Raw genomic sequence first — 54829 nt, forward strand, 5'->3', positions numbered from 1 at the left:
CGGCGGACCTCGGGCGGCGGCTGCGCGCGGCCGGCTTCACACCCGGGCCCGAGGAGACGCTGATGATCGGCGAGATCAGCGGCCTGGCCCTCGACACCGAGCCCCCGCCCGGCGTCCGGGTCGTCCCGGTCACCGACGCCAAGGGCGCCGGCCTCGTCGCCGACGTCCACGAGAGGGTGTTCGGCACCGACGGCTCCGGGCTGCGACGGCAGCTCCTCGACCGGCTCGCGGGCGACACGGACACGGTCGTCGCCGTCGTCGCGCTGGCCGGCGGCGAGCCCGTCAGCGCGGCCCGCATGGAACTGGTCCCCGGCACGCCGTTCGCCGGGCTGTGGGGCGGAGGCACCGTCGAGGGCTGGCGGGGCCGCGGCATCTACCGCGCGCTCGTGGCCCACCGCGCCCGCGCCGCCGCGGCCCGGGGGTACGACTACGTCCAGGTCGACGCCTCCGGCCAGAGCCGCCCCATCCTGGAACGCCTCGGCCTGCTGCCGCTGACCTCGACGACGCCGTACCTGTGGACCCCGTAGCGGCGGCGGGCCCGCGCGGACGGGAAACGGCCGGTCCGGGGAGCGGACCGGCCCGGGATGTTTCCGGCGGGGCTACGGCCGGGAGCTGGCCTTCGCCGCCGTGGCGGCGCACACCAGCCCGAGGATCACGGCCAGTGCGCCGACGATGATGTTGTTCCAGATCACGCCGGCGTCCGGACTGTCGCCGACGACCCACGGCGAGACGATCAGCCATGCCCCGACGGCGCACATGGCCCAGCTCAGGCCGTACATGCGTTCCGGAGCCCGGGTGAACCCGAGGGCCAGCAGGCCGATCGCGATGCCCATGATCAGGTTGTGCGTCACCAGCGCAGGCTGGCTTGTCGTGTAGTGGACGATCCAGGGAGAGGCGGCGCAGTACAGACCGAGCAGGAACACCGGTCCGTCCACGAGTGCCACCTCACGGCCGCCGAGCATGCGGGCGTACCGGGCCCTCATTTCGGAGGCATCAGGATGGCTGGTGATGTCACCTCGGGTGGGCGAGACGTTGGCCATGACTCGTCTCCTTCGTCGTGCTGGGCGACCGCGCTGGGTGAGGTGTGCGGTATCCGCCGCTTACATGTCATTCTGCGCTTATTTTTCTTTTATGTGTAGAGGGTGGAGCGGGGGCGTGGGCAGGGCCTGCCCCTCGGTACATGTCCGCGCGGATCGGGGGCATCCGGATGTGTACGACAAGAACCGATCGTCGCCGCCCCGGCGGGCGGCGCAGGACTGGGGAGGGCAGCGGACGTGTCTGTGGCCATCAGTGCGAAGGTGTTGGAGCGGTTTCCCGCGGGATCCCCGCGCGGTTCGTGGCCCGCGGAGGAGTACGCGGCGCGGCGCCGCGCCGAGGGGGAGCAGGCCACCGTCGTGATGGACCTGGAGTCGGACGCGTTCCTCGTGGTGGTCCCGGAGGACGCCGAGGTCTGACAACGGCCGCCCGGCGGCCCCGGCCCGCTGTGACGCGTCCCGCCCACGGGAGGGGCGCGTCACAGCGGGCCGGTCAGATTTTCGCCAGCGAGCCGAGATGCGTCCGGCGCGCCTCGGCCGTCTGGCCCTGCACCAGCAGGAACATCCCCTCACGCGCCAGCCGCTGCGCCCGGCTGTCCAGCGCCATGGAGCGCCCGCCGCCCGCCACGACCGCCGCGGCCGTCGCCGCGCGCAGCACGTCGAACGCCCGCGCCTTGACCGCCAGCCGCTCCGGAACGCACTCGTGCGGCACCGGGTGGTCGGCCAGCGCGTAGGACTCGCGCCGGACCCCGTCGAGCCGGGCCCGCAGCGACCGGGCGGTCTCCTCGCCGTCCCGGGACCGCGCCACCAGCTCCAGCGCCGCGTCCGCCACGCCGAACACGGCAGGACTGGCGTTGGCGGCCCGGGGCAGGTCGACCCGGGCGAACTCCTCCTGCGGCATGCGCAGCACGACGGACTCCTCCGGCACCCACAGGCCGTTCAGCTCCAGGGAGACCGTGCGCGCGGCGGTGAGCGCCGCGAGCCGCATCGGCGCCGACGGCGTCAGCCCCGGCTGCTCCCGGGCCTCGGTCATCACGAACACCACCTCGGCCGCGTCCGTCACACCGGCCAGCAGCATCACGTCGTTCAGGCCCCAGCCGGTGTACCAGGGCACCGTGCCGTCGAAGGCCCAGCCGCCCTGCCGGGGCGCGGCCCGCACGGGCACCCGGGGGAAGGCGCGGACGTGCGCGAGCGCGATACCGGCCATCAGCTCACCGGTCGCGAGCGGTCGCAGCAGCCTCTCCCGGACCGGCGACGCGTGGGTGGCGAGCAGCTTCACCGGGGTGTGGTGCTGTGTCTGCACGAACCATGTGGAGCAGCACGCCCCGGCCAGGATCTCCGCGGTCTCCCGCGCCACGTCGACGGGCGCGCCCGCGCCGCCGTACTCCTGGGGCGCGCCCACCCCGAGCAGCCCTGACCGTCTCACCGCCTCGACATGGCTCGCCGGCACACCCTCCTGGTCGACCCGCTCGGCGTGCGGGACGAGAAGGTCGTGCGCCATGCGCCGGGCGACGGTGACGAGGGGATGAGGGGTGGTGGTCATGGGGGAGATTCTCGCGGCCGAGCGGCCGCGGAGCCGATCCGGGGCGTGTCGCGGGTGCGCCAGGGGCGAACCGGGCGCCCTCGCCGCCCTCGCCGCCCTCGCGGCGAGCGCCGGCCGCCGCGTCGCACGATGACTGGTCTACACCCTTGACTGGTACAGACCAATGCGGTTGAGTGTGCCTCCCCAACCCCCCACCACGGCCGCGCCCACGCCGTGAACCGGTCCACCGGTGCGTGCGGCGAGGGCTCTGCTCCGCCCTGCCCCGACGGGCTGCGGCCGTGCCCCGCAAAGGAGTTGATCCCGTGTCGAGACGCCGTGTCTCCGCCGTGCTGGCCGTCCTCGCCCTCGCGGGCACCGCGCCCGTGGTGCTGCCCGCGGCGAACGCCGCAGCCGCCTCGTGCTCCAGCTACCCGAACTGGGTGGCGGGCAAGTCGTACGCCGCCGGCGACATCGTCCGCTACACCGACGGCAAGGCCTACATCGCCGAGCACGCCAACCCGGGCTATGACCCGGTCATCAGCACCTGGTACTGGGAGCCGTATGCCTGCGACAGCGGTCCGGGCACGCCCGACGCGCGTTTCGTCGTCAGCGAGGCGCAGTTCAACCAGATGTTCCCGAACCGGAATTCCTTCTACACCTACAGCGGTCTCACCGCGGCCCTGAGCGCCTACCCCGGCTTCGCCAACACCGGCAGCGACACGGTGAAGAAGCAGGAGGCCGCCGCCTTCCTCGCCAACGTCAGCCACGAGACCGGCGGTCTGGTGCACGTGGTGGAGCAGAACACCGCCAACTACCCGCACTACTGCGACTGGAGCCGGCCCTACGGCTGCCCGGCCGGCCAGGCCGCCTACTACGGGCGCGGCCCGATCCAGCTGAGCTGGAACTTCAACTACAAGGCCGCGGGCGACGCGCTCGGCATCGACCTGCTGAACAACCCCTGGCTGGTGCAGAACGACTCGGCCGTCGCCTGGAAGACGGCCCTGTGGTACTGGAACACCCAGACCGGCCCGGGCTCGATGACCCCGCACAACGCCATGGTCAACGGCGCCGGTTTCGGCCAGACCATCCGCAGCATCAACGGCTCCCTGGAGTGCGACGGCAAGAACCCGGCGCAGGTGCAGAGCCGCGTGAACAACTACCAGCGGTTCACGCAGATCCTCGGGACCACCCCCGGCGGCAACCTCTACTGCTGACGAAGGACCCACGGGCGTGGTGTCATGCGGGATGTCATGCACCTGACCCCATCGGAGGAAGGGCACAGCGCATGCGTCCACGCACCCCCCACGCCCTGCTCGCCGCGGCGGCCGCCCTGGCCGCCGCGGTCGCGGTCCCCCGGCCCGCTGCCGCCGCCGTCCCGGCCCCGGGCACCTACTACGTCCAGAGCGCCACGACCGGACTCAACGCGGCCGACAGCGGCGGCGCCGTAGAGCAGCACAGACCCCGCGGCGACGAGGACCGCCAGCAGTGGCGGCTGAGGCCGAGCGGGTCCGTGTACCTGCTGGAGAACACCGACGCACCCGGCAGCTGCCTCGGCCGCGGCGGAGAGCAGGCGGCGACCGTCGCCTGCACGAGCGCCGACGCCCCCTGGGAGATCACCGCGTCCGGCGCCGACCGCTACACGCTCAAGGTCCCGGGCACCGCGCGCCACCTCGCGGTCGCGGCCAAGCCCGCCGGGGCGAACCATCCCGCCCGGCTCGTCCTCGGCGGCCCGGGCGACCTCGCCGCCTGGTACCTCACCCCGGTCGACCCGGCCACCGGCCCCATGCCGCCGCCGGACCGGCGCACCCTGGACCAGGTCACCTTCCTCACCACGCACAACGCCTACGCCAACGGCGCCGACGGCGGCTTCGCCCCGCCCTTCATCAACCTGGCCCCCAACCAGACCCGCGGGATCGAGCGCCAACTCGCCGACGGCGTCCGCGGCTTCATGCTGGACATCCATCAGACGCCCGACGGCGCCATCCTCTGCCACAACAGCTGCACCCTCGTCAGCAGGCCCGTCGCCCTGTGGGTCGACCTCCAGCGCATGGTCGACTTCCTGAAGGCCCACCCCGACGAGTTCGTCACCGTCTTCCTGGAGGACTACGTCGACCCGGGCGTCCTGCGCGCCGAACTCGCCCGCGTCTCGGGCCTGTCGGACGTGCTGTACCGGCCCGACCTCACCGGCGTCCGGCAGAACGGCTGGCCGGCGATGGCCGACCTGATCGCCGCCGGCGACCGGCTGCTGATCTTCACCGACCACAGCCGCTCCGCCGACCAGGCCGCCGGGCTGACACGGGACAGTTTCGGCGTCATGTACCAGCGCGAGTGGACCGTCGAGAACCACTGGTCGATGGGCCCGGGTATCGGCTCCTCCGACTGGTCCTGCTACAGCCGCTGGTACGACGCGAACACCAACATCCCGCTGATCCGCACCGAACCCGGCTTCCGCCCGCTGTTCGTCATGAACCACTTCCGCGACGTCCCGGTCACGGGCACGGCCGGCACCGACAACACCAAACTCGCCGACCGGGCCCGGCGGTTCTGCCAGCCCGCCGCCCGCAAGAAGCCGACGTTCCTCGCCGTCGACCACTACGACCGCGGCGATCCGGCCGCAGCGGTCGCCGCCCTCAACGCGTACACGTATCCGTAGCACCGCTCCACCGGCCCGCCCCGGGTACCACCGGGGTACCAGGGAACCCGGCGACCTGCCCGTCCACCGTCCCGGCCTCGGCGCGAGGCGGCTGACGGGCAGCGCCGGCTTCCAGCACGGCTCACCGAGTGAGCACAGTGAGCACGGGTGGGCCTGTTCTGGACGCACACGGGGGAGTGGGGCGCCTCGGCCCGCCCCGGCGAACCGCGCGGCCACGATGTGGAGAACCCGCGCCGGCTCGGCCGCGACCATCCGGACGTCGTCGGCCCGCGGTGCATGCCCGCGCGCTCGCCGCCCCCGGCACGGGCGACCCTGCCCATCTCACCGAGGACATGGGGACGGGCGGGGTCCGTCCGGACTCCCGTCCGGTCAGGTGGCGCCGGCCTCGGTGACGTCGCCGCTGTGCTCGCCCGTCCGCGCCCGGCCCGGATCGGCCGGCCCGGTCAGGTACTCCAGGACGTTGGTGAGCCGCAGCGTGCGCTCCAGGAACTCGGGCCGGTTGTCCAGGTGCAGCGTCTTGCCCGTGGCGCTGGTGTGCCGGTGGATCATCAGCAGGGCCGACAGGCCGGAGGAGTCGATCCAGGCCAGATCGCTGAAGTCGAGCCGCACATCGCGCAGTCCGGCACCGTCGGACAGGTGGTCGAGTACCGCGTCGACGAGTTCGCCGGAGGTGTCGTAGTCGAGTTCGCCCGCCACCCGCACGGTCAGCGTGGGGGGCTCGCGGTCGGCGGCGACGGTGAACTGGTTCGAGGGCAGGTTCGTCATGCGGGAGTCTCGGAGCCGGGGACAGGACGTGCGGGACGGCCGTCGAGGACGGCGATGCCCTCGCGGATCAGGGCGAGGGCGCGGGGAAAGTCGTGCAGCTGCCCGGCGAGGAGGTCCAGGCCGGCGATCAGGGACCGGGCCGGCACCTGCCGTGCCTCGAGGATCTCGGCGGTCCACAGCAGGAACGAGGTGAGCAGGTCGGTGTCGTCCACGTAGAGGGCCGTCGCCAGGAACGACACGATGTGGGCTATGTCCTCCGCCGTGCGCTCGCGCTGCTCGTCCGAGTAGCCGCGCAGGGCGGGGAGGCGGTCCTCCAGACCGGTCACGGTCCGCCGGACCAGCTGGACCCGGTTCTGGACGACCCAGGTGTACTCCTGGTCGGCCAGGTGCGGAAGATCGTCCACGGCCTGGCGCAGCCCCGCCGGGACGGGCCGGGGGAGTCCCGCCTCCAGCGTCTCGGCCGCCCGGCGGGCGTCGGCGGCCCACCGGTCGGCGCCCAGGGCGCGGGCGTAGCGCCCGTCGGGGCCGAAGGCGCGGCCACCGGCCATGACGGGGGTGCCGATGGCCTGGCAGGCGGTGATGGCGCTGTGGGCGGCGGGCAGGTGGGTGGGGATCGAACTGGACAGCAGCACCGCGTCGGGGTTGGTCCGGTGCAGGTGCGCGATCAGGTGCGGGGTCGGGGTCTGGGCCCCGAGGTAGTCGATCTGCCAGCCGCGCAGCCGCAGCGTCTCGGCGACCAGGCGGGCCGGGAAGGCGTGCCATTCGCCGTCGATGCAGGCGATGGTCACCCGGCCCCGCCGCGGGGAGCGTCCGGTGCCGTCCGGGGTGCGGTGGGCGAGGGCGGCGACGGCGCGTTCGTTGATGGCGGTGGCGGCGTGTTCCTGGGCGACGGTGATGCGGTCGGCGGCCCACTCGGCGCCGACCCGCTCCTGCACGGGCGCGATCACGTCCAGCAGCAGCGCCTCTTCGCCGAGCCCCTGGGCCAGCGCCGCGGAGAGCACGTCGACCGCGCCGTCCTCGTCACCCTCGGCCACGGCACGCCACAACTGGTCCTGCAGTGTCACTGACATCGCGGGATCGTTCACCCGTCCTTCTTCTCGTTCCCTCGACGCCCGTTGACCACCGACAGCCCGCCCGTCCTGGGGGCGCTGACGGCGACGACGGCCATGTCGTCGTGCCGGCCGGAGCCGATCCACTGGGCGGCCAGCATCTGCACCCGCTCCACGACGGCCTCCGCGGGCAGCCCCGCGCACTCGGCCAGCACCCTCTTCAGACGGTCCTCGCCGAACAGCTCGTCCCCGAGCGGGCCGCCGCGCGCCTCGGTGATGCCGTCGGTGTACAGCAGACAGGTGTCCCCCGGCTCCAGCACCGTCTCCACCGACGTCGCGGTCACGACCGGCAGGGCGCCGATCAGGGTGCCCCGGCACGCCATCTCCTCCACCCGGCCGTCGGTACGGACGACGAGCGGCGGCAGATGGCCGGCGCTGGTCAGCCGCAGCTGTGCCCGGCCCCCGCGGCGGCGCACCGAGGCCATGACCAGGGTGGCGAACCGGGTGTGCCGGGAGCTGAGCAGGGCGCCGTTGAGCAGGTCGAGCACCCGCTGGTGGTCGTCGGCCAGGGGCAGCAGGGCGTGCAGGGTGTTGCGGATCTTCCCGGTCAGCACGGCCGCGTCCAGGCCCTTGCCCGCCACGTCTCCCAGGACCACCAGGGTCTCCTGGGAGGGGTCGGAGCCGGGGTGGACGTCGTAGAAGTCGCCGCCGACCCGCTCGTGGTCCTTGGCGGCCCGGTAGCTTCCGGCGTACTGCACGCCGTGCACCCGCTGCAGGGCCGGCGGCAGCAGTTCGTGCATCAGGGTGGCGGTGATGGTGGTCTGCTCGGTGTACAGGCGGGCCGCCGAGAGCGCGGCCCCGGCCCGGGCGGCGAACAGCCGGGCGAAGATCTCCTCGCCCTCGGTGAACGCCTGCTCGGTGCTGGAGCGCAGCAGGATGAGGGCGCCCGCGGGCACGCCGTGCCCGGGCAGCGGGGTGACGATCACGGAACCGACCGGGCCGGTGAAGCCGTCGGGGATCGCCCAGTCGGGAAGGAGCGAGGGGTCGATCCAGCGCGCCGGCACCGGCGGGAACCCCTGCAGGGCCTCGGGCAGACCCGGCACGCTGTGCGTGTCGATCTGCCGCGTGACCTGGACGACGGGCCCGCCCTGCGGGGCGTAGGTCAGCGGGTGGCGGCGGCCCTGCGCCGGGGCGACCAGAACGGCGGCTTCCGCGAGATGCTGCGCGGCCATCGACGCGGCCACCTCCATGCAGCGGGGCACGTTCAGCGTCGACAACAGCGTCGAGGACACCTCGGACAGGATCTCGGACCGCGCCTGCGCGCTGCGCACGGCCTCCTCGGCCACGCGGCGGTCGGTGTCGTCGACCAGCCACCACACCACGTCCCCGTCGGCCGCCGGCGTGGGATGCGCCAGCACGACCCGGTCGTTGATGGACCCGCTCAGGGGACCGTCACCGCTGCCCCGGGGCCCGCCGGCGAGGCCGCGGTGCGCGTCCGACAGCCAGGTCGGCACCGACTCGTGCAGCCAGTCGCCGCTCACCGCCTCCGGCAGCAGCAGCCGGGCAGCCTCGTTCAGCTGCACGAGGGCGCCGTGCCGGTCGACGACCAGCATGGGACAGGGGGCCTCACCCCACGAACTGCCGACCGTGGTGTCGGCGCTACGTGAGCGGGCGGAGGAACTGCGCGAAGCGGTCACAAGCGGAGGCACGCATCGTGCGCACCCCACCACCTTCCTGTACTGGGAAACCTGTGCAGACGGCAACCGTCCCGCATCCACGCCCACGACGCAACCCACCCAAAAAAGCCCTCGGTATGCAGAGGATTTCCGTCACAATCCGCCATCTCGCGGTCGGCGGCCGCCGGGCGGCGGGGCGAACGCCTTCCGTGCGGCGTGCGTCACCCGTCGCGCGCGGCGTGCGTCACCCGTCGAGGTACTGCGCCCGCCCGTCGCCCAGCGACCAGTCGGCCGAGGTGTTCTCCGTGAGGACGACGAACACGTTCCGCGGCTCGGTGCCCGCGTACTCCTGGGCGAGTTCGGCGATCCTGCGGTACAGCGCCTGCTTCTGCGCGGGTGTGCGGCCCGCGCGCAGGGTGATCCCGACATAGGCGATGCCGTCGTCGCGGTGCACGCCGAGGTAGTCGTCGTGGCGCAGGGTGCCGGTCGTGCCGTCGTGGTCGGTCAGGATCTGGAAGCGGTCGTCGGGCGGGATGCCGATGGTCTCCCGCAGGGCGTCGTGGACGGCCCGGCCCAGAGCGGCGAGGCGCTCGGGTCCGGCGCGGAGCGTGTCGATGCGGACGAGGGGCATGGCGTCTCCGGTGTCGTCGGGCAGGAGGTGTACATACTAGTAGTTACAGTCCGGCGGGAGTGGTTGGCATCCGGCGGGTTTTACGTATAACCTCTCCGGTCAACCCCGCGCTCCGAGAGGCCCCGATGAGACGTATCGCCCTGGTCACCCTCGTCGTCGACGACTACGACGAGGCGATCCGCTTCTACACCGAGGCCCTCGGTTTCCGGGTCGCCGAGGACGCGCCCCGTCCCGACGGATCCCGCTGGGTGGTCGTCGAGCCCGGGGTTCCGGGGGCGGGGACCGGCCTGCTGCTGGCCCGGGCCAGGGGAGAGGCCCAGGCCGCCCGGGTGGGGGACCAGACCGGCGGCCGGGTCGGGTTCTTCCTGCACACCGACGACTTCGCCCGCGACCACGCCCGGATGACCGCCGCGGGCGTGACCTTCCTGGAGGAGCCGCGGCACGAGCCGTACGGCACCGTCGCCGTCTTCCAGGACCTGTACGGCAACCGCTGGGACCTGCTCCAGCCCGCCGGCTGACGGTCGCTCCGCACCCTTCTCCACCCACCTCGCACAGCCCGCTCGACGAAAGACCCGCCATGACTGCTACGCGCGTAGAAAACGATGTGATCCGCCGCCTCCCCAAGGCCGTCCTGCACGACCACCTCGACGGCGGCCTGCGCCCTGCCACCGTCGTCGAACTCGCGGACGCGGTCGGCCACACCCTGCCCACCACCGACCCGGACGAGCTGGCCGCCTGGTACTACGAGGCCGCCAACTCCGGCGACCTGGTGCGCTACATAGCCACCTTCGAGCACACCCTCGCCGTGATGCAGACCCGCGAGGGCCTGCTGCGCACGGCCGAGGAGTACGTCCTGGACCTCGCCGCCGACGGCGTCGTCTACGGCGAGGTGCGCTACGCGCCAGAGCTGATGCTGAAGGGCGGCCTCACCCTGGCCGAGGTTGTCGAGACCGTCCAGGAGGGCCTCGCGGCGGGCATGGCCAAGGCGGCCGCGGCGGGCATGGCGGTGCGGGTCGGCACCCTGCTGTGCGGGATGCGGATGTTCGACCGGGTGCGTGAGGCCGCCGAGCTGGCGGTCGCGTTCCGGGACGCCGGTGTCGTCGGCTTCGACATCGCCGGCGCCGAGGACGGCTTCCCGCCCGCCGACCACCTCGCGGCCTTCGAGCACCTGCGCCGCGAGAACGTGCCGTTCACCATCCACGCCGGGGAGGCCCACGGCCTGCCCAGCATCCACCAGGCCCTGCAGGTGTGCGGGGCCCAGCGCATCGGGCACGGCGTGCGGATCACGGACGACATCCCCGACCTCGCGGCGGGCAAGCTGGGCCGGCTGGCCGGCTGGGTGCGCGACCGGCGGATCGCGCTGGAGATGTGCCCGACCTCCAACCTGCAGACCGGCGCCGCCACCTCGATCGCCGAGCACCCCATCACCGCGCTGAAGGACCTGGGCTTCCGCGTCACGCTCAACACCGACAACCGGCTGGTGTCCGGCACGACCATGACCCGCGAGATGTCCCTGCTGGTCGAGCAGGCGGGCTGGACCGTCGAGGACCTGCGCACCGTGACGGTGAACGCCGTCAAGAGCGCGTTCCTCCCGTTCGACGAGCGGAACGCGCTCATCCGGGACGTGGTCCTGCCCGGCTACGCGGCCGAGCTCTGAAGCAGCCCCCTGAGGTAGGCGGCCTGTCCGACGTGCTGCAGATCGTCGGACAGGACGCTGACCAGCCGGACGCCCAGGGTGACCGGCGGGTCCCAGCGCTCGTCGACGACGCGCTCCAGGTCCTTGGCGGCCAGGCCCTTCAGGGCGTCCAGGCTCTGCTCGTGCACGGCGTCGTGGTAGCCGGTCAGCAGATCACCCGAGTCGACCCTGACCTTGGCCACCTTGGCGGGGCTGTGGCCGTAGCCCGTGTCGTGCCGGGGCAGGCCCAGCGCGAAGCGCTTCTCCCAGTCCTGCGCCAGCCACACCTGGTCGAGGCCGAAGGCGTCGGCGACGTGGTCGTCCTGGACACGGGTCAGATGCCAGACCAGCCAGGCGATGGAGTTGGCGTCGGGGGAGGGGCGGGCGGTCAGCTCGTCGGGCCCGAGACCCTCGACGGTGGCGTGGACTTCTTCCCGGATGCGGTTGTAGCCGTCGATGAGGATGTCCTTCGCATGCATGCCTCCACCATGGCGCATCCGCGCGTCCGCCGCGTCGCCGTCCGCCCGTCCCTTACCCGTCCGTGGTCTCCAGCAGTGCCATCAGTGCCCGGGCCGCGGGGCTCGTGGCCGGCCGGGGCGGCAGCAGGGCCACCGTCTCGTAGACCGCCTCGCCGGTGCCCTTCACGGGCAGTGCGGTGAGGGAGGCGCGCTTGTGGGCGAAGTGCCGGGGGACGACGGCGACGCCGAGGTTCTCGTCGACCAGGTCGAGCAGGGTGTGCACGTCGTTCACCTCCAGGGCCACCGTCCGCCGGACGCCCGCGGCGGCGAACACCGTGTCGGTGGTGCGCCGCGGTCCCCAGTCGGGCTGGAAGTCGACGAACACCTCACCGCCCAGCTCCTCCGGTGTGACGGCCGCGCCGGCGGCGGCGAGCCGGTGGCTGGGATGGCACAGCAGCGTCATCGGCTCACTGGTCAGCGGCACCGACCGCAACTGCTCGCCGTCCTCCTGCGTCCGCACGGCGAACGCCAGGTCCAGCCGCCCGGCCGCCACGTCCTCCGCGAGCGCTCCCGACCCGGCCTGGCGCAGGCAGATCTCCACGTCGGGGTGACGGTGCCGGAAGGCGGCGAGCAGCCCCGCCAGGTGCACCCCGGCGATGCACTGCTCGCTGCCGAGCGTGAGCATCCCCCGCAGCACGCCCTGCACCGCCGCCACCGCCTCGTGGGCCGCGCGCACCTGCGCGAGGATCCGCTCCGCCTCGCCGAGCAGCGCCCGCCCGGCCGGGGTCAGCGTCACCCGGCGGGTCGTCCGTACGAACAGCGGCGTCTGCAGCTCCCGCTCCAGCGCCCGGATGGAGGCCGACAGCCCCGACTGGGACACCAGGAGCCGTTCCGCCGCGCGGGTGAAGTGCTGGTCCTCGGCGACCGCGACGAAGTGCTGCAAGTGGCGCAGTTCCATGACTGAGAAGCGTAGCCGCTGAATTCCATCGGATTCTTCTGTTGGACGCATGGGAGCAGGTCACGCCAGAGTGGACACCGGTTGTTTCCCGACCGTGCCCACCCCTTCAGGAGTCGCGTTGTACACCGCACACCCCGACCGCTACGCGGACATGCCCTACCGGCGCACCGGACGCAGCGGCCTGAAGCTCCCCGCGCTCTCGCTCGGTCTCTGGCACAACTTCGGCCCGGACCGGCCCGTCGAGACCCAGCGCGCCATCCTGCGCCGCGCCTTCGACCTGGGCGTCACCCACTTCGACCTCGCCAACAACTACGGCCCGCCGCCCGGCGCCGCCGAGTCCGCGTTCGGCGAGTTCCTCAAGGCGGACTTCGCCCCCTACCGCGACGAGCTGGTCATCTCCACCAAGGCCGGCTACCTGATGTGGCCCGGCCCGTACGGCGAGTGGGGCTCGCGCAAGTACCTGCTGTCCTCGCTCGACCAGAGCCTGCAGCGGATGGGCCTCGACTACGTCGACATCTTCTACTCGCACCGCCCCGACCCGGACACCCCGCTCGAGGAGACGATGGGCGCGCTGCACTCGGCGGTGCAGCAGGGCAAGGCGCTGTACGTCGGCGTCTCGAACTACTCGGCCGAGCAGACCCGTGAGGCCGCCCGCATCCTGGGCGAGCTGGGCACCCCGCTCCTCATCCACCAGCCGCGCTACTCGATGCTGGACCGCCGCCCCGAGGACGAGGGCCTGCTGGACGCCCTCGACGAACTCCAGGTCGGCTCCATCGTCTTCTCCCCGCTGGAGCAGGGCCTGCTCTCCGCCCGCTACCTCGACGGCATCCCCGAGGGCTCCCGGGCCGCGAGCGACAGCCCCTTCCTGCGGTCCGACGCCGTCACCGAGGACCTGGTGGGCCGGCTGCGCGAGCTGAACGACATCGCCAAGACGCGCGGCCAGACCCTGGCCCAGATGGCGCTGGCCTGGGTGCTGCGCGGCGGCCGGGTCACCTCCGCGCTGGTCGGGGCGAGCAGCCCGCAGCAGGTGGAGGACAGCGTCGGCGCGATCGCCGCCCTGGACTTCGACGCGGACGAGCTGGCCCGTATCGACGCCATCGTCCGGCGCCAGGCGTGAGACCTGTGCCCGGGGCGGACCGCCCCGGGCACACCCTGTCTAGGAGCCGATCCGCTCCTCCAGGCGCACGGTCACCGTGTCGCCCTCCTCCTTGCCGATGGCCCTGCGGACGTCGGCCTTCACCGGCAGCTTGTGCGTGCCGTCGCCCAGGGCCATGAACGAGCTGCGGAACGGGTGCCCGTCGATCGTGCCGCGGACCTTGACCAGGCCGCGGGTACCGAAGAACGCGACGGAACGGGGCCAGACCAGATAGGTCCAGCCGCCCTCGGCGGGGCTCTTGCGCAGGACGGCGGTGAACTCCGCGTCCAGGGCTCCGGTCGTGGTCATGGTGTCCTCCGGTCCTCGGCGTTCTGTCCCAGGGGAGACCGCCGGGAGGCGCACAAATCATCGCCCGCTGCGAGGTCGCACCGTTTCGGCCAACTCGGGCGGCGAATATGCCAGGAGAGTGGCCGGAAAATCGTGGTGACAGTGTTTCAGCAGTGAACATACTGACCTGCGAGAGCGTTTTCACATCCAGCGACGGCGTCCTCACGCACAGCACGCGAGCTGCGGGAAGAGCGAGTCCGGGCAGGCGGGCAGGGCAGCGGGGGAGGGACACGTGCACGACGAGTTTCTGTGCCACGTCACGGCGTACGGCGTCTGCGACGGCCGCCGCATCGGAGTGCCCCTCGGTACCTACCGGGCGCCCACCCTCGCCCTGGCCCTGTGGTGGCTGCGCGACCGGGCCACCTGGATCGCCCAGCGCCTCGACCCCCGGCCCGAGGCCGAGCACTTACCGACGGGCTCGCTCGTGCCGGTCGCCGAGACCGTGCCCGACGTGCCCATGCTGCTGCGCGCCTGGTGCGCCGACCCCGCCCAGCAGGAGGGGGTCGCCGAGGAGTTGGCGGCCGGACGGCTGGTGCGCATCGCCACCAGCGACGACACCACCGAGTACGAACTGCTCGCCGAGTCCGTGGACGCCCTGCGGATGCAGCGGGCCGCGCCCGTCCTGGGGGTACCCGTGGCCTGACCTGCCGCCGGACCCGCTCACGGAGGCACATACCAGGGCACATCGGTAGAATCTTGGCCATGGCGCAGCCGTCGGTAGCACCAGAACTCGTCCTGAGGACCGAGACGGGTTCCACCGTGATGATCCCGGGCCGCGACTACCACCTCGGACGCGACCCGTTGAGCGACATCGTCATCGACGACGACCGCGTCTCCTGGCACCACGCGGTGCTGCGCCCCGAGGACGGTCACTGGACCATCGAGGACGAGAACAGCACCAACGGCACCTACGCCGACGGCCGCCGCATCCACGAGCAGGACGTCGGACCCGGCACCGTCATCCGCTTCGGCAACCCCGCCGACGGGCCGCGCATCGTCCTCTCCGGCCGTCCCGCCCCGACGCCCGACCGCCCCTCCGCCGTGTCGATGCCGGCCGTGACCGGCACCTACCGGGCCCCCACCACCGTGCGGCCGCTGCCCACCCGCACCGTCCGCATCGGCCGCGCCACCGACAACGACCTGGTCATCGACGACCTCGTGGTCTCCCGCAGGCACGCCGAGCTGCGCTCCCTGCCCGACGGCACGTACGAGATCGTCGACCTCGGCAGCCACAACGGCACGTACCTCAACGGAGCCCGCGTCACCACCGCCCCGGTCGGCCAGGGCGACATCGTCGGCATCGGCCACTCGGCGTTCTGCCTCGTCGGCGACGAACTGCAGGAGTACGTCGACACCGGCGAGATCTCCCTCGACGTGCAGGACCTCGCCGTCACCGTCGACCACGGCCGCAAGACGCTGCTCGACCACGTGTCCTTCCCCGTCGGGGAGAAGTGCCTGCTCGCCGTCGTCGGCCCGAGCGGCGCCGGGAAGTCCACGCTCCTCAACGCCCTCACCGGCCAGCGGCCCGCCGACCACGGCACCGTCCTCTACGACGGCCGCGACCTCTACCGCGACTACGCCGAACTGCGCCAGCGCATCGGCCTCGTCCCGCAGGACGACATCCTCCACGCCCAGCTGACCGTCCGCAAAGCCCTCACCTACGCCGCCGAACTGCGCTTCCCGCAGGACACCGCCAAGGCCGAACGGCGCGACCGGGTCGACGAGGTCATCCGCGAACTCGGCCTGGAGCAGCGCGCCGACCAGTCCGTGCACAGCCTCTCCGGCGGCCAGCGCAAGCGCGTCAGCGTCGCCCTGGAGCTGCTGACCAAGCCGTCGCTGCTGTTCCTCGACGAGCCGACCTCCGGACTCGACCCCGGTATGGACCGCTCCGTGATGCACATGCTGCGCGGCCTCGCCGACGACGGCCGGACCGTCGTCGTGGTCACCCACAGCGTGCTCAGCCTGGACGTGTGCGACCGGCTCCTCATGCTCGCGCCGGGCGGGAAGATCGCCTACTACGGGCCGCCCGAGGACGCCCTGGCGTTCTTCGGCTTCGCACAGTGGCCGGAGGCCTTCGAGGCCTTCGAGCGGGACACGGACCGGGACTGGGCCGGGGAGTACCTCACCTCGCCCTTCCGCCGCCGCTACGTCGTCGACGCCTCCGTCCAGCCCGAGCAGCCCCGCTCCGAGCCCGTCGTCATCGCCCCGCCGCCCCGGCCGCGCAGCCGCGGCGCCCAGCTCGGCACGCTGGTGCGCCGCTACGCCGCCGCGCTGAGCGCCGACCGCACCTTCCTGATCATCATGATCGCCCTGCCGTTCGTGATGGGCGTGATGGCCCGCGCCCTCGCCGGCGGCAAGCTGACGGTCGACACGGCGATGAACGCGCTGCTCATCCTGTGCGTCGGCGCGGTGCTCACCGGGGCCGCCAACGCCGTGCGCGAACTCGTCAAGGAACGCGTGATCTACCAGCGGGAACGGGCGGTGGGCCTGTCCAGATCGGCCTACCTGATGTCCAAGGTCGTCGTCCTGGGCGTCATCACCGTGCTCCAGGCGGTGGTGCTGACCGTCGTCGCCCTGCTCGGCGTGGACCTCCGGGCCCCCGGCGGCGAAGGGGTGCTGATGCCGCCCCTGCTGGAGATCACGGTGGCCGTCGCCCTCCTGGCGTTCACGGCGATGATGCTCGGCCTCCTCGTCTCCGCGCTGGTGCGCAAGGAAGAGGTGACGATGCCGCTGCTGGTGCTCATCGCCATCATCCAGGTCGTCTTCTGCGGGGCGCTGCTGCAGCTCGACGGCGTGCCCGGCCTCGAGCAGCTGGGCTGGCTGGTGCCGGCGCGCTGGGCGCTGGCGGCGATGGCCGGCACCGTGGGGCTGTCCCGGATCGTGCCGGGGGAGCTGACGGAGGACCCGCTCTTCGAGCACTCCGCCGGTGTCTGGCTGCTGAACGTGGGGATGCTGGTCGTGCTGTCGGTGGTCTTCGGGTTCCTGGTGTCCCGGCTGCTGCGCCGGCACGAACCGGCCGTGATGCGGAAGCAGTGAGGGCCCGTGACGACTCCCGGCTTCCGGCCCACGCACGTCGTCCCGCGGCACGGCATGCCCGCGTGGGAGGCCCCCGACCCGTCCCGGCCCACCGTGGACCTCGACCCGCTGCTGCCCGTGCAGCTGCTCGAACGGCAGGGCGACTGGGGGCACGTGCTGTGCTTCAACGGCTGGTCGGCGTGGGTCGACGGCCGTCTGCTGGTGGCCGTGGCGCAGGACCCGCCCGCCACGGACGGGCCGCTCACCCGCACCGCCGACCCGCGCCCGCTGCTGGCCCGCGCGGAGGAGTCGCTGGCGCGCTACCGCTCCGCGCTCGAGGACCTCGCGGGCGGCCTCGACGGCGAGTCGTTCCACCAGCGCACCCGCGGGCTGCGGATCGGCGTCGTCGTCGACGGCGAGTCCATGTGGCTCTACGACACCGCCCACGGGCACTGGGTGTACGCCGCCGGCACCCAGCTGACCACCTACGCGACGGACGACACGCCCCGGGCCGAACCGGAGTCCCGCCCGGCCGGGCCGCCGGAGCATCCGCGCACACGAGTGGTGGCCGCGGAAGGCCCTGACCCCGAACCCGGGTCGCCGCCGTCCGCGCGCGCGGCCCCGCCGGAACCCGCGCGCGCCATGCCGCCGGAGGCTCCCGAGCGGGCGCGTGTCATGCCGCCGGAGGCCCCCGAGCCGACGGGTGTCGTGTCACCCGAGGCCCCCGAGGCGACCCGGGTGGTCCCGCCGGAGGCCCCCGAACGCGCGGAGTTCACACCCCCGAAGGCTCCGGAGCCGCGGGAGCCGACGCGGGTGGTGTCTCCCGCGCCGGCCGAACCGGCGGCCCCGGCGGCGTCCCCCGAGTCCCCCGAGTCCTCCGAGTCCCCAGAGTCCCCCGAGCCCACGCGGGTCGTGGCCCGTGAGGACCTCGAACCGTCCGAGCCGCAGGTGCCCGAAGGACCGCCCACCCGGGTCGTCTCGAACGAGAGGGAAGGCCGGTGAACCGCCAGACGAGCCTGTTCTCGGGGCGGCCCTCCGAGCTGATCGGGCAGCAGGTCGCCGGGTACCGGATCGAGCAGGAGATCGGGCGCGGCGGCATGGCCGTCGTCTACAAGGCCCGCGACCTGCGGCTCGACCGCACCGTCGCGCTGAAGCTGCTCGCCCCGGAACTCGCCCGCAACGACACCTTCCGTCGCCGCTTCACCCACGAATCCCGGGCCGCGGCCGCGATCGACCATCCGCACATCGTGCCGGTCTTCGAAGCCGGCGAGACGGACGGCGTGCTGTACATCGCCATGCGGTACGTCGCCGGCAGCGACCTGCGGCACGTGCTGGACCAGGAGGGCCCGATGTCGCCCGCCACCGCCGTCCGCGTCGCCGCCCAGGTCGCCTCCGCGCTCGACGCCGCCCACGACCACGGACTGGTGCACCGGGACGTCAAGCCCGGCAACATCCTGGTCTCCAGCGGCACCGACAGCGACCACCCCGAGCACGTCTACCTCACCGACTTCGGCCTGACGAAGAAGTCGCTGTCGCTGACCGGCTTCACCACCGTCGGCCAGTTCGTCGGCACCCTCGACTACGTCGCCCCCGAGCAGATCTCCGGCAAGCCGGTCGACGCCCGCTGCGACGTCTACGGCTTCGGCTGCGTCGTCTACGAGGCCCTGGCCGGTCACCCGCCCTTCGTCCGGGACGACGACATGGCCCTGCTGTGGGCCCACCAGTACGACGACCCGCCGCCGCTGACCGAGAGCAGGCCCGACATCCCCGCGGCGGCCGACGCCGTCCTCGCCAAGGCCCTCGCCAAGAACCCCGACGACCGGTACCCGTCCTGCCTCGCCTTCGTGGCCGCGCTGCGTGCCGCCACGACCGGCGGCGCGGCCGGGGCCGGGCGCAGGCCGACGCGCACGGACCGCCCGAAGCCCGGCGGGGACGGGCGCACCAGGCTGCCCCCGCGCTGGGCCGAACCCGTCTTCGTGCAGCGGATGTAGCGCGCGGCTCAGCCCGGGCCGGCCGCGTCGACCTCGCCGCGCCGCCGGACGTGCCGCGCCGCCAGCGCCCCGAGGAACCCGGTCACCAGCCCCCAGGGCACGGCCAGCCCCACCGCGCCCCACAGCCGGGGCCGCAGGAACAGCTCGCCCGCCAGACTGCCGCCCAGGTCGCCGATGCCGAGCACGGACAGCCCGTAGTGCGCGGAGAGGCGTCCGAGGAGGCAGATCATGAACACGGTCAGCGCCAGCGCGACCGCCATCTGCACCGCGTGCTGCCAGGCCCGCACCCGGGCCGGTGACCGGGCCGCCAACACGAACGCGGCGGCCAGCAGCAGCACGACGTCGACGACCAGCAGCCACCACACCCGGCCGTCCTGCTCCGACAGCGTCCGCAGATTCAGCTCGGAGATGTCCGGGGTGCGCAGCACCTCGTCGAGCACATGCGGCATGGGCAGCCCGAACGGCCCCTCCACCCTGCCGTTCCAGGTGGCGCCGAGGCCGATCGTCAGCGCCAGCCACACCAGGTTGGGCAGGCCGAGCAGGATCACGGCGAACGTCTCCCGGGCGTGCCCCTTGACCGCCGCGACGACCAGCGCGACGACCAGGCCGATCACCACGCAGGCGAGCAGCAGGGCGACCATCGCGTACGCGGCCGGCCGCACCGACTCCTGGAAGCGCAGCAGCCCGCCCGGCAGCGGCGCACCGCGCGACACCAGCAGGGCGATCACCAGCACCCCGGCCAGCCACACCATGCCGACGAACACGGACAGCGGGACGTCCGTGGTGAAGCCGATCCGGGGCGAGGCGCCGAACAGGTCGCCCAGTTCGGCCAGTTCGTCGTTGCCGAGGGGGATGTCGAAGGTGTGGCGGGCGAAGAGCGTCAGGCCGATCAGCGCGAGCAGCCACAGGGCCGCCACCCGGGCGGCCCAGCCGGCCAGTTCGGCGGCACCGGCCACCGCGCGGTGCCGCAGCGGCCGCAGAAAACCCCAGGCGAACACCAGCGCCCCGGTGAGCGTGACAGACAGCGGGATCACCGTCAGGCCGGCCTGGGTGTCGGCGAGGTCGCCGGCGCTCCCGGACAGCTCCAGCGTGCCGCCGACGGCGGCGACCAGGGTGGCCGCGACGACCGGTGCGAACCCGCCGTCCGGAAGGTCGTCGGCCCCGGCGGCCCACAGGCCCAGGACGGCCACCACCGCCATGGCGAGCAGGCCGCCCAGCACCGTGACCAGGGCCTGCGCCCAGCCGTGCCGGGCGACGGTCCGCTCGCCGCCGGCCCGTTCCCGGTCGGAGGGGGTGCGCGCATTCACGCTGTCACGCTAAGCAGCACCCGCCCGGGGCGCCCGCCGGGAAGGTCCGTCCGCGTCGGCTTGCGGGCGGCACGCACCCGGGGCACACAATGAACTCGTAGCGGAAAATGCGGCACATACCCGGATGTATCTCTCCGGTGTGTGGAGGCCGCGGAGAACCCACGCGGGAAGAAGAGCTCGTGAGCGTCGAACCGCCGTCGTCCGGCCGCCCCACAGGACCTCCCTCGGGCCCGTTGTCGGGCCCCTCCCAGCCGCCGTCGGGAGGCGGCCCGCCCTCCGAGCCGCCCAGCGGAGGCGGCCCCACGCCGGAACCCCGCCGCCCCTGGTGGGGATCCGTCCCCCGGGTCGCGATCATCGCCGCCGTGGTGGTGGCCGCCGTGATCGTCGCCGTGGTGCTGTCCCGTCCCGACGGCGGCGGCACGGGTGCCTCGGACGGCGGCACCAGCACCTCCAGCGGTGAGATCTTCCTGCAGCCCGCGGCCGACAGCGGCCCGGACCCGTTCACGGAGTCGACGGCGGAGGAGAAGAGTTCCGCCTCGCCGGTGTCGCCCTCGGCCACCGAGTCGGCACCCACGAACGCCGTCCAGGGCGTGCAGGGCGACGCCCCCGGGCTGTACGGCGGCACCCGCAACGTGGCCAGCTGCGACGTCCAGAAGCAGATCGACTACTTGTCCGGGGCCCCGGACAAGCAGCGCGCGTTCGCCGCGGTCCTGCGGATCGAGCCCTCCGACGTCCCCTCCTACCTGCGGTCGCTCACGCCCGTGCACCTGCGCATGGACACCCGTGTGACCAACCACGGCTACAAGGACGGCAAGGCCACCAGCTACCAGGCCGTCCTCCAGGCGGGTACGGCCGTCCTCGTCGACGACCGGGGCGTGCCCCGGGTGCGCTGCGCCTGCGGCAACCCGCTGACCCCGCCGGTCGCCCAGCAGGGCACGCCGAAGACGACCGGCGACGCCTGGCCGGGCTACTCGTCGTCGAACGTCGTCATGGTCACTCCCGCGCCGGAGCCGGTCGAGGTGTTCGTGATGTGCGAGCCCGACGGCGACTGGTTCGAGCGCCGCGAGGGCGACACGGGCAAGGAGGACCGCAAGACCGAGAAGCCCGACGAGCCGTCCCCCTCGGCCAGTGTGACCACGCCGTCGCCGACCTCAGAGACGCCGTCCGACACGCCGTCGTCGAAGCCGCCCACGAGCGAGCCGCCGACCTCGGACACGGAGACGTCGAAGCCCCCCGAGACGTCCACGTCCGAGGAGTCGCCGCCCCCGCCCGAGAGCGATACCGCCAGCGACACCGGGACCGACACGGGGACCGACACCGGGACCGACACGACGGAGCAGCCGCCGGCCTCCTGACCAGGGCGGGCCGGTCAGGCGGCCCGCACGACCAGGGCGTAGTCGCCGAGCCCGAGCAGCCGGTCGGCCGGCAGATCGCCCTCGGCGGTGCGGACCGCCTCCAGGCGGCCGGTCTCCGGTTCGAAGGCGACGTCCTGGACCGTGCCCAGCCGGTCGCCGGTCTCGGCGAGGATCCGCAGGCCCTGCAACTCGTGGTGCGGCGGCACCTGCGCCGGGGGCGCGGCCGAGCGGACCAGCACGGCGTCCGGGCCCAGCGCGTGCAGGGCGCCCCAGGGCAGCACCGTGTCCTTGCGGTGCCGCCCCCGCACCCGGACATGGGTGACCACACCGGACGCGGCGTCGACCGTCAGCGACCGCACGACGCCCAGCTCCTCCGCCTCCTCCAGCGTCAGCACGGGCAGGCCCCGCGCCTGCGAGAGCAGCATCACGACGGCGTCCCCTTCCGCTCGGCCCGGTAGGCGCCGATCCGGGCGACGAAGTCCGCCAGGTCGTCGGCGACGTAGCGGACGGCGTCCGACGGGATCACCAGGGCCCGGCCGGACACGGCGAGCGTCTCGCCGCGCGGCACGTACACCCGGTGCCGGCGGCGCCGGGAGCCCTGCACCAGCGCCTTGCCCGCCGCGATCCGGAAGCCCACGACCCGGCCGCTGGTACCGCCCTCGACGACCACGTCGAGCACCGTGCCCACCTCGGCGCCCTCGTCGGTCAGCACCTTCGCGTGCAGCACCCGGCCCTGCTGCGCCTCGCGGCGCGCCACCACGACGGAGGTGTCCTGCAGCGCGAGGGCGTCGCGGACCATGACGGCGTCCCGGCCCAGCGCGTGCACCCCCGCCCAGGGCAGGCTCTGCTTCAGCGGGCCCGACAGCAGTCCCCGGCCGCTGAGCGTGAACCCCGTGATGCGCCCGGCCCCGGCGTCGAAGACGGTGTCCTTGATCTGTGCGACGGCGTCACCGCCCAGCGTGACCACCGGGAGGGTCGTCAGGCTGCGCGCCGCCATCAGCTCGTTCATCGCACGCCCTTCCCACCGGGCCTGCGCCGCACCGCGATGACCGTCCCCGACCGCCGGCCGGCCTGCACCGCGAGCGTCACCAAGGTGACGGCGGCGAGCGCCGCGATCACCACGACCAGCCATATCCACCAGGCCACCAGGCACCTCCGGCGATCGGGCCCGGCCCCACGGCCGGCCCTGACTCCTTCCGGGTGCCCCGCCCGCGGGGGAGAATGCCCTCGGCGCCGGACGGGCGGAGACCTGTCAGGACTGTGACGCCCGGCTCGGGGTACGAGCATGGATGCAGAGCGTCCGGCCAGTCCGGCTTCCCAGAGAGAAACCTATGATCGACCACCTGGACGGGGCAGTGATACCGACTGGTTTCGACGTGCCCGTGGAACCGCTGCGGCGGGCGGCACACTACTCCGGCGAGCAGGGCTGCATCGCCGAGGCGCGGTCCTTCGCCGCGCTCTTCCTCGACCAGCTCAGGACCGAGTGGTGTGCGGGCATCGACGAGCGCGTCGAGGGTGCCGTGCAGCTGGTGGTGAGCGAGCTGGTCACCAACGCCGACCGCCACAGCAACGGGCCGTACATCCTGGAGCTCGTCGGCACCGACGCCGCGGTGACGGTGACGGTCTACGACAGCAGCTCCGCCCTGCCCCGCGTCTTCCCCCGCAATCCCGAGCGCATCGGCCGGCACGGACTGGAGATCGTCCACGCCCTCGCCGAGCAGGTCAGCGTCGAGCGCGTGCCGGTGGGCAAGCGGGTGCGCGCCGTGCTGCCGCTGGCCGCCGAGAGCGGTGGATGACCCGCTGACCAGCCGTCGAGCCGTCCAGGTCGTGCGGTTCACGCCGCGTGAACACGCCTGCGCTGTGAGAGTGCGAACAGGTGCGGGCGCCGTCCCACTCCCGCGTGGAGGACGGCACCCGCACCTGTTCGCGGCCCGCTGTCAGGCGCAGCCGAGTTCCCCCAGCATGCCCTGACGCAGCCGGGTGATGATCCGCTTGATCAGGCGGGAGACGTGCATCTGGGAGCAGCCGAGCCGCTCACCGATCTCCGCCTGCGTGGCCTCCTCCACGAACCGCATGTGGATGATCTGCCGGTCGCGCTCGCTCAGCTCGGCCATGAGCGGGGCGAGCGAGTGGAAGTCCTCGACGAGCCGCAGCCCGTCCTCCTCCACCCCGATGAAGTCGGCCAGCACGGCCTCGCCGCCCTCGGGGCCGTCGCCGGTGAGCGCCGCGTCCAGCGACGACGAGTTGTACCCGTTCGCCGCGATCTGCCCCTCGACGACCTGGCTCTCGGAGATGTTCATCAGTGTGGCCAGCTCCGCGACCGTCGGCTCGCGGTCCAGCCGGCTGGCGAGCTCCTCGCGCGCCTTGGCCAGCTCCACGCGCAGCTCCTGCAGCCGCCGCGGCACGTGCACGGCCCACGTCGTGTCCCGGAAGAACCGCTTGATCTCGCCGACGATGTAGGGCAGGGCGAAGGAGGTGAACTCGACCTCGCGCGACAGCTCGAACCGGTCGATGGCCTTGATCAGGCCGATCATGCCGGTCTGGACGATGTCCTCCATGTCGTCGCCGCGTCCCCGGAAGCGGCCGGCCGCGAACCGCACGAGCGACATGTTCATCTCGATGAGCGTGTTGCGCGCGTACTGGTACTCGTGCGTGCCCTCTTCCAGCTCGGTGAGGCGCCGGAAGAACTGGCGGGACAGCTCCCGGGCGTCCCGGGGGGCGACGGAACGCGGGTCAACGACTCCCGGGAATGCTCCGTCACCCGTGCTGGCCTCGGCGTTCTTCTCAGCGGCCTGTGCCTTCGACCGGATCACGGCGGTCTCCATTACCTCTCCCACGAAAGTCACTGCGGACATCTGCCTAGGTCCTTCCGGGTTGCGAGTACCCGGGTCCGCGTGCACCATGCCTCCCTATTTCCCGGAGGGCGAAACCGGCGGCACACGCGCGCCCGCCGGACCATCCTCACCCCTTCGAGTGACCAGGGGCAAGGCGGGTCCCTCCGCCGGCCCGGCTGCCGGAGTCTTGCGTTCCGGTGATTCCACCCAGGGCGGAACGCCGGAGCCTTCCCCCGGCGGGCGCGATTCCTAGGCTGGAGAAGTGACCGATCACGTGCCGAACGAAGCCCGCATCCTCACCCTGCGTCCGCACGGCGCGCGCCCCGGCGCCGCCCCGCCCCGCCAGGGACCTCCGGCGCCCGCGGCGAAGGAGCCCCTCTGGCGCGACCTGGTGGGTGACGTCCTGCGCCGCGAGCGCCTCGCCCAGGAGCGCACACTGAAGGACGTCGCCGACGAGGCGCGGATCTCCATGCCGTACCTCTCGGAGGTGGAGCGGGGCCGCAAGGAGGCCTCCTCGGAGGTCCTCGCGGCCGCCGCCCACGCCCTCGGGCTGAGCCTGGGCGACCTGCTGTCCCGGGCCCACGGCGAGCTGACCCGCGCCACCTCGCGGTACCCGGGCAGCGCCCGCCGCGGCGTCGCGTCCCCGGCCACGTCCTCCCACGACGGACTGTGCCTGGCCGCCTGAGGCACGCCTGCCGGCCGGTGCCTCAGACCGTCTCGAGGCGCCGGCTGAGCACCTCGTCGGCCAGCCCGTAGGTCACCGCCTCCCGCGCGGTGAACACCTTGTCGCGGTCCATGTCCGCGCGCAGGGTCGCCACGTCGTGGTGGGTGTGCCGCGCCAGCACCTCCTCGACCTGGGAGCGGATCCGCACCATCTCCTTGGCCTGCAGGGTCAGGTCGGACACCATCCCGCGCTGCCCACCGCTCGCCGGCTGGCCGAGCAGCACGCGCGCGTGCTCCAGCACGAACCGCCGCCCGGGGTCCCCGCCGGCCAGCAGCACGGCCGCGGTGGAGGCCGCCTGCCCGACGCAGCACGTCGAGATCGGCGCCTTCACGTACGACATCGTGTCGTAGATCGCCATCAGCGAGGTGAACGAGCCGCCGGGGGAGTTGATGTAGACCGAGATCTCGCTGTCCGGGGCCGAGGACTCCAGATGGAGCAGCTGCGCGATGACGACGTTGGCGACGCCGTCGTCGATCTCGGTGCCGAGGAAGATGATCCGCTCGTTCAGCAGCCGGCTGAAGACGTCGAAGGAGCGCTCGCCCTGCGGGGTCCGCTCGATCACGTTCGGAATCGTGTAGCTCCCCATCACTGCAGCCCCATCCTGCGTCGCGTCGCCGCCGGGCGGACGTCCGCGAGGGACTCCACGACCCGGTCCACCATGCCGTACTGCCTGGCCTCCTCGGCCGTGAACCAGCGGTCCCGGTCGCCGTCCCGGGAGATGGTCTGCGGACTCTGCCCGGTGTGCTCGGCGGTGATCCGCTCGATGGTCCGCTTGGTGAACTCCAGGTTCTCCGCCTGGATCTCGATGTCCGCGGTGGTCCCGCCGATGCCGGCGGACGGCTGGTGCATCATGATCCGCGCGTTCGGCAGGGCGTAGCGCTTGCCGGGCGCGCCGACGCTGAGCAGGAACTGGCCCATGCTGGCCGCGAAGCCCATGGCCAGGGTCGACACGTCGTTGGGCACGAGCCGCATCGTGTCGTAGATGGCGAGGCCCGCGTGCACCGCGCCGCCGGGGCTGTTGATGTACAGGCTGATGTCGGTGCGCGGGTCCTCCGCGGACAGGATCAGCAACTGCGCGCAGACCCGGTTCGCGGAGACCTCGTCGACCTGGGTGCCCAGCAGCACGATGCGCTGCGCGAGCAACTGGGCGGCCAGGTGGTCGTCGAAGCGGGTCGGAGGGGTGTCGCCCTCCTCCGCCCGGGGGGCGAGTGCCGTGCGTGGAGTCATCGGTTCTCTCGTCTCTCCTCGTCGTGGCGCACCGTCCGCGGAACTGCCGCGGGCGGTGCCGTCGACTCCACTGTTGACCTCGCACGACGCCCGCAGGCGCTTTCTCTGCCCTGGGCAGATCCGCTGCCGGCAGAGCACCGCGCCCGGCCGGGGCGCCGCAACCGGCCGTGGAACAGCCGCACTTCGCCGGCCGGCCGTGCCGCCGCCGTCCCGCCGGACGGACGCTGTCCGTGGGCGACGGCGTCGGGTCCGGCCGCCGGTGCGCCCGGGTGTGCGGGCCGTCCGGACCATCCGTCCGGCGCGGACCGATGAGTTTCGGCGCGTACGGGGGTCGACACAGATGACAACGACCCGCTCCGCAGGAGGAACCCATGGCGTCCGACGGCTTCACCACGTGTCTCTGGTTCGACGGCCAGGCCGAGGAGGCGGCCCACTTCTACGTCTCGGTCTTCAAGAACTCCAGCATCGGCAAGATCGCGCGCTACCCCGAGGGCGCCCGCCAGCAGGCCGGAAACGTGATGACCGTCGAGTTCACGGCCAACGGTCACCGCTTCCTCGGGCTCAACGGCGGACCGCAGTTCACCTTCAACGAGGCGGTCTCCTTCATGATCTTCTGCGAGAACCAGGAGGAGATCGACTACTACTGGGCCAAGCTCATCGAGAACGGCGGCGAGCCCGGCCCCTGCGGCTGGCTCAAGGACCGGTACGGCGTGTCCTGGCAGGTCGTCCCGGACCGGCTGGACGCGATGATCACCGACCCTGATCCGGCGAAGGCGGCCCGGGTGGCCGAGGCGTTCATGGCGATGAGCAAGTTCGACATCGCCGCCCTGGAGAAGGCCTACGCCGGGGAGTGACACCGCCGCCCCGCAGGGGCGGGTCCGCCCCGGCCCCGCCCCTACGCCGCCTCCGCCAGGACCTCCCTGATCACGTGCCGGGAGTTCTCCGCGACCGGCGGGTTGGTCTCCCAGTAGTACGGCAGCGCGACGACGGCGATCGACAGGGCCCAGCCCCGGCCCCGCGCCCACTCGGCGTCATCCGCGCCCACGGCCTCGCGGAAGGCGCCGCGGGCCCCGGCCGGGAGCAGGCACCACGCGCTGATCAGGTCGACGGCGGGATCGCCCACCCCCACCGTGCCGAAGTCGATCACCGCGCGCAGCCGCCCGCCCGAGACGAGCAGGTTCCCCGCCATCAGATCGCCGTGGGCCCATACGGGCGGCCCGGAGTGCTCCGGGACCCGCAGCGCCTCCTCCCACAGGCGGGTCAGGGCCGCGGTGTCCACCCGACCCTCCAGCAGCGCGAGCGCCTCCCGCACCGAGTCGTCCCGCCGCGCCAGCGGCCCGCCCCGGTAGCCCGGGGGCCCGTCCGACGCGTCGATCCGGCGCAGGGCGGTGACGTACGCCCCCAGGTCCGCGGCGAGCGGTCCGGGCGCTTCCAGCGCGCCGGGCACCGGGTTGCGGCCCTCCAGCCAGCCGTACACCGACCAGGGCCACGGGAAGCCCTCGCCGGGCCGGCCGCGGCCGAGGGGGACGGGCGAGGCGGCAGGCAGGTCCGGGCCGAGCCGGGGCAGCCAGCGCAGTTCGTGTGTGACGGCCTCGACCGCGCGGGGGTGCCGGGGCAGCCGTACGACCTTGTCCGCGCCGAGGCGGAACATGGCGTTCTCGGTGCCGGAGGACTCCAGGCGCCGCAGGGGCAGCCCCGCCCACCGCGGGAACTGGTCCGCGACCAGCCGGGCGACGAGCGGCACGTCGAGGTCCACCTCGTCCTGATGCATGCGTACCGGGCACATGGCACCCATTCGAGCCGTCAACGCGCCCACTGTCGAACGGTTTTGGTGACGGCCCGGGCCATCCGCAGGATGCCGGGGGAGCGCACCGGGCAGGGCTTCGGGCGGGACGTGGTGGGTGCCAGGCAGAAGTGCAGGTGGTCGTCGTCGCGGTGCAGGGCCGTGCGGTCGCGGGACGGCTCGGTGCAGTAGCCGGGGTGGGCGCGCTCGTAGGCGGTGCACGGCAGGTACCGCGTCCAGGCGTACCGGTCGCCGGCCGGGCTCACCGCCTTCCCGGCGTCGGCGACGAGGTCCCCGGAGGCGGCGGCCTGCCGCGCGTAGAGGGCGTTGACGCGCCGGATCCGGTCGGGGGTGATCGGGTCGGGGCCCTGGGACACCCAGACGATCCTCGGGCGCCTCGGGCCCCGGGCGGCGGTGATCTGCTCGGTGAGCCTGCGGGCGTCGGCGGCGTAGCGGGTGAAGTACCGGGCCGGGGACCCGTCGTGGGTGATGCCGTCCATGCACGGCGTGTAGCCCCAGGAGTTGCCCCAGAACTGCAGCACCACGACGTCGGGCCGCAGTCTCCGCACCAGCGCGGCGGCCTTGTCGGCGGCCGGCACCAGCGAGCGCTCGGACGTGCCCTCCAGGTAGTCGCACAGCGTGGTTCCGGAGTACGGGGCGCCGGTGTACTCCGCGCCGAGCTGCTCCCGCAACTCCCGGCCGAGGACCTCCTGGTTCTCCATGGCCAGGGAGTCGCCGAGGTACAGCACCCTGGGCGGCTTCTCCGGCTTCTCCGGCTTCTCCGGCTCTCCCGGCTCCCCAGGCTTCCCGGCGGGCGGGGCGGGTGAGGCAGGGGCGCGCTGGTGGGTGGTCGCCGACGCGCGCGGCGCGGCCGGCGCCGGCTCCTGGGGCGCGGACGCCGGATCCGCGCACCCGCCGAGCAGCAGCGCGCCCAGCACCACCCCCACGCACCACGGCTTGCGCATACGGCAACTCCCGCCCCCGCCACCGAAACGGCACCCAGGCAAACACAGCCCGGCCCCGGGGGGAAGGCGTCCGCCGGACGTTCGGCGCGCGAGGCGGCCGACGGGTGACTAGCGTGAGGAAAGGGACCCGTCACCCATCCGGAGAGGGCGCAGCCATGGCCGTGCAACCTGAAGGAACCCCCTGCTGGGCCGACGCGATGTTCGGCGACCTCGAAGGCGCCAAGAGCTTCTACGGGGACGTCCTAGGCTGGACGTTCGGCGAGTCGTCGCCGGAGTACGGCAACTACACCCAGGCCTACGCCGACGGCAAGGCGGTCGCCGCCGTCGTCCCGCCCATGCCCGGCCAGGGCGGCGAGGAGGAGCGGCCCCAGTGGTGCCTGTACCTGGCGGCCCGGGACGCCTCCGCCACCGCGGACCGGATCCGCGAGCACGGCGGGCAGGTCCTGATGGAGCCGATGCAGGTCGCGGACTTCGGCAGCATGTGCCTGGCCCGCGACCCGGGCGGTGTCGTCTTCGGCGTCTGGCAGGCCGGCAGCCACGAGGGCTTCGAGGTGATCGGTGAGCCGGGCGCCTACGTGTGGGCGGAGATCTACACCCGCGAGCCCGCGAAGTCCGACGCGTTCTTCCCGGCCGTCTTCTCCTACCGGCAGCGGGACATGGAGGACGACCAGATGGACTTCCGGGTCTACGACCTGGGCGACCGCAGCGTGCTGGGCCGGATGAGGATGACGGAGGACTTCCCGCCCGAGGTGCCGCCCTACATCAACGTCTACTTCGCCGTCGAGGACTGCGACGAGGCCGTGGCCCGGGCCACCAAGCTCGGCGGTGTGCTGCGGTTCGGTCCGATGACCATGGCGTTCGGCCGGTTCGCCGCGCTCAGCGACCCGCAGGGCGCGCACTTCTCGGTCATCGACACCACGAAGACCGAGGGCGAGATGCCGAAGCTGACCGACGTGGGATAGCACCGGACGCCGGGGCGGCCCTCCGGGCCGGACGGCCGGCCCGCCCATGGCATGATCGAGCCCATGCGTGAACGAGTGGTGGCCGCGTGCGACGGGGCTTCGAAGGGAAACCCGGGCCCGGCGGCGTGGGCCTGGGTGATCGCCGACGCCGCCGAGAGCCCGGTGCGTTGGGAGGCCGGTCCGCTGGGCAGGGCCACCAACAACGTCGCCGAGCTCACCGCGCTGGAGCGCCTGCTGGCGGCCACCGACCCGGCCGTGCCGCTGGAGATCCGGATGGACTCGCAGTACGCGATGAAGGCCGTCACCACCTGGCTGCCCGGCTGGAAGCGCAACGGCTGGAAGACGGCCGCCGGCAAGCCGGTCGCCAACCAGGAGCTCGTCGTGCGCATCGACGAACTCCTCGACGGCCGCTCGGTGGAGTTCCGCTACGTGCCCGCCCACCAGGTCGACGGCGACCGGCTCAACGACTTCGCCGACCGCGCCGCCAGCCAGGCCGCCACGGTCCAGGAACCGGCGGGCAGCGGCCTCGGTTCCCCCGAGCCGCCGCCCGCCCCGGACACCCCGGCGAAGACCCCGCGGCCCCGCACACGCACCTCCCCGGCCCGCGCCGCGAAGACCGCGAAGGGCTCCTCGCGCACCATCAAGGCCAAGTTCCCCGGCCGCTGCCAGTGCGGCCGCCCGTACGCGGCCGGCGAGTCCATCGCCAAGAACGACAGCGGCTGGGGCCACCCGGAGTGCCGCGCCGGCGCGGCGGTCTGATCAGCTGTCGAAGGTGTAGTGCGGCGTGTGGTCCAGCAGGTCCGCCGGGCTCGTGTCGTGCCACGGCCGCATCGTCTCGCGCAGGTCGATCACGTCCGGCGTGCCCGCGGCCGGCAGATAGCCCGCGTCCGGGTGGCGGCGCTGCCACTCGGCCCACAGCTTGTCGATGTAGGCGTGGTGCAGCCAGAACACCGGGTCGTTCGGCGAGACGCCGGTGGCCATCTGCCCGCCGACCCACACATGGACGCGGTTGTGCAGATTGACGCCCCGCCACCCCTCCAGGTGGTTGCGGAACCCGTCCGAGGCGCTGTTCCAGGGCGCCGTGTCGTAGACCGGCATGGCGAGCACGGACTCCACCTGCGCCCGGGTCGGCAGCTCCCGCACGGCGGTGCCGAGCGAGCGGCGCAGGAACGTCCGGCCGTCGACCCGGACGTTGATCGGCCAGTCGCCCGTGGAGGCGGCGAACGGCCCCTCCGACACCCGGCCGTCCCGCTCGCGCCCGGTGCCCCCGAGGAAGTCGGGTGCCCACAGCGAGGAGCGCGGGGAGCGGTCGGCGGTCCAGTCCCAGTACGGCAGTGTCACCGACGCGTCGACCGACTGCAGGGCCCGCTCGAACTCCAGCAGGAATCTGCGGTGCCAGGGCAGGAAGGACGGCGAGCGGTGTCCCGTCCGCTCGCCGTCGTCGGTGTCGGCGACGATGAAGGCGTTGTGCGTCGTGACGAACTCGTCGTAGCGGCCGCTGCGCTTGAGTTCGATCAGCGCGGCGACGAAGCGCCGCTTCTCGTCGGCGGTCAGGGTGGACTGGTTCTTGCGGACTGCCATGTGCGGGTGCTCCAGGTGCGGTGCGGTACGGGCCGGTCGGGACGGGTCAGTTGGCGGGGAAGGGCAGCAGCGGCGCGCCCTGCAGCTCGTCCACCGCGGCGCGCGCGGCGGCCCGCGGGGTGGGCACCGGGGCGTAGTGGCTGACGACGCTGATCCAGGTCCCGTCGGCGTTGCGCATCACGTGCAGCTCCACCCCGTCGACGAACACGGCGTAGCCCGCGCCGTGGTGGTGGTGACCGGACGCGGCCGGCCGGCCCTGTATCCGGCGGCCCTGGTAGACCTCGTCGAAGGCGCCGGGGGAGTCGTGGTGGTGTCCGGCGGCCGCCGCGGCGGGCGTGGCGGCCGGCAGGGCGCCGGCCGCACCGGCGAGGGCGGCCGCGGCGGTGAGCGCACGGCGACGGCTGAGCTCCGGCATACGGATCTCCTGGGGGTTCGTTCGGCTGATGGCACCCCATGCCTACCGGCCCGTCAGGATCCGGGAGAAAACCGCGCGAGCCGGTTGGCCGTGATCCGGGCAATTCCCCTTATGTCATGCAAGGTTGAACGAAGATGATCTTGCTGTCGCGGCCCTGCCGACCGACCTGGACGGGGAAATTCCGCCCGCGAGGACTCCCGGGGCGGATGTTTCTCCCCGCACCCGTCACCGCCCGTGGCGCGCGTCACGCCCGGAAAGTGACGCGAAACGGCGCTCCGCCCGATGACGCCCCCACCCTGCTACTCTGCGTCCGCAATCGACAGCTCTCGGTAATCCTCAGGGGTGCGCGTGAAGGTCGCCTGTGTCGGTGGCGGGCCCGCCGGTCTGTATCTCTCGATCCTGCTCAAGCGGCAGGACCCGTCCCACGACATCACCGTCTACGAACGCGACCCGGAGGGATCGACCTACGGCTGGGGCGTGACGTACTGGCGCGAACTGCTCGACCGGCTCCACGAGCAGGACCCGGAGTCGGCGCGCGCCCTCGACGCCGGCTCGGTCCGGTGGCGCGACGGCGTCGCCCACGTGGGGGACCTGACGACCCGGCACAGCGGCGACGAAGGACACGGCATCGGCCGCCACCGCCTGCTGGAGATCCTCGCCGGCCGGGCCCGCGACCTCGGGGTGCGCCTGGAGTACGAGCGCGAGATCACGGCCGCCGACCTGCCCTCCGGCGCCGACCTGGTCGTCGCCGCCGACGGCGTCCGCAGCGCCCTGCGCACCCGGCACGCCGCGCACTTCGGGACCCGCCTCACCCCCGGCCGCAACCACTACGTCTGGCTCGGCACCACCCAGGTCTTCGACGCCTTCACCTTCGCCTTCGTGGAGACCGCCCACGGCTGGATCTGGTGCTACGGCTACGGCTACGGCCCCGACCGCAGCACCTGCGTCGTCGAATGCGCCCCCGAGACCTGGACCGGTCTCGGACTCGACCGCGCGAGCGAGGCCGACGGAAGGGCCGTGCTGGAGAAGCTCTTCGCCGGGGTGCTGGACGGCCACCCCCTGCTGGGCCGCCCGGGCGGCACCCCCTGGCAGACCTTCCGCACCCTCACCAACGACACCTGGCACCACGGCAATCTGGTGCTGCTCGGCGACGCCGCCCACACCACGCACTACTCCATCGGCGCGGGCACCACTCTCGCCCTGGAGGACGCCATCGCCCTGGCCGCCGCCCTCCACGAGGAGCCGGAACTCCCGCAGGCCCTGGCCCGCTACGAGCGGGAGCGCAGGGCGGCCCTTCTGCCGGTGCAGAGCGCGGCCCGCTACAGCGCCCAGTGGTACGAGAACCTCCCGCGCTACATCCAGCTGCCGCCGGAGCGCATGTTCGCCCTGCTCGGCCAGCGCCACTCACCCCTGCTGCCCTACGTCCCGCCGCAGCTGTACTACCGGCTCGACCGGGCGGCCGGACAGCTGGAGAGCCTGCGCCGGTTCAAGCGCTGGCTGGGCCCCAAGGTCGCCAGGGGCGTGCACGCGCGCTCCCTCGCGGCCCGCGACTGACCGCTGGGCGGCGCCCCGCCGCCCGGGGTGCCGTCAGCCCGCCCGGCCTCAGCCGAACAGCCGGTCCAGGAAGGCGTTGCCGTACACGCGGTGCGGGTCGAGCCGGTCCAGCACCGCGTCCGCCTCGGCCCACGCGGCCCGGCCGACCGCGTCCGGCACCACCGCGCCCAGCACCTCCGGGTCGCTCCACACGCCGTCGTCCGTGTACGCCCATCCCTTGGACCACTCCACGCGGGTGAGGGCGAACCCGCCGTCGAAGGCGCCCAGCAGGAACCGCTCGATCTCCCGCAGGAACGCCTCCGCGTCCGGTGTGCCCGGCAGCGTCAGCACGTCCAGCCACACGGCCGTGTCCCACTCGGGGTGGTCCGCGCGCGGCCGGAGCGCGGACAGCAGCGGCGGACGGGCCCCGGGCCACTCGGCGTCGCCCGGCTCGTCCAGGCCGGTCACCCGGATCTCCACCGAGCCGTTCACGGGGAAGCTGCCCCGGGCGGCGTACGCCGCGAGCCGCTCCCGGTAGAAGGCCGCGAACCCGGACACGACCCGCTGCACCTGCGCCCTGGAGGTGAGCACGGCGTACCCGTTCGCGTGCACCCGCAGCGTGCTGGGCTTCAGATACAGCAGGGTGTTCTTGGACGGCCCCCACAGGTCGGCCGACAGCGTCGCCACCAGTCCGAGCGCGGCCGCGTCGTACTGCGCCGCCCCGAGCACCGGCGCCAGGTACCAGGCCGCCTCCGAGGCCATCCGGCCGGCCAGCTCCGCGACCGGCGCCGGGACGTTGTCGGAGAACGGGTAGTTGTACGGCCGCGACACCTCCCGCGAGGCCGGCGGCCGGGTGGGGGAGACGCTCCACACCTTCAGCCAGGGGCGCTCGGTGAAGGCGAACCAGATCGCCTCGACCCGCCCGGCCTCGTCGAGGAAGTGCGCGAGGGTGCGGGTCTTGCCTGAGCCGGGCGCGGCGAAGAGCTCCGCGGCCGGGATGTCCGTGCGGCTGACGCACCGGAGGGCGGTGTCGCTCCCCACCCGCAGCACCACCTCGGTCACCAGGGACCGCCCGAGATGCGCGAGGAGCGCGGCGCCGTCCGCCTCGTCACGGTGGACGGTGCGCAGGACGTACGCGCCGGCGGACGCGTCCCAGACGACCGCCGTCAGCGACAGCACCAGGTTGCTGAGCGAGCCGTAGGTGTGCCCCGGGCGCCGACGCTCGCCCAGCGCGGGAACGCCGGTGCCGTGCCCGTCGACGGCCAGGACCCCGCCGAGGGTGAGCACGCCGGGCGCGGGAGCCGCCGTGACGCCGAGTCCGTGCTCCTCCAGGAAGGTGAGCAGGGCCTCCATGGTCACGCCGGTCCCGGCGCGCACCGCGTGCGGCGACTCCAGGGCGAGGCCGGTGAGGTGGGGGGCGGTGTCGACGAGGAGGACGGGCGCGCCGGAGCGGGTGCCCTCCGTGACCGTCAGCGGCGACCAGCCGTGCGAGGCGCCCCGGGCGCGCACCCGCCAGCCGTGCCGCCACGCCCAGTTGACGACGGTGACCACCTCGGCCGGGCTGCCCGGCGCGCAGGCCCACAGGCCGTCGGCGGTGATCTCGCCGACCCAGTTCCGGTACGCCGAGCGGTACAGCGCAACGTCCGCGGGGAAGTCCGGCAGCTCCGCGGCGGCGGCCGCCGGATCCGCGGGCAGGCCCGGCACGGCGGCCAGGGCGGCGGTGAGGAGGAAGCCCCGGCGCGTCCATGGGGAGGGCTCCGAGCGCGTCCAGGGGGAGGGCTCCAAGGGAAAGTTGCTCACTGAACCGGTTGTCACGTGCGGTCACGCTAGGGCGCGGTCGGCACCTGACGCGGACCTGCCGCCTCTTCTCACTCGTGTGGGTGAATTCGGCGAGGGTGCGGGCCCCGGAGGGACTCGTTCCGCGCGGGGCCGTGACGGATGACAGACTGACGCCCATGGACGAGCGCACATTCGACAGGTCGGGTCAGCACGCCTCCGTCGTCGGTCTCGGTACGTGGCAGCTGGGTGCCGACTGGGGAGACGTCGACGACAAGGAAGCCCGCGCGGTGCTGGAGGCGGCCGCCGAGTCCGGCGTGACCTTCTTCGACACCGCCGACGTGTACGGCGACGGCCGCAGCGAGCAGACCATCGCCGCGTTCCTCGGCGGGCGGCCCGACCTGCACGTCATGGTCGCCACCAAGATGGGCCGCCGGGTCGACCAGATCCCGCAGAACTACGTCCTCGACAACTTCCGCGCCTGGAACGACCGCTCCCGCCGCAACCTCGGCGTGGACCGGATCGACCTGGTGCAGCTGCACTGCCCGCCGACGCCCGTCTACTCCACGGACGAGGTGTTCGACGCGCTCGACACCCTGGTCGAGGAGGAGCGCGTCGCCGCGTACGGCGTCAGCGTCGAGACCTGCGCGGAGGCACTGACCGCGATCGCCCGGCCCCACGTGGCCAGCGTGCAGATCATCCTCAACCCGTTCCGCATGAAGCCCCTGCGCGAGGTGCTCCCGGCCGCCCGGGAGGCCGGCGTCGGCATCATCGCCCGCGTCCCGCTGGCTTCCGGCCTGCTGTCGGGCAAGTACACGCGGGACACCGTCTTCCCGGAGAACGACCACCGCGCCTACAACCGGCACGGCGAGGCCTTCGACGTGGGCGAGACCTTCTCCGGCGTCGACTACGCCACCGGTGTCGAGGCCGCCGCCGAGTTCGCGGCGCTCGCCCCCGAGGGATACACCCCGGCCCAGCTGGCCCTGCGCTGGATCATCGAGCAGCCCGGCGTGACGACCGTGATCCCGGGCGCCCGCTCACCCGAGCAGGCCCGGGCCAACGCGGCCGCCGCCCGGCTGCCGCAGCTGCCGGACGAGACGCTCGCGGCCATCGGCGACCTCTACGACCGGCGGATCAAGGACCAGGTGGAATCCCGCTGGTAGCGGACCCGCGGGACCTCACGGCTCCAGGAGCAGCTGCCTCTCCTGCTCCTGGTCGCCGGAGGCGGCGCCGTCGTCGCGTGCCGTGAAGGCCCGGGCGAGCGTGTCGCTCGCCCGCCGCACCGCCTCCGGTGAGCCCTGCACCGTGACCGTCACCGGAGCGGACAGCCGCCCGCCGCCCTCCCCGGTGTCCGCGGCGCCGCCCTCCGGCGTGGCGTCGCCGAACGTCGCCGTGCGCACCGTCGCGTCCTCGTCGCCGGGAAGCTCGTCCGGCGCCCCGAAGGCGCCTTCCAGAACCCGGACTACCGTACGTGCGTCGTCGGCGCCTCCGCCGCTGAGCGTCACCGTGAGCTGCGTTCCGGACATGCGTCCACGACCTCCTCGCGCTGTGCGTCTCTCGGCCCCTCCGTGTAACCGTCCCGTGATCGCTCAAACCGTCGGCCCAGTGAGGGACGACGGCCCTTTACGGGGCACACGGGAGAGGGAGAGTTCAGGTTTCACACAAGGAGGAGCAGTGTCCGACGTGGCAGAGGGTGGGGCCAAGCGCCGGGGGCGCAACGAGACCGAGGAGGAGAGAGCGGACCGGATGTGGCAGGAGCTCATCCAGGAGGTCCGTGTGGCCCAGATGGGCGTACAGATCCTGTTCGGATTCCTGCTGACGGTCGTCTTCACGGAGAAGTACGACGACCTGACCAGCACCGATCAGACGATCTACCTCGTCACGGTCGTTCTCGGCGCGTGCGCCACCGGGGCGCTCATCGGGCCGGTGTCCCTGCACCGCCTCGTCTCCGGACGGCAGATCAAGCCCCAGGCCGTGCGGGTGGCCTCGCGGCTGACGCTGCTCGGCCTCCTGCTGCTGCTCGCCACGACAACCGCGTCACTGCTGCTGATCCTGCGCGTGGCCACGCACGACGGCTTCGTCCCCTACCTGGTGGCGGGCGTGGTCGGCTGGTACCTGCTGTGCTGGTTCGTCCTGCCGCTGTGGATCAGGTACCGGTACACCTCCCAGTGAGGCGGGCCGCCGGTCGTGCGCCCGGCCGGGCACACGACCGGCGGGCACGGGGGCACGGCGGGCACGGGGGCTCCTCGTCTCAGCAGTCGGCGATGACGTCCGCCAGGAAGTCGTCCACATGAACCTCCTCGCTGCCGGGCGGCACCAGTTCGTGGGTCTCCCGCAGGAACGCGGCGAACGCCGGGGCCCACGCGAAGACCACCGCGTGGTGACGGCCGCCGTCGGGCCGGGCGTCGCCGAAGAACTCCATGCGCAGCTCCCGCCACATGCCGCGCGACTCCGGGCGCATCCGCACGTCGCCCACCCCGACCGGACGGCGCAGCGCGTCACCGAGCATCTCCCGGTCCAGCTGCCACCGGGCGAGCACACGGCCGTCGTGGCTGAAGACCACGGTGACGGCGAACGGGTCCGTGGTGTCGTAGCTGAGGTGGGCGAGCACGGAAAAGCGGTCCGTGTCGCCCGCCTGCAGCTGGACCACCAGGGTCTTGTGGACGAACGAGTTCACTGGGGGGCCTCCGGGAAGAACCGACGTAGAGACCTCTAGTACCCCCGATTGTCGCCTGATGCTCAGTCCTCCGGGTGATTCCCGCGGGCACCGCGCAGGGACCGGATGCAGACGGCCACGGCCCGCTGGAGCTCCTCCAGACGCTCGACCATGTCGTCCTCGTAGAAGTCCCCGGCGTCGTCGAAGGTCAGTTCCTCGAAGACCTTCGTCGCCTTCTGCAGGCTGCTGTAGAACTTGGTGCGCCGCTCCTGCACCCGCAGCCCCGGGTCGGCCTCCACGGCCTCCACCACCAGGGACTTCATGGTGCCGTACGCCTCGGTGGCCCACTCGCCGGCGTCCTCGTCCTCGTCCAGCTCGTCGAGGAGGGACAGGTGCCGCTCGGCCTCCCGGCGGAGATCGGCGGGCGCGTCGACGGTCTGCCCTGCCGGTGTCCTGATCAGGCCCGACTCGGCGATCTGGCGCACGTACCCGATGCGGTCGGCGGCCCTGCTCTCCCCGGCGACGGCCTTCTTCAGCTCGTCCGTGCGCACGACGTCCCGGGCCAGCTCGGACTGCAGCCCGGGATCCTCCCGGACCCGGTCCAGCAGTGCCTGGCGGGCCGCGCGGGCGGTGGAGGGGTCGGCGAGGATCGCGGCGCGCAGGGCGGTGGGGTTCTCCGCGACCTCCAGCGCCTTCGTGGGCCGGATGCCCTCCGCCGCGGCGGCCGCGGAGATGGCGGTGCCGCGTTCGGAGGTGGCGCCGTTGCGGGAGACGTAGTAGCCCAGCCAGACGTCGGCGTCCGGCAGTTCGACCTCCTGACCGGGCGTCAGGGCCTCGAAGTGCGGGACCAGACCGTCGTCGGCGGCGCGGTCCCACGCCTTGTAGTAGCGCATGACGCGGTCCGGGGAGCACCCGGCGAGTTCGGCGAACTCCTTCGCGGACACCTTCGGCGTCTCGTCCGCGGCCTGCCCGCCGGGCCGCACGCTGCGCGCCACCCTCAGCCCGAAGGCCCAGCCTCCGGTCCGGGCGTACGCCCCGAACTCCCGCGCGTCCCGCGCGACCGGCTCCGGGACCGGTGCCGGGGCGGTGTCGGACGTCTCGGGCGGGGTGAGGGCTACGGTCACGGACGACTCTCCAGGGGCATGCGGATCGGGCGGCACGAGGTGCGGGACGGAAGCCTAGCCGCACCCGCTGACCTCGGCGTTCACCGCCCGGCGCCGCCCCGGCCGAAAACCGCTTCCGCGGCCCGCGGCGGATGGGCGACGATACCCGGCATGGTGCGACCCGAGGCCGGCGCGGTGCCGCGCCGCTGCGCGGAATGCGGCGGATTCGAGTACGGCGGCGCCCCCGCCTGCGGGGTCTGCCGCGACCTCGTCGACGCCCTCGTGGAGGAGGAGTGGGCCGCCTTCCTGCGGCGGTGGGACGCCGCAGGCGCGGAGCAGGAGCGGGCGCTGGCCGAGATGGTCGCGGCCGAACCCGACCGGCACGACTGGCGGGTGGTGGACGCCGCACTCGACCGGCTGGTGTGCCCCGACTGCGCCGGCCCGCTGGGCCGCGGGCCCGCCGGCTGCCCCGCCTGCGACCGGGCGCACGGCTACCGCTTCGCCGCGATCGAGACGGACCGGCCGGGCGTCCCGCCCGGGAACGAGCACGCGATCCGCGTGAACGTCGCGGTGGTGCGCCGGCCGCAGGGCACGTCCGGGAACGAGGTGCTGGTGCGGCGCCTGCTGCTGCCCGTCCTGCTGGCCGGGTTACTGCCGACCACCGAGGAGGCGCAGCGGATGAGCGCACTCGTGAAGAAGAGCCCTCCCGGCGGGAGGGCTCGACTGGTCGGGCGTGCCGTCGAGGCGCTGGTGGCGGAGCTCAGCCGAACGCCTCCCGCAGCGCGGGCAGCAGGGTCTTCTCCGACCAGTCCAGATAGGCCGGCTGCGACTCGCCGCCGATCTGCACCAGGGCGATCTCGGTGAACCCGGCCTCGGCGTAGGGGCGGACGGCCTCCACGAACGCGTCCGGGTCGTCACCGCAGGGGATGGAGCCGGCGACGTCGTCGGGCCGGACGAACTGGGTCGCCGCCTCGAAGGAGTCCGGGTGCGGCAGCTCCGAGTTGACCTTCCAGCCGTTGCCGAACCAGCGGAACTGCGCGTGGGCCCGCTCGACCGCCGCGTCCCGGTCGGGGTCGTAGCAGACCGGGAGCTGGCCGACGCGGGGCTTGCCGGCACCGCCGTGCCGGTCGAACGCCTCCAGCAGCCCGGCCTTGGGCTCGGTGGCGATCACCAGGTCGGCCAGCCGGCCCGCGAGCGCACAGGAGCGCTCCCCGGAGACCGCGATCCCGATCGGCGGTGCCTGCTCCGGCAGGTCCCACAGCCGGGCCGACTCCACGTCGAAGTGGGTGCCGCGGTGATTGACGTGACCGCCGTCGAGCAGCGCACGGATGATCTCCACGGCCTCCTCGAACATCTCGTGCCGCACGTCGACGGACGGCCAGCCGCCGCCCACCACGTGCTCGTTGAGGTTCTCGCCCGAACCGAGACCCAGCCGGAACCGCCCCTCGCTCAGCAGCTGCAGCGTGGCCGCCTTCTGCGCCACCACAGCCGGGTGGTAGCGGAACGTCGGGCACGTCACGTAGGTCATGAGCGGAATACGCGACGTGGCCTGGGCGGCCGCCCCGAGCACGGCCCACGCGTACGGCGAGTGGCCCTGCGAGCGCAACCAGGGGAAGTAGTGGTCCGAGGTCACCGAGAAGTCGAAGCCCGCCTCCTCGGCCCGCACCACATGGTCGACGAGCTCGCGGGGGCCGGCCTGCTCGGTCATCATCGTGTATCCGATTCGCACCATGTCCGCCGGGTCCCCGGAGAGCGGGCCGGGAAACGGCTCGGTCAAGGTCCGCCGGCGGGTGCAGGATGCTTCCATGAGTGCCTCAGCCCTGCCGTCCTCCGGCCCCGCAGCCCAGGGTGTCGACGCCTCCGGCGTCCACGCCTTCCTCGACGCCCTCGAAACCGCCCCCGGGATCGAACCGCACAGCCTGATGATCATGCGGCACGGGCGGCTGGTCGCCTCCGGCTGGTGGGCGCCGTACACCCCCGGCCGCCCCCAGCTGCTGTACTCGCTCAGCAAGAGCTTCACCGGCACCGCCGCCGCCCTCGCCGAGGCCGAGGGACTGCTCGACTTCGACGCGCCGGTGATCTCGTACTTCCCGGAGTTCGAGGCCGACATCACCGACCCGCGCAGCCGGGCCATGCGCGTACGGCACGTGGCGTCCATGGCCAGCGGCCACGAGCACGAGACCGTCGACGAGGCCTTCGGCACGGACCCGGCGGAGCCCGTCCGGGGCTTCCTGCTGCAGCCGCCCGAGCGCGACCCGGGCACGGTCTTCGCCTACAACCAGCCCACCACCTACACCCTGGGCGCCATCGTGCAGCGCGCGTCCGGGCAGTCGCTCAGCGCCTACCTGCGGCCCCGGCTGCTGGATCCGCTGGGCGTCGGCGAGGTGTTCTGGCGCCGCGACCGCACCGGGCGCGAGCTCGGCTTCAGCGGTCTGCACGCCACCACCGACGCCGTGGCGCGGCTCGGGCAGCTGTATCTGCGCGACGGGGTCTGGAACGGCGAGCGGCTGCTGCCGGAGGGCTGGGCGGCCCGTGCCTCCCACCCGCACACCCCGACGGCCGGGGCCATGGGCGAGACGGACCGGGAGGACTGGCACCAGGGCTACGGCCACCAGTTCTGGCTGTCCCGGCACGGCTACCGCGGCGACGGCGCCTACGGCCAGTTCTGCCTGGTGCTGCCCGAGCACGACGCGGTGATCGCCACGACCGCGGCGACCGAGCGGATGCAGGAGATGCTCGACCTCGTCTGGAAGCACCTGCTGCCCGCCTTCGGGCCCGCGCCGCTGTCCGGGCGCGAGGCCGCCGACGCGAGCCTGCGCGAACGCCTCGACCGGCTGGCGCTGCCGGCCGTCGAGGGCAGCCCCGAACCGCCGGGCGGGGAAGCGGACTGGGCCGCCGGGCAGTTCACCGCCTCCGGCGGGGGCCCGGTCCGCACGGCCGCGCTCGCCCGCGACGCGGACGGCTGGACACTCACCCTCACCGGGGACGGCGACCGGCTCGGCCTGCGCTTCGGCGGGGACGGCTGGACGGTCGCCGAGGAGCCGCTGCCGACCGCGGTGAGCGGCGGCTGGAGCGACGCCGGCACGCTGTCCGTGGACGTGCTGTTCCTGGAGACCCCGCACCGCCTCGCGCTGACCTGCTCGCGGGCCGGCCGGACCCTCACCGCGCGCTGGTGCACCGAGCCGCTGCACGGCGGCCGGCTCACCTCCCTGCGCGCGCCGCGCGCCTCAGGCTGAGTCCGGCCGGAACGTCTTCAGGAAGGTGCGCAGCGCCTCCTGGCTCGCCTTGTCCTCCCAGTCGGCGTCCGGGGTCGTGAAACGCAGCGAGAAGCTGCGGCCCTCGCCGATCAGGAAGCCCCGGCCGAAGGTGTGCACCCGGGTGCCGCCGGCGTCCGCCCGCCACTCCATGTCGGCGGCCTCGCGCCCCTGGTACGTCGTCGCGCGGATCTCCCCGATCCGCTGGTAGTCGCCGGCCTGTTTGAGGTTCGGTTCGACGTCGTCCCGCCAGACGGCCACGGGGTCGGGGCCGACGCGAGCGCTGTAGGTGACGGCCAGGGTGCGGTCGTCGCCGTCGGCGCCGAACACCACGCGGTACGCCAGGTCGCCCTGCCGGTCGGTGTCCAGCCGCTCCCAGTGCTCGGGCAGGGCGACGGAGAAGCCCTCCGGCGCCTGGTAGCGGATGAAGCCGGCCGGCAGGGCGGTGGCCGGGGCGGACGGCGTGGGCGTCGGGGACGGGGAGGTGGGCGTGGGGGAGGGGGCGGGCGAGGTCGTGGGCGAGCCGGTCGGGTTGGGGGTGGCGGACGGGCCGGTGCCGTCCTGGCCGGTCCCCTCGCCCGGCGGGGCGGCGGTGGCCGGCGGCCGGGGCGGGGACTCGGCCGTGTCGCCGCCCGGGTCGCCGCCGGGCAGCCCCTGGGTCGCGGCGAGCACGGCGACGGCGACGGTGACCACCGCCAGGGCGGTGCCCGCGACCATGGTCCGTCTGCTCCAGGCCGGGCCGCCCGGCCGTATCGCGGCGTAGGCGCCGCGCAGCCGCGGTGCCGCCACCGAGCCCAGGCCCGCCTCGGGGTCCTCGCTGAGCGCCCGGGTCAGCGCCTCCCGCACCACCTGCCGGGTCAGCCGCTCCCGTGAGTCCTTGCGGAGCAGCCCCTGGACGACCTGGGCGAGCGGCCCGGCGCGCATCGGCGTGCGCAGCGGCAGCCGGTCGACGCCCTTGAGGGTGTTCTCCGGGCGCCCCCGGTCACGGAACGGCGGACGCCCCTCGACCATCGTGTAGAGGATCGCGCCCAGCGCCCACAGGTCGGCCGCCGGCCCGATGCGCTGGTCGCGGGCCTGCTCGGGGGAGGCGTACGCGGGCGCCGTGAGCCGGGGAGCGAGGGTCGCCCCGGCCAGGCCGAACCCGGTGACGACGACCGACTGGTCCTCCCGTACGAACACCTGGCCCGGGCTGAGCTCGGCGTGCGTGATGCCCTCCGCGTGCGCCGCGTCGAGCACGTCGAGCACCTCCAGGCCGATGCGCGCGGCCCGCACGTAGTTGAACGTGCCCTGCTCGGAGAGGAGTTCGCCGAGGGGGGTGCCGTCGATCCACTCGTTGACGGTCCACAGGGTGCCCGCCTCCTCGACGGCGTCGACGACCGTGGCGATCCGGCCGGGGCGCAGCAGCGCCATGGTCTCGGAGGTGCGCAGCAGCCGCGCGGCGGTCCGGCGCTCGGTTCCCACGGGGTCGTCGGGGAGCCCGACCTGCGTGACGAGGCACGGGCGGGAGATCTCACCGGCGCCGAGGTCCTCGGCGTACCAGCAGATGCGGTTGGTCTCGCGCTGGATGATCTCGAGCAGCCGGTACCGGCCGGCGACCAAATGGTGTGTGGAGACGTGCGCCCTGCCCATGGCCATCCCTCGCTGGAAACCTGGCTCTCACCTTTTCCAGAAGTACGCGGCGCGGGGGCTCGTGCGTTCAAACGGATCGCAACTCCGCGCGCATTGCTCACTTTTATTCAAAGCAAGGGAGCAAGTGTGCGAAAAGAAGCGGGGTTTGGGGGACTCGGGGCGTTCACCTCGGCCGATGCGGAAATCGCCCGCCGGCCTGCCGGTAACCGGCGGTAAATGCGAAGGGGTGCCGGGGGTGAACTCGGCATCCCTCCGATGAATTCGCCGCCGGATTCCCCGGGAGCGGCCCGATCCTCAGCGCAGCCCGAAGCGCCGGGACCAGGACATCATGTCTGCCGTGGTGGCGTTGCCCCCGCACACGACCAGGCCGAGCCGGGCCCCCTCGCCGACGCGCTCCAGGACCTGCCGGGCGGCGGGCAGCAGGCAGCCGGCGGCCGGTTCGGCCCACACCTTGGCGTGGTCGGCCAGGTCCAGCGACCCCTGGACCGCCTCCCGGTCCGGCACCACCAGCACCTCGGTGACCAGGGCGGACACATGGTCGTACGTCAGCTGCGACACCGACGGGGCGCTGAGCGTGGAGACGATCGACGACAGGGCGACCGGCAGCGGGCCGCCCGCCGCCAGCGCCTCGGACATGGCCTGCGCGCCCTCGGTCTCCACGCCCCACACCCGCACCCCGGGCCTGCGCGCCCGCAACGCGGCGGCGACCCCGGAGATCAGCGCGCCGCCCCCGACACTGACGAGCACGTCGGTCAGCTCCCCGGCGTCGGAGGCGAACTCCAGCCCGACGGTGCCCTGCCCGGCGACCACCACCGGGTCGTCGAACGGGTGGACCAAGGTCAGCCCTTCCTCCTGCAGCCGCGTCATGAGCGCGAACGCGCCGTCCATGTCGTCGGTCAGCCGCACCGACGCCCCGGCGTCCTCCGCGATCTCCACGGCCCGCGCGGGCGCCGAGCGCGGCATCACCACCGTGGCCTTCACCTGGAGGGCGGCGGCCATGACCGCGACCGCGATGCCGTGGTTGCCGCCGCTGACCGCCACGACCCCGGCGGCCCGCTCGGCCTCGCCCAGCGACAGCAGCTTCGCCGTCGCCCCGCGCGCCTTGAACGAGCCGGTGCGCTGGAGCAGTTCCAGCTTCGCGGTGACCGGAGCGCCGAGCAGCGCCGTCAGTCCCGGGCTGTGCACGGTGGGGGTGCGCACGACGTGCCCGGCGATGCGCTCCGCAGCGGCTTCGATCTCCGAGATGCCGATCACGGCGGCCTTCCTTCCGGCGCGGGGTCGCGGTACGCGCCGGACCGACCCTGACCTGCCCGGCGGTGCTTGGTCAACGTGGCGGCCGGGGAGGGCGGTGGTCGAGGTGCGGGCCCACCCCGCCCGGGGGCCGGTCCTGGGCGCCCGGTCCGCCTCGCGGTGCGGCGGCCGTCGGGCCTGGCGGCGGTTCCGCACCGGGTGGGAGAGGGGGCGGGCCCGCTCCGGATGCGGGGCGCCTGGTGGTCCCGGCGCCCCGCGGGTGCCGCTCCTCAGGTGTCGCGGTGCGTCAAGTAGGCGAGCAGTGACCGCAGTTCACCCGCGGCTCCCGGGTCCAGCGGTACGTGTGCGAGGGCCGCCTCGACGGCGGTGACGTGCCGCCGGGCCTCCGCCATGGCCGCCGAACGGCCGCCCGCCTCCTCGATCAGGGCCGCCGCCGCGCCGGGGTCGTCGCCGGACTCCAGGAGCGCGGCGAGCCGGCCGCCCGCCGGGGAGCCGAGCGCGACCAGCACCGGGAAGGTCTTCTTGCGCTCGCGCAGATCGCCGTGGACCGGTTTGCCGGTGACGCGGGGGTCGCCCCAGATGCCCAGCACGTCGTCGACGATCTGGAAGGCGATCCCCAGATGCCGCCCCGCCCGGTCCAGCGCGGCGACGGTCCCGGGCTCCGCGCCCCCGAGCACCCCGCCCAGCCCGGCCGCGCAGCCCAGCAGCGCGCCCGTCTTGTGCTCCGCCATGGACCGGTACTCCCCGGGCCGCACACGCCCCGGTCCCGTCCAGGGCCGCTCGGCGAACAGCAGGTCGTCGGCCTGGCCGCGCACCAGATCGCGCAGTGCCACGGACAGGGTCCGCACGGCCGCGGCGCCGCCCGGCTGCTCGGCGAGCGTCTCGACGGCGAGGGCGAACAGGGCGTCGCCGGCGAGCACCGCCGGTCCCGTGCCGTAGGCCTTCCACACCGTCGGGCGGCGACGCCGGGCCGTGTCGCCGTCCATGATGTCGTCGTGCAGCAGGGAGAAGGTGTGCACCAGCTCCACCGCGACGGCCGCGGCCACCCCGGCCCGGCCGGGCGCACCGGCCGCCTCGGCGCCGAGCACCGCCAGCGCCTGCCGTACCCCCTTGCCCCCGGAGGCCGCGGCGGGCGCGCCGCCGACCTCGCACCAGCCGAGGGAGTACGCCGCCATCTCCCCGGCCCAGGGGTGCAGCCGGCCCACCGCCTCGGCGAGGGCGGGGCGGACCAGCGCGCGGCAGCGGTCGAGCGTCCGGTGGGCGCCGGCCGTGCCCGGCTCCGTCGCACCGCGCGGCCTCGGTGCCCGTGCCGTCGTGGGCGGCGCCGTCATCGGGCCGTCTCCCTCGCAAGCGCGCCGACCGGTATGCCGAGTTCGTCGTGGGCGCGGGCCACCATCCTGCGGGCGTGCTGCAGTCCGATCCGCTCCAGCACGCCCGCCAGGTCGGCCAGCTCGGCCGCCGTCTCGGCCCGGTCGCGGCCCAGCCGGGCCAGGGACTTGGCGAGCCCCAGGCGCGACAGCGCCTCACCGCGCGGCTCGCTCATCGCCCGGAACTCCGCCAGCGCCTGCTCGTACAGGCCGCGGGCCTCGGCGTAACGCCCTGCCCGGTACAGCACGTTGCCGCGCATCTTGTGGTTGTAGGCCAGCGCGCTGGACAGCCGCATCGCCCGGCACGTGGTCTCCGCCTCGCTCAGCAGCTCCAGCGCCCGCCCGGTGTCGCCGTCCCGCACCGACACGACGTCGGCCAGACCGCGCAGCGCCCAGGCGTGTCCCCGCCGGTCGTCGGCCCCCGCGGCGATCTGAGCGGCCTCCTCGAACAGCGCGTACGCGGTGTCGTACTCCCCGGTGTTCCGGTGCATCTGCGCGATGCCCTCCAGCGCCCACACCGTGTGCCGCGCCTCGCCGCGCCGCCGGGCCTCGGCCAGCAGCTGCTCGTGCAGCCGGCGGACGGCCTCGTAGTCGCCCTGGATGCGGCCGGTCTCGGCCAGGCCCGCCAGCGAGTAGCCGCGCACGACGACGTCCCCGCCGCGCTCGCCCAGGTCGGCCGCGAGCTGCAGCAGCCTGCGGGCGAGGCGGAACGCGCCGCGCTGGCGGGCCAGTGTGCCGCCGCTCCACAGCGCCCAGGCCATCGCCGCGAGGTCCCCGGCCTGACGGGCGGCGCGGTAACTCCGCTTCCAGGCCCGGTCGGCCTCCTCGACCCGCCCCAGCCGGCGGTGCGCCTCGGCCACCGCCAGCCCGGACCGCGCCGCCTCCGCGGGCTTCCCGGCACGTTCGGCCGCTCTCAACTGCTCGGTGCCGGCGGCCAGGACGTCGGTCAGGGAGGAGTTGACGGAGAGGGTGGTGAGGGCGCCCTGGTACTCCGGAGCGAATGCCTTGCCGTACATCGATGCCTTTCGGTCCGTATGCACGCCATGTATACATTGCGCGTATACATGGCGTGTATAGAAGGGTGGAAACCTGCCCCGGCCACCAGGGCCGGGGCAGCACCTGCTGCCGGTCAAGACGACGGCGGGACGGACCGGGTTGCCTGTGAGGCGCAGATCACCCGACGGGGACGAAGGGGAGTCCGGCGCCGCCGCGTCAGTGCTGGCCGGGCTTGTGCGGCGTCGCCTCGCTCGGCCGGACGACGACGTACCCCTCGCCCTGGAGCAGCAGTTGCACGGCCTCGCCGGAGCCGCCGCGCAGCATCGAGCCGATGGACTGGGAGCGGTGCAGGGACGTCTGCAGCCCCGCGGTCCAGCCGACGATCGCGTCGGTGTCCACGTAGACCGGGTACTGCGGCGAGACGGGGATGACCAGCGGGGTGCCCTCGCAGATCAGGCCCAGCTTGCCGTGTCCGCTGAAGACGCTGTTGAACAGGCCGCCGCCGGTGATGCCGGCGCCCTTCACGGTCGCGATGCGGTACGCCAGGGTGGCGTCGAAGCACAGCACGTTGCGGCCGTTGACCGTGAACTCGTCGCCGGGTTCGACGTCGACGACGAAGCAGTTCTGCGCCTCGTGCGCGAACCAGGCCTCACCCTGTCCGCGCACCGCCATCAGCGGAAGCCCCTCCCCGGTGACCGCGCGCTTGAGCATGCCGCCCACGCCCTGCCCCTTGCGCTCGAACTGGAGCGTGCCGCGGTAGGCGACCATCGCGCCCTGCCGTGCCAGCATCTCGCCGTTCACCGTGTAGCGGATGCATTTGGAGTTCTCGATCGACATGCCCGCCGCGACGGCCGGCTGTGCCATGTGCTCGCTGGAAAAGAGGTCACCCTTCATACCGGCATCCTCGCCCGGAGCCTTTCCCTCGGCCAAGATCGCCGACGAACAGCGGTGCGGGAGCGCGCTGTTCGGGGTCAGCCGCCGAAGAGCTGCGTCCAGTAGCTGCCCGCGCGGCCGCCGCCGGCGAAGCCGACCCCGAGGTGCGTGAAGCCCGGCTGGAGGATGTTGGCCCGGTGGCCCGGGCTGTTCATCCAGCCCTCCACCACGTCGGCGGGGGAGCGCTGGCCGCAGGCGATGTTCTCGCCGATCGCCCGCCGCGTGGAGCCCGCGGCGGCGGCCCGGTCCCAGGGCCGGGTGCCGTCGGGCGCGGTGTGCGCGTAGAAGGCGCGGGCCACCATGTCCGCGCTGTGCGCCTGCGCCGCCGCCGTGAGCCGCGGGTCGGCGGCCAGCGGCGGGAGCCCGGCCCGTGCCCGCTCCCGGTTGGTGAGGTCGGTGACGGCCGCCGCCGTGCCGGCCAGCCCGTCCGGCGTGAACGGCCTGGCCCACAGCGCGGTCCAGTAGGTGTCACCCGAGGCGCCGTCGTGGACGCGGGCCACGCCGGCGTGGGCGAACGCCGCGTCCTGCAGGGTGCGGCGGGACCCCTCCGCGCGCAGGCAGTAGGCGACGAACTCGGCCGCCGTGCGCGGCCCGGACACCAGGTGCTCGCCGACCGCGAGATACGCGTATCCGGCGCCGGTCACACGCTGGTAGACGGAGAGGCCGTCGCGGGTCTCGACCCCGAGGCGGCCGGACGCGGCCATGGCCGTCGCATGGGCCCGGGCCGCGGACAGCAGCCGTGCGTCCAGGGACAGCGGCGGTGAACCGGCGCGCTCCCGCGCGGAGTTGACCAGCGGGAGGAGTCCGTCGGGATCGGGCGCCGAGCGCGGCGGCGACGAGGGGGCGGACGCGCCGTCCGGCACCCCTCCGCCCCGGATCGCCTCACTCGCGATCTGCTCGTCCACCGCCTCCACGTCCACCGCTTCGACGTCCACGGCCTCCGCGTCCACGACCTCGACCCCGAAGTCCCGTGCCAGGCCCGCCAGTCCGTCGGCGTAGCCCTGGCCCAGCGCGCGCAGCTTCCAGGCGCCGCCGCGCCGGTAGAGCTCCGCGAGCAGCAGGACGGTCTCCGGGCCCCCCGACGGCGGTGTGAACCGGGCGAGCGGCCGGCCGCCGGCGCCGGTGACGAGCAGCGTGGGGGAGGGCAGCCGGCCCAGGGCGGTGCCGGGCTCGGCCGGGCTGACGGCCACCGTGACCCGGGTGGCGCCCGGCCGCAGCCGCGCCGGGTCCACGGTGAGGGTGTCGCCCCGCAGCCGGGTCCCGGGCGCGGACGGCTGGTTGTAGAAGACGAAGTCGCCGTCGCCGGCCACCTTTCCGCCGTCGTCCGTGACGAGCGCGGACACGTCGAACGGTCCGGGCACCCGGAGGCTCACCGCGCCGCCCGGCACCACCACATTGCCCCCGGGGACCAACTCGTCCACCGCTCCCCCTGCCCTCGTCCCGCCGCCCACCCGGAAGGACGGCCCGGCGGGCACCGGAGTTCCCGCGCCGGCCTGGCGAACCGCCGTCCTCCCGCCGCAGAACGCGGCGGCGTCGAGGGTGCGGAGCATCACCCTGCCTGCTGAGACCATCCCCGCCCGCTGCCGTCCGCCCGTCACATGTGCACCGCCGGTCGGCAGTTGCAGCGCAGCGTATCGGCATGAATCGGGTCAATACGGCGACCGGGGAGGGGGCCGGTGTCTCGGGGCCGGTGTCTCGTTCGTCGACGGCTCCGAACGGCCGCGGCACGAAAGCGGCCCGCGGCGTCCGTCAGAGCGAGGCCGTCCTGGGTACCCCGGGCAGCGATGATCGAGAAACTCGCCCCGTCACGGCCGGGGCACCCTGCGCGGCAGCGGCGGACGCGCCGCAGCCGTCTCGTACAGTGGCCCGGCCCGAAGAGTCCGACGCGCCGCCGGCGGGTCCCGGACGCCCGCACCTCCCGCCTGATGAGACCGCCCGCCCGCCCGCGCCGACCGGCCGAAGGAGCGCCGACGATGCCCCGCACCGCACGCCCCCGCCACCGCGCCGCCCTGGCAGCTCTCTCCACCTGCGTCGCACTGGGCTGCGGGACCGGCACCCCGCCCCAGGGGGACCGGCCGGCCCCGCCGCCCGGCGCACCGACCGGGAGCGGGTACGGCGCGGTCACCTGGGCCTCCTCCGCCGGCCGCGTCGGCACGGCGGCCGACGGCCGCAGCTACCGGCTGATCGTCCGCACCAGCGTCGGCGGCAGCGGCCTCCGGGTGCGGCTGTCCAACGCCTACGGCGACCAGCCCGTGACCTTCGGCAACGTCCACGCGGGCCGGCAGCGGAAGGGAGCGGCGCTGGTCCCCGGCAGCAACCGCCGCCTGACCTTCGACGGCGCGGCCTCGGTCACCGTCCCGCCGGGCGGCATCATCTACAGCGACCCGCTGCCCGGTCCCGTCGCGGCCGCCTCCAAGCTCGCCGTCAGCCTGCACGTCGTCCGGGCGGGCGGCTCGCTGACCGGGCACTGGATGGCGATGCAGACCTCCTACACCACCGAGGGCGACCACGCCGCCGACGAGAGCGGCGCCCGCTTCGGGCAGCGGATCGGCTCCTGGTTCTACCTCGACGCGGTCACCGTCAAGCCCCGCCGGGACACGGGCGCGGTGGCCGCCCTCGGCGACTCCATCACCGACGGCTGGCACTCCACGACCGGCCTCGACCGCCGCTGGCCCGACCACCTCGCCCGGCGGCTGAGCAGGGCCGGGGATGGCACCGTCGAGGGAGTGGCCAACGAGGGCATCGCCGGCAACCGGCTCCTCAGGGACGGCCCCGGGCAGAGCGGCCTGAACCGGCTGCGGCGCGACGTGCTCTCCCTGCCGGGCGTGCGCACCGTGTTCCTGTTCCAGGGCGTCAACGACATCAAGGCCGAACCGGGCGCCACGGCCGCCGAACTCATCGCCGGGTACCGGACGCTGATCGACCGGGCCCACGCGGCCGGGAAGTGCGTCGTCGGCGCCACCATCGGTCCCTACAAGGGCTGGCCGGAGTGGGACCCGGCCGGGGAAGCGGTCCGCCGGAAGGTCAACGCGTTCATCCGCGACGGCGGCGCCTTCGACGCGGTCACCGACTTCGACCGCGTCCTGCGCAACCCCGCCGATCCCGAACGGATCCGGCCCGCCTTCGACGGCGGCGACCATCTGCACCCCAACGACCGGGGCATGCGGGCCATGGCCGACGCCGTCGACCTGAAGGACTTGCAGTGCCGGGGCTAGCGCCCGTCAGGGATACGCGACCGGACCGGCCACGTTCGTCGACGCGTCGGACGGTCCGCCGCGGTCGTTGACGGCGTGGCGGACCGTGCCGGCGTCGCTCAGCCGGACGCTGACGGCTCCGGGGTGATCAGACCCTCCCGGTAGGCGACCGCCACCGCCTCGCCGCGGCTCGACGCGCCCAGCTTGGCGAGGATGTTGGAGACGTGGACGCTCGCCGTCTTGCCGGTGATGAACAGCTCCTCGCCGATCTGCCGGTTGCTGCGGCCGAGCGCGAGCAGCCGCAGCACCTCCCGCTCGCGCGCGGTGAGGGCACCGGCCGGCCGGCCGCCGCCGGCCAGGGCCTCGGCGCGCTCCCGCAGCGGTACGGCACCGAGGCGGCCGGCGGTCTCCCGGACCGCCCGGGCCTCGGCGGCCGCCTCCTCGCGCCGCCCGGCCGCCACCAGGGCCTCGGCGTAGCGCAGCCGGCAGCGGGCCTGCTCGTAGACGTCGCCGTAGCCGAACGCCGTCACCGCCGCCGACCAGGCCGCCACGTCCGGCCCGGACACCGCCCGCACCCCCTCGGCCTCCGCTCGGGCGAGCCACGCCTGCCCCTCGGGTCCCTGCGGCGCGTCGTCCTCGCCGTGCACGGCGACGGCACGGGCCAGTTCCACCAGCTCCGCCGCCGTCCCCGTCCAGCGGCGGGCCCCTTCCGGGTCGCCGGCCCGCCGCAGCCCGGCGGCCGCGTCGGCCACCGCCGACAGCGCGAGCGCGGCGAGCCGGACCGTGACGTCGGGACGGGTGCCCGCCTCGTCGACGAGGGCCGAGACCGTGGACCGCGCCCACCGCACCGCGTCCTCGGGGTCCTCCCGCAGCGCCGCCGCGTCGGTGAGCACGATGCCCGCGACCAGCGTCGCCATCCAGTCGAACGGCCCCTCCAGCAGCGCCCGCGCCCGGTCGGCCGCGGCGCCGTCCCCGCGGGCCAGCAGCACGTACAGCGCGGGCCCGGCCGTGTAGCCGCCGGCGGCCGGCAGCACCTCGGCGTCGTCCGCCGCCGCCCGCACGCACTCGTCCCAGCGGCCCAGCACCTGCAGCACCAGCAGCCGCAGATACCGCATCTCCAGCGGGTACGGCGAGGACAGCAGCCCGGCGCGCCGGGCCCGGTCCAGACCCTCCGTCAGCCAGGGCACGCACTCGGCCAGCTCCCCGTTCTCGTAGCAGCCCATGGCGAGGTTGAACAGGGCGCGCAGCTCCACGGCGGCGTTGCCCGAACTCCTGGCCAGCTCCCGGGCCCGGACCAGCCGCTCACGTCCCCGCGGGCCGCGCCGCCCGCCGGTGTCGAAACCGGCCAGGGAGATCAGCAGGTCCGCCTGGGCGTCGCCCACCCGCAACCGCTCGGCCACCTGAAGCGCCCGGCGGGCGACCAGCAGCGCCGTGTCGTTCTCCCCGACGTAACGGGCGGCCATGACGTGGGTGGCCGCCGCCCACACCCAGGTGCGCGACGGCGGCTCCTCGGGGATCATCGCCAGGGCCTCGCTGCTGTAGGCGTACGCGGCCGACAGGCTGTCCACGCGCATCAGGTTCCCGGCGAGGGTGTAACGCACCCGCGCGGCCAGCTCCGAGTCGGCGTCCTGGCCGAGCTCCGCGAGCGCGGACCGTGTCAGGGCGACGGCGCGGTGCAGCTCCCCGGCGTGGGCGGCGGCCGCCGAGGCGCGCAACGTCAGCGAGACCCGGTCGACGTCCCGGCCGGACGGCCGGGCCCGGGCCGCCACGGCCGGCCACAGGTCGAGGGCCGTTTCGAGGTGGCGCTGCTCCTCGGCGGGCGCGCCGACCCGCTGGGCGTGGTCGGCCGCCTCCAGCGAGGCGGTCAGCGCCTCGGCGAGGTCATGGCTCTCCCGGTAGTGGTGGGCCCGCTCGGCCGCGCTCTCGGCCGGCTGCCCGGGCCCGGCCAGGAGCCGGGCGAACGCCCCGTGCAGCCGGGCGCGTTCGCCGGGCAGCAGATCGGCGTAGACGGCCTCGCGGGCGAGGGCGTGCCGGAAGGCGTACGTGCCGTCGTCCCCGGCGACGAGCAGCTGCCGCCCCACCGCCTCGCGCAGCGCCGCCTCCAGGGCGTCCTGGCCGAGCCCGACCGCGTCCCGCAGCAGGTCGTGCCCCACCCGGCGCCCGGCGACGGCGGCGGTCCGCAGCACCTGCTGCGCGGTGTCCGAGAGCTGCTCGAAGCGGATCAGCAGCACGTCGGCGAGTCCGCTCGGCACCCCGCCGGACTCCGTGTCCGTGGCGGCGAGCAGCTCCTCCGCGTAGAAGGCGTTCCCCTCGGCCCGCTCCACGATCCGGCGTACCGTGGCGTCCGGCAACGGCCGCCGCTCCAGGGCGCGCACCAGCCGGGCCACGTCGGAGTCGGCCAGCGGCCGCAGTTCCAGCCGCTCCACCGCGGGCAGCCGCACCAGCTCCGCGAGCAGCGGCCGCAGCGGGTGCCGCCGGTGCAGATCGTCCGCCCGGTACGACGCGAACACCGCCAGCCGGCGCCCCAGCACGCCCCGCCCGAGCAGGAACCGCAGCAGGTCCCGCGACGACTGGTCGGCCCAGTGCAGGTCCTCCAGCACCACCAGCAGCGGCGCCGCGTCCGCCACGTCGGCCAGCAGGCCCGCCATGCCCTCGAACAGCCGCAGCCGCCCGTCCGCGTCCCGCACGGACTCGGTCCCGGTGCCCAGCAGCCGCCCGACCACCGGATGCGCGGCGACAGCGGGCGCGAACCGCTCGTCGGCGGCGAGCACGCCCAGGATCTCCGTGAACGGCAGATAGGGCAGCCCGACGTCGCCGAGGTCCACGCAGTGCCCGGTGACGACGGTCATGCCCGCGCCCACGGCCCGTTTCCCGGCCTCGTCGAGCACCCGGGTCTTGCCGACTCCGGCGTCCCCGGCGAGCAGCACCGCACGGAACTGACCCGCGCGGGCCCGCTCCAGCACCCCGCCGATGCGCGCGAGTTCGGCGTCCCGCCCCACCAGGGGGGCGCTCGATGAAGCCTGCGGCACGGGACCAACCTTCTCGTTCGGGGGCGCGCGAACCGCGCGTTCTCA

Annotated in this window: 54 protein-coding genes and 1 pseudogene (1 of these 55 running past the window's edge); 23 read left to right on the plus strand and 32 right to left on the minus strand. The window is 73.8% G+C overall.

Going from position 1 to position 54829, the window contains the following annotated elements; genetic code table 11:
* Nucleotides 1-527, plus strand: the 3' portion of a protein-coding gene (locus ABZY20_RS21760) for a GNAT family N-acetyltransferase (RefSeq protein ID WP_356443155.1). Its footprint begins 250 nt before the window's first position; only the last 527 of its 777 coding nucleotides appear in the window; its start codon lies beyond the left edge, outside the window; the stop codon is at nt 525-527.
* A gap of 72 nt (nt 528-599) precedes the next feature.
* Here ABZY20_RS21760 and ABZY20_RS21765 read toward each other — a convergent pair whose 3' ends face one another.
* Nucleotides 600-1040: an SPW repeat protein gene (locus ABZY20_RS21765; RefSeq protein ID WP_356443156.1), complete on the minus strand. Its 441-nt coding sequence runs from the start codon at nt 1038-1040 to the stop codon at nt 600-602.
* Between the two features lie 234 nt (nt 1041-1274).
* On the opposite strand from ABZY20_RS21765, the gene ABZY20_RS21770 reads away from it, so the two are divergent.
* The gene (locus ABZY20_RS21770; RefSeq protein WP_356443157.1) at nt 1275-1454 is read left to right on the plus strand and encodes a hypothetical protein; all 180 of its coding nucleotides are present in this window, start codon (nt 1275-1277) and stop codon (nt 1452-1454) included.
* A gap of 73 nt (nt 1455-1527) precedes the next feature.
* Here the strand turns inward: ABZY20_RS21770 and ABZY20_RS21775 are convergent, their stop codons facing one another.
* Complete coding sequence (locus ABZY20_RS21775) at nt 1528-2577, minus strand: acyl-CoA dehydrogenase family protein (RefSeq protein WP_356443158.1); 1050 nt, start codon at nt 2575-2577, stop codon at nt 1528-1530.
* 302 nt (nt 2578-2879) lie between these two features.
* Here ABZY20_RS21775 and ABZY20_RS21780 point away from each other — a divergent pair, with 302 nt between their 5' ends.
* The gene (locus tag ABZY20_RS21780; protein ID WP_356443159.1) at nt 2880-3770 is read left to right on the plus strand and encodes a glycoside hydrolase family 19 protein; all 891 of its coding nucleotides are present in this window, start codon (nt 2880-2882) and stop codon (nt 3768-3770) included.
* A 71-nt stretch (nt 3771-3841) separates the two neighbouring features.
* Nucleotides 3842-5209, plus strand: coding sequence for a phospholipase (locus tag ABZY20_RS21785; protein ID WP_356443160.1), 1368 nt, complete (start codon nt 3842-3844; stop codon nt 5207-5209).
* 369 nt (nt 5210-5578) lie between these two features.
* Here ABZY20_RS21785 and ABZY20_RS21790 read toward each other — a convergent pair whose 3' ends face one another.
* The 4 genes from ABZY20_RS21790 to ABZY20_RS21805 form a co-directional block, all read right to left on the minus strand.
* Nucleotides 5579-5974: an STAS domain-containing protein gene (locus tag ABZY20_RS21790; RefSeq protein ID WP_356443161.1), complete on the minus strand. Its 396-nt coding sequence runs from the start codon at nt 5972-5974 to the stop codon at nt 5579-5581.
* A complete protein-coding gene (locus ABZY20_RS21795) occupies nt 5971-7044 on the minus strand; it encodes a cobalamin-dependent protein (protein ID WP_356443162.1) in 1074 nt (357 codons plus the stop codon). The genes ABZY20_RS21790 and ABZY20_RS21795 overlap by 4 nt, the downstream gene beginning before the upstream one ends.
* 11 nt (nt 7045-7055) lie before the next feature.
* Entirely contained in the window at nt 7056-8636 is a 1581-nt protein-coding gene (locus tag ABZY20_RS21800) for a PP2C family protein-serine/threonine phosphatase (RefSeq protein WP_356443163.1), read from the minus strand.
* A 307-nt stretch (nt 8637-8943) separates the two neighbouring features.
* A complete protein-coding gene (locus tag ABZY20_RS21805; protein ID WP_356443164.1) occupies nt 8944-9330 on the minus strand; it encodes a tautomerase family protein in 387 nt (128 codons plus the stop codon).
* A gap of 125 nt (nt 9331-9455) precedes the next feature.
* Between ABZY20_RS21805 and ABZY20_RS21810 the strand changes: the two genes are divergently transcribed.
* A complete protein-coding gene (locus ABZY20_RS21810; RefSeq protein ID WP_356443165.1) occupies nt 9456-9848 on the plus strand; it encodes a VOC family protein in 393 nt (130 codons plus the stop codon).
* Between the two features lie 59 nt (nt 9849-9907).
* On the plus strand, nt 9908-10987 hold the full coding sequence (locus ABZY20_RS21815; RefSeq protein WP_356443166.1) for an adenosine deaminase: 1080 nt from the start codon (nt 9908-9910) through the stop codon (nt 10985-10987).
* Here the strand turns inward: ABZY20_RS21815 and ABZY20_RS21820 are convergent.
* A complete protein-coding gene (locus ABZY20_RS21820) occupies nt 10969-11484 on the minus strand; it encodes a DUF664 domain-containing protein (protein WP_356443167.1) in 516 nt (171 codons plus the stop codon). The genes ABZY20_RS21815 and ABZY20_RS21820 overlap by 19 nt on opposite strands.
* A 52-nt stretch (nt 11485-11536) precedes the next feature.
* Nucleotides 11537-12421, minus strand: coding sequence for a LysR substrate-binding domain-containing protein (locus ABZY20_RS21825; RefSeq protein ID WP_356443168.1), 885 nt, complete (start codon nt 12419-12421; stop codon nt 11537-11539).
* A gap of 118 nt (nt 12422-12539) precedes the next feature.
* Here ABZY20_RS21825 and mgrA point away from each other — a divergent pair, with 118 nt between their 5' ends.
* Complete coding sequence (mgrA, locus tag ABZY20_RS21830) at nt 12540-13538, plus strand: L-glyceraldehyde 3-phosphate reductase (RefSeq protein WP_356443169.1); 999 nt, start codon at nt 12540-12542, stop codon at nt 13536-13538.
* Between the two features lie 39 nt (nt 13539-13577).
* Here mgrA and ABZY20_RS21835 read toward each other — a convergent pair whose 3' ends face one another.
* The gene (locus ABZY20_RS21835) at nt 13578-13865 is read right to left on the minus strand and encodes a DUF1905 domain-containing protein (RefSeq protein WP_356443170.1); all 288 of its coding nucleotides are present in this window, start codon (nt 13863-13865) and stop codon (nt 13578-13580) included.
* Nucleotides 13866-14136: 271 nt separating this feature from the next.
* On the opposite strand from ABZY20_RS21835, the gene ABZY20_RS21840 reads away from it, so the two are divergent.
* From ABZY20_RS21840 to ABZY20_RS21855, 4 genes and pseudogenes are all read left to right on the plus strand, one after another.
* Nucleotides 14137-14547, plus strand: a complete 411-nt coding sequence (locus tag ABZY20_RS21840) for a hypothetical protein (protein ID WP_356443171.1) — start codon at nt 14137-14139, stop codon at nt 14545-14547.
* Nucleotides 14548-14606: 59 nt separating this feature from the next.
* Complete coding sequence (locus ABZY20_RS21845; RefSeq protein ID WP_356443172.1) at nt 14607-16940, plus strand: FHA domain-containing protein; 2334 nt, start codon at nt 14607-14609, stop codon at nt 16938-16940.
* 6 nt (nt 16941-16946) lie between these two features.
* A pseudogene (locus ABZY20_RS21850) lies at nt 16947-17444 on the plus strand (hypothetical protein); the annotation flags it as partial.
* A 473-nt stretch (nt 17445-17917) separates the two neighbouring features.
* On the plus strand, nt 17918-18910 hold the full coding sequence (locus tag ABZY20_RS21855) for a serine/threonine-protein kinase (RefSeq protein ID WP_356443173.1): 993 nt from the start codon (nt 17918-17920) through the stop codon (nt 18908-18910).
* 8 nt (nt 18911-18918) lie between these two features.
* Here the strand turns inward: ABZY20_RS21855 and ABZY20_RS21860 are convergent, their stop codons facing one another.
* A complete protein-coding gene (locus ABZY20_RS21860; protein ID WP_356443174.1) occupies nt 18919-20217 on the minus strand; it encodes a streptophobe family protein in 1299 nt (432 codons plus the stop codon).
* 179 nt (nt 20218-20396) lie between these two features.
* Between ABZY20_RS21860 and ABZY20_RS21865 the strand changes: the two genes are divergently transcribed.
* On the plus strand, nt 20397-21572 hold the full coding sequence (locus tag ABZY20_RS21865; protein ID WP_356443175.1) for a DUF6777 domain-containing protein: 1176 nt from the start codon (nt 20397-20399) through the stop codon (nt 21570-21572).
* 14 nt (nt 21573-21586) lie between these two features.
* Here the strand turns inward: ABZY20_RS21865 and ABZY20_RS21870 are convergent, their stop codons facing one another.
* Genes ABZY20_RS21870 through ABZY20_RS21880 form a run of 3 tightly spaced genes read right to left on the minus strand, consistent with a single transcriptional unit; the run spans nt 21587 to nt 22718 of the window.
* Nucleotides 21587-22000 (minus strand): PRC-barrel domain-containing protein, encoded by a 414-nt coding sequence (locus tag ABZY20_RS21870; RefSeq protein WP_356443176.1) that lies wholly within the window; start codon nt 21998-22000, stop codon nt 21587-21589.
* On the minus strand, nt 21997-22581 hold the full coding sequence (locus ABZY20_RS21875; RefSeq protein WP_356443177.1) for a PRC-barrel domain-containing protein: 585 nt from the start codon (nt 22579-22581) through the stop codon (nt 21997-21999). Before ABZY20_RS21875 ends, ABZY20_RS21870 begins: the two co-directional genes overlap by 4 nt.
* A complete protein-coding gene (locus ABZY20_RS21880) occupies nt 22578-22718 on the minus strand; it encodes a hypothetical protein (protein WP_356443178.1) in 141 nt (46 codons plus the stop codon). Before ABZY20_RS21880 ends, ABZY20_RS21875 begins: the two co-directional genes overlap by 4 nt.
* Nucleotides 22719-22903: 185 nt before the next feature.
* On the opposite strand from ABZY20_RS21880, the gene ABZY20_RS21885 reads away from it, so the two are divergent.
* Nucleotides 22904-23368 carry an ATP-binding protein gene (locus ABZY20_RS21885; protein WP_356443179.1) on the plus strand — a complete coding sequence of 155 codons (465 nt, stop codon included), beginning with the start codon at nt 22904-22906 and terminating at the stop codon, nt 23366-23368.
* Between the two features lie 141 nt (nt 23369-23509).
* Here ABZY20_RS21885 and ABZY20_RS21890 read toward each other — a convergent pair whose 3' ends face one another.
* Nucleotides 23510-24397: an RNA polymerase sigma factor SigF gene (locus ABZY20_RS21890; protein ID WP_356443259.1), complete on the minus strand. Its 888-nt coding sequence runs from the start codon at nt 24395-24397 to the stop codon at nt 23510-23512.
* 271 nt (nt 24398-24668) lie between these two features.
* Between ABZY20_RS21890 and ABZY20_RS21895 the strand changes: the two genes are divergently transcribed.
* On the plus strand, nt 24669-25091 hold the full coding sequence (locus ABZY20_RS21895; RefSeq protein WP_356443180.1) for a helix-turn-helix transcriptional regulator: 423 nt from the start codon (nt 24669-24671) through the stop codon (nt 25089-25091).
* A gap of 22 nt (nt 25092-25113) precedes the next feature.
* Here ABZY20_RS21895 and ABZY20_RS21900 read toward each other — a convergent pair whose 3' ends face one another.
* Nucleotides 25114-25716, minus strand: a complete 603-nt coding sequence (locus ABZY20_RS21900) for an ATP-dependent Clp protease proteolytic subunit (RefSeq protein ID WP_356443181.1) — start codon at nt 25714-25716, stop codon at nt 25114-25116.
* The gene (locus ABZY20_RS21905) at nt 25716-26357 is read right to left on the minus strand and encodes an ATP-dependent Clp protease proteolytic subunit (RefSeq protein WP_356443182.1); all 642 of its coding nucleotides are present in this window, start codon (nt 26355-26357) and stop codon (nt 25716-25718) included. Before ABZY20_RS21905 ends, ABZY20_RS21900 begins: the two co-directional genes overlap by 1 nt.
* Before the next feature lie 371 nt (nt 26358-26728).
* Here ABZY20_RS21905 and ABZY20_RS21910 point away from each other — a divergent pair, with 371 nt between their 5' ends.
* Nucleotides 26729-27211, plus strand: a complete 483-nt coding sequence (locus ABZY20_RS21910) for a VOC family protein (protein ID WP_356443183.1) — start codon at nt 26729-26731, stop codon at nt 27209-27211.
* A 41-nt stretch (nt 27212-27252) separates the two neighbouring features.
* Here ABZY20_RS21910 and ABZY20_RS21915 read toward each other — a convergent pair whose 3' ends face one another.
* Both ABZY20_RS21915 and ABZY20_RS21920 read right to left on the minus strand, forming a co-directional pair.
* Complete coding sequence (locus ABZY20_RS21915; protein WP_356443184.1) at nt 27253-28128, minus strand: aminoglycoside phosphotransferase family protein; 876 nt, start codon at nt 28126-28128, stop codon at nt 27253-27255.
* A gap of 32 nt (nt 28129-28160) precedes the next feature.
* A complete protein-coding gene (locus ABZY20_RS21920) occupies nt 28161-29105 on the minus strand; it encodes an SGNH/GDSL hydrolase family protein (protein WP_356443185.1) in 945 nt (314 codons plus the stop codon).
* A 155-nt stretch (nt 29106-29260) separates the two neighbouring features.
* Between ABZY20_RS21920 and ABZY20_RS21925 the strand changes: the two genes are divergently transcribed.
* Together ABZY20_RS21925 and ABZY20_RS21930 are read left to right on the plus strand one after the other, a co-directional pair.
* Nucleotides 29261-30067: a VOC family protein gene (locus tag ABZY20_RS21925; protein WP_356443186.1), complete on the plus strand. Its 807-nt coding sequence runs from the start codon at nt 29261-29263 to the stop codon at nt 30065-30067.
* 51 nt (nt 30068-30118) lie between these two features.
* Nucleotides 30119-30826: a ribonuclease H gene (locus ABZY20_RS21930; protein ID WP_356443187.1), complete on the plus strand. Its 708-nt coding sequence runs from the start codon at nt 30119-30121 to the stop codon at nt 30824-30826.
* Here the strand turns inward: ABZY20_RS21930 and ABZY20_RS21935 are convergent, their stop codons facing one another.
* Both ABZY20_RS21935 and ABZY20_RS21940 read right to left on the minus strand, forming a co-directional pair.
* Entirely contained in the window at nt 30827-31648 is an 822-nt protein-coding gene (locus tag ABZY20_RS21935; protein WP_356443188.1) for a tyrosinase family protein, read from the minus strand.
* Nucleotides 31649-31694: 46 nt separating this feature from the next.
* Nucleotides 31695-32063, minus strand: a complete 369-nt coding sequence (locus ABZY20_RS21940) for a tyrosinase cofactor (protein ID WP_356443189.1) — start codon at nt 32061-32063, stop codon at nt 31695-31697.
* 342 nt (nt 32064-32405) lie between these two features.
* Here ABZY20_RS21940 and ABZY20_RS21945 point away from each other — a divergent pair, with 342 nt between their 5' ends.
* A complete protein-coding gene (locus ABZY20_RS21945) occupies nt 32406-33617 on the plus strand; it encodes an FAD-dependent monooxygenase (RefSeq protein ID WP_356443190.1) in 1212 nt (403 codons plus the stop codon).
* Nucleotides 33618-33665: 48 nt separating this feature from the next.
* Here the strand turns inward: ABZY20_RS21945 and ABZY20_RS21950 are convergent, their stop codons facing one another.
* A complete protein-coding gene (locus ABZY20_RS21950; protein WP_356443191.1) occupies nt 33666-35396 on the minus strand; it encodes a cholesterol oxidase substrate-binding domain-containing protein in 1731 nt (576 codons plus the stop codon).
* A 155-nt stretch (nt 35397-35551) separates the two neighbouring features.
* On the opposite strand from ABZY20_RS21950, the gene ABZY20_RS21955 reads away from it, so the two are divergent.
* A complete protein-coding gene (locus ABZY20_RS21955; RefSeq protein WP_356443192.1) occupies nt 35552-36535 on the plus strand; it encodes an aldo/keto reductase in 984 nt (327 codons plus the stop codon).
* A 15-nt stretch (nt 36536-36550) separates the two neighbouring features.
* Here the strand turns inward: ABZY20_RS21955 and ABZY20_RS21960 are convergent, their stop codons facing one another.
* Nucleotides 36551-36898: a hypothetical protein gene (locus ABZY20_RS21960; RefSeq protein ID WP_356443193.1), complete on the minus strand. Its 348-nt coding sequence runs from the start codon at nt 36896-36898 to the stop codon at nt 36551-36553.
* Between the two features lie 148 nt (nt 36899-37046).
* On the opposite strand from ABZY20_RS21960, the gene ABZY20_RS21965 reads away from it, so the two are divergent.
* On the plus strand, nt 37047-37544 hold the full coding sequence (locus tag ABZY20_RS21965; RefSeq protein WP_356443194.1) for a DUF6328 family protein: 498 nt from the start codon (nt 37047-37049) through the stop codon (nt 37542-37544).
* Between the two features lie 79 nt (nt 37545-37623).
* On the opposite strand, the gene ABZY20_RS21970 is transcribed toward ABZY20_RS21965, so the two are convergent.
* Nucleotides 37624-38049 carry an SsgA family sporulation/cell division regulator gene (locus ABZY20_RS21970; RefSeq protein WP_356443195.1) on the minus strand — a complete coding sequence of 142 codons (426 nt, stop codon included), beginning with the start codon at nt 38047-38049 and terminating at the stop codon, nt 37624-37626.
* A 62-nt stretch (nt 38050-38111) separates the two neighbouring features.
* Entirely contained in the window at nt 38112-39152 is a 1041-nt protein-coding gene (locus ABZY20_RS21975) for a hypothetical protein (protein ID WP_356443196.1), read from the minus strand.
* Between the two features lie 150 nt (nt 39153-39302).
* On the opposite strand from ABZY20_RS21975, the gene ABZY20_RS21980 reads away from it, so the two are divergent.
* Nucleotides 39303-39995, plus strand: coding sequence for a hypothetical protein (locus ABZY20_RS21980; RefSeq protein ID WP_356443197.1), 693 nt, complete (start codon nt 39303-39305; stop codon nt 39993-39995).
* On the opposite strand, the gene ABZY20_RS21985 is transcribed toward ABZY20_RS21980, so the two are convergent.
* Nucleotides 39892-40863: an LLM class F420-dependent oxidoreductase gene (locus tag ABZY20_RS21985; RefSeq protein WP_356443198.1), complete on the minus strand. Its 972-nt coding sequence runs from the start codon at nt 40861-40863 to the stop codon at nt 39892-39894. The two genes, ABZY20_RS21980 and ABZY20_RS21985, sit on opposite strands and share 104 nt — an antisense overlap.
* Nucleotides 40864-40936: 73 nt before the next feature.
* On the opposite strand from ABZY20_RS21985, the gene ABZY20_RS21990 reads away from it, so the two are divergent.
* Entirely contained in the window at nt 40937-42367 is a 1431-nt protein-coding gene (locus ABZY20_RS21990; protein WP_356443199.1) for a serine hydrolase, read from the plus strand.
* Here ABZY20_RS21990 and ABZY20_RS21995 read toward each other — a convergent pair.
* The 6 genes from ABZY20_RS21995 to ABZY20_RS22020 form a co-directional block, all read right to left on the minus strand.
* A complete protein-coding gene (locus ABZY20_RS21995) occupies nt 42359-44020 on the minus strand; it encodes a serine/threonine-protein kinase (RefSeq protein ID WP_356443200.1) in 1662 nt (553 codons plus the stop codon). The two genes, ABZY20_RS21990 and ABZY20_RS21995, sit on opposite strands and share 9 nt — an antisense overlap.
* Nucleotides 44021-44308: 288 nt before the next feature.
* Nucleotides 44309-45268 carry a threonine/serine dehydratase gene (locus tag ABZY20_RS22000; protein WP_356443201.1) on the minus strand — a complete coding sequence of 320 codons (960 nt, stop codon included), beginning with the start codon at nt 45266-45268 and terminating at the stop codon, nt 44309-44311.
* A 266-nt stretch (nt 45269-45534) separates the two neighbouring features.
* A complete protein-coding gene (locus tag ABZY20_RS22005) occupies nt 45535-46596 on the minus strand; it encodes a polyprenyl synthetase family protein (RefSeq protein ID WP_356443202.1) in 1062 nt (353 codons plus the stop codon).
* A complete protein-coding gene (locus tag ABZY20_RS22010) occupies nt 46593-47648 on the minus strand; it encodes a tetratricopeptide repeat protein (protein ID WP_356443203.1) in 1056 nt (351 codons plus the stop codon). The genes ABZY20_RS22005 and ABZY20_RS22010 overlap by 4 nt, the downstream gene beginning before the upstream one ends.
* A 196-nt stretch (nt 47649-47844) precedes the next feature.
* Entirely contained in the window at nt 47845-48522 is a 678-nt protein-coding gene (locus ABZY20_RS22015) for an AIM24 family protein (protein WP_356443204.1), read from the minus strand.
* A gap of 77 nt (nt 48523-48599) precedes the next feature.
* Nucleotides 48600-49982 carry a CAP domain-containing protein gene (locus tag ABZY20_RS22020; protein WP_356443205.1) on the minus strand — a complete coding sequence of 461 codons (1383 nt, stop codon included), beginning with the start codon at nt 49980-49982 and terminating at the stop codon, nt 48600-48602.
* A 552-nt stretch (nt 49983-50534) separates the two neighbouring features.
* On the opposite strand from ABZY20_RS22020, the gene ABZY20_RS22025 reads away from it, so the two are divergent.
* Nucleotides 50535-51776: an SGNH/GDSL hydrolase family protein gene (locus ABZY20_RS22025; protein ID WP_356443206.1), complete on the plus strand. Its 1242-nt coding sequence runs from the start codon at nt 50535-50537 to the stop codon at nt 51774-51776.
* Nucleotides 51777-51874: 98 nt separating this feature from the next.
* Here the strand turns inward: ABZY20_RS22025 and ABZY20_RS22030 are convergent, their stop codons facing one another.
* Nucleotides 51875-54784: an AAA family ATPase gene (locus ABZY20_RS22030; RefSeq protein ID WP_356443207.1), complete on the minus strand. Its 2910-nt coding sequence runs from the start codon at nt 54782-54784 to the stop codon at nt 51875-51877.
* Nucleotides 54785-54829 lie beyond the last annotated feature (45 nt).

Origin of the sequence: Streptomyces sp. NPDC006624 (assembly GCF_040611555.1) — a bacterium.
In the GTDB taxonomy this organism is placed as follows: domain Bacteria; phylum Actinomycetota; class Actinomycetes; order Streptomycetales; family Streptomycetaceae; genus Streptomyces.

Excerpts from the sequence above, each read along its gene's own strand:
- ABZY20_RS21765 (WP_356443156.1), bottom strand. The coding sequence starts at position 1,040 with ATGGCCAACGTCTCGCCCACCCGAGGTGACATCACCAGCCATCCTGAT.
- ABZY20_RS21775 (WP_356443158.1), bottom strand. The coding sequence starts at position 2,577 with ATGACCACCACCCCTCATCCCCTCGTCACCGTCGCCCGGCGCATGGCG.
- ABZY20_RS21785 (WP_356443160.1), top strand. The coding sequence starts at position 3,842 with ATGCGTCCACGCACCCCCCACGCCCTGCTCGCCGCGGCGGCCGCCCTG.
- ABZY20_RS21790 (WP_356443161.1), bottom strand. The coding sequence starts at position 5,974 with ATGACGAACCTGCCCTCGAACCAGTTCACCGTCGCCGCCGACCGCGAG.
- ABZY20_RS21795 (WP_356443162.1), bottom strand. The coding sequence starts at position 7,044 with ATGTCAGTGACACTGCAGGACCAGTTGTGGCGTGCCGTGGCCGAGGGT.
- ABZY20_RS21800 (WP_356443163.1), bottom strand. The coding sequence starts at position 8,636 with ATGCTGGTCGTCGACCGGCACGGCGCCCTCGTGCAGCTGAACGAGGCT.
- ABZY20_RS21805 (WP_356443164.1), bottom strand. The coding sequence starts at position 9,330 with ATGCCCCTCGTCCGCATCGACACGCTCCGCGCCGGACCCGAGCGCCTC.
- ABZY20_RS21810 (WP_356443165.1), top strand. The coding sequence starts at position 9,456 with ATGAGACGTATCGCCCTGGTCACCCTCGTCGTCGACGACTACGACGAG.
- ABZY20_RS21815 (WP_356443166.1), top strand. The coding sequence starts at position 9,908 with ATGACTGCTACGCGCGTAGAAAACGATGTGATCCGCCGCCTCCCCAAG.
- ABZY20_RS21820 (WP_356443167.1), bottom strand. The coding sequence starts at position 11,484 with ATGCATGCGAAGGACATCCTCATCGACGGCTACAACCGCATCCGGGAA.
- ABZY20_RS21825 (WP_356443168.1), bottom strand. The coding sequence starts at position 12,421 with ATGGAACTGCGCCACTTGCAGCACTTCGTCGCGGTCGCCGAGGACCAG.
- ABZY20_RS21835 (WP_356443170.1), bottom strand. The coding sequence starts at position 13,865 with ATGACCACGACCGGAGCCCTGGACGCGGAGTTCACCGCCGTCCTGCGC.
- ABZY20_RS21845 (WP_356443172.1), top strand. The coding sequence starts at position 14,607 with ATGGCGCAGCCGTCGGTAGCACCAGAACTCGTCCTGAGGACCGAGACG.
- ABZY20_RS21875 (WP_356443177.1), bottom strand. The coding sequence starts at position 22,581 with ATGAACGAGCTGATGGCGGCGCGCAGCCTGACGACCCTCCCGGTGGTC.
- ABZY20_RS21885 (WP_356443179.1), top strand. The coding sequence starts at position 22,904 with ATGATCGACCACCTGGACGGGGCAGTGATACCGACTGGTTTCGACGTG.
- ABZY20_RS21890 (WP_356443259.1), bottom strand. The coding sequence starts at position 24,397 with ATGGAGACCGCCGTGATCCGGTCGAAGGCACAGGCCGCTGAGAAGAAC.
- ABZY20_RS21900 (WP_356443181.1), bottom strand. The coding sequence starts at position 25,716 with ATGGGGAGCTACACGATTCCGAACGTGATCGAGCGGACCCCGCAGGGC.
- ABZY20_RS21905 (WP_356443182.1), bottom strand. The coding sequence starts at position 26,357 with ATGACTCCACGCACGGCACTCGCCCCCCGGGCGGAGGAGGGCGACACC.
- ABZY20_RS21910 (WP_356443183.1), top strand. The coding sequence starts at position 26,729 with ATGGCGTCCGACGGCTTCACCACGTGTCTCTGGTTCGACGGCCAGGCC.
- ABZY20_RS21915 (WP_356443184.1), bottom strand. The coding sequence starts at position 28,128 with ATGCATCAGGACGAGGTGGACCTCGACGTGCCGCTCGTCGCCCGGCTG.
- ABZY20_RS21920 (WP_356443185.1), bottom strand. The coding sequence starts at position 29,105 with ATGCGCAAGCCGTGGTGCGTGGGGGTGGTGCTGGGCGCGCTGCTGCTC.
- ABZY20_RS21925 (WP_356443186.1), top strand. The coding sequence starts at position 29,261 with ATGGCCGTGCAACCTGAAGGAACCCCCTGCTGGGCCGACGCGATGTTC.
- ABZY20_RS21930 (WP_356443187.1), top strand. The coding sequence starts at position 30,119 with ATGATCGAGCCCATGCGTGAACGAGTGGTGGCCGCGTGCGACGGGGCT.
- ABZY20_RS21935 (WP_356443188.1), bottom strand. The coding sequence starts at position 31,648 with ATGGCAGTCCGCAAGAACCAGTCCACCCTGACCGCCGACGAGAAGCGG.
- ABZY20_RS21940 (WP_356443189.1), bottom strand. The coding sequence starts at position 32,063 with ATGCCGGAGCTCAGCCGTCGCCGTGCGCTCACCGCCGCGGCCGCCCTC.
- ABZY20_RS21955 (WP_356443192.1), top strand. The coding sequence starts at position 35,552 with ATGGACGAGCGCACATTCGACAGGTCGGGTCAGCACGCCTCCGTCGTC.
- ABZY20_RS21960 (WP_356443193.1), bottom strand. The coding sequence starts at position 36,898 with ATGTCCGGAACGCAGCTCACGGTGACGCTCAGCGGCGGAGGCGCCGAC.
- ABZY20_RS21980 (WP_356443197.1), top strand. The coding sequence starts at position 39,303 with ATGGTGCGACCCGAGGCCGGCGCGGTGCCGCGCCGCTGCGCGGAATGC.
- ABZY20_RS21985 (WP_356443198.1), bottom strand. The coding sequence starts at position 40,863 with ATGGTGCGAATCGGATACACGATGATGACCGAGCAGGCCGGCCCCCGC.
- ABZY20_RS21990 (WP_356443199.1), top strand. The coding sequence starts at position 40,937 with ATGAGTGCCTCAGCCCTGCCGTCCTCCGGCCCCGCAGCCCAGGGTGTC.
- ABZY20_RS21995 (WP_356443200.1), bottom strand. The coding sequence starts at position 44,020 with ATGGCCATGGGCAGGGCGCACGTCTCCACACACCATTTGGTCGCCGGC.
- ABZY20_RS22005 (WP_356443202.1), bottom strand. The coding sequence starts at position 46,596 with ATGACGGCGCCGCCCACGACGGCACGGGCACCGAGGCCGCGCGGTGCG.
- ABZY20_RS22010 (WP_356443203.1), bottom strand. The coding sequence starts at position 47,648 with ATGTACGGCAAGGCATTCGCTCCGGAGTACCAGGGCGCCCTCACCACC.
- ABZY20_RS22015 (WP_356443204.1), bottom strand. The coding sequence starts at position 48,522 with ATGAAGGGTGACCTCTTTTCCAGCGAGCACATGGCACAGCCGGCCGTC.
- ABZY20_RS22025 (WP_356443206.1), top strand. The coding sequence starts at position 50,535 with ATGCCCCGCACCGCACGCCCCCGCCACCGCGCCGCCCTGGCAGCTCTC.